Below are 57,324 nucleotides of genomic sequence, written 5' to 3'. Positions count from 1 at the left end.
CCGCTCGTCCCCGCGCTGAACGGCACCTTCGTGCAGCAGCACCCTGATTCCGGTCGTGTCTACGTCGGGCGCACCGTCATCGCCCCCGGAGCCCAGACCATCTCGTTCGTCGCCCCGCCGGGGGAGTCCCGAAGCGAGCTCCAGCTTGCCGCCCGCCGCCCGGCCGGCGCATGGACACTCCTGCCGTTCGCCACCACGCCCGGCGGCCTGCCGACCACGCTCAACGTCATGCCGGCCCCCGTCCGTGCCTCTGTCCCGCCGGTCTTCAACGGCCGTCCGGCAGCGGACTTCGCGGGCCAACTGCCGTACGCCAGTGAGTTGTTCGGCGTCTACCAGCCGCTCGCCGGCTGGTTCGGCCAGCAGGCCTCCGCGCGCGCCGCAGTGGATCCGGCGTTCGTCGACGTCCCGGACGAGCTGGCCGCCCCGGTCCAGGGCGTGCTGTCCCCGATCGGTCTGGTCAACCTGTTCCGCGAGTATTTCTTCGAGTTCGACAACTTCCTCGGCCCGCCGGCCGGGCATCTGTGGATCAGCCCAGGCGGCACCGTCGAGGTCATCGAGGTCAGCACCCGTCGCACTCTGGTGGAGCGCACCGCCGAGCAGTCGGAGCAGACGGACCGCAAGGTCGAGGAGAGCCTGACCGAGCAGGATGACGTCGCCGACGCCGTCAAAGAGGACAACTCCAACGACACCAAGCTCGGTGTGACCGCCAGCGGCGGCGTCAGCACGGTCGTCTACCACGCCAACGCGAGCGCGTCGTTCAACCTGGACACCACGATCAAGCGCTCGTCCGAGGAGACGCACAAGCACACCCGCACGCAGAGCACCAAGGTCACCAGCGAGATCAAGCGCAACTACAAGACGACGTTCCGCACCGTCACCGAGAACACCGACACCACCAGCCGGCGCTACGTCCTCCAGAACACCACCGACAAGCTGGTCAACTACGAACTGCGGCGCAAGATGCGCAAGGTCGGCGTCCAGGTCCAGCACATCGGCTCGCGGCTGAGCTGGCAGGTGTACCTGGAGGACCCGGGACACGATCTGGGCACCGGCGAACTGGTACATGTGGTTCCCGCCCCCGACCTCTCCTCGATCAAGAAGCCGGACATCACCTCCTACCCGCCCGCGCAGCAGGTCACCTACCACCTGTCCGTGCCTTTCGTGCTGTACCAGGGCGCCGACCACGACGCGTCGGACACCTATCAGACCGAGCCGGAGAACATCGACCACGGCATCTTCAAACCGGACGTCGGCACCAACGACATCGTCCAGTTCAGGTTCGACTACCCGCTGCCTCCGCCGCCGCAAGGCTTCGAGCTCAGCCGGTTCGGGGCACTCGACTTCCACGGCGCGCAGGTGCGCTACAACCTGGACGCGCCCGACCTCCTGCCCAACCCGAACCCGGCCACGAACAGCTTCACCATCCGCCTCACCTACGCCAACTGGGGCGGCAGCAAGTTCATGCCGTTCGACGCGGTGATCGTCTACGAGCCGACGGCCGACGCGAAGGCCGCGATCGACAAGGCCAACGCGGCCGCGCAGGCGGCGTACGACGCGCAGGTGGCCCAGGTGCAGCGGGAGGCGTACGCCAACGCGGTGCGCGACAGGCTGAAACTGGTCAGCGCGGCCCGGCCGCGTCCGGCGGACGACCTGCGGGCGGAGGAGCGCTCGACCGTCTACGGTTCGCTCATCCGCCAGTTGGAGTACTTCGCAGACGCGCATCTGGGCTCCGAGCTACTGCGGCAGATCTTCGACGTGGACGAGATGCTGTACTTCGTCGCCCCGGACTTCTGGAAGGCCAAGGTCCCACTGTCGTCCGCCGACGCCGGAACGCTGGGCCGCTACCCGGTCCCCGACCCGCCGTGGGCGTCCGGAGGAAAGGCCGCCGACCTGTCCGGGCAGACGGTGGCCGGCTGGTACACACGTACGGACGCGCAGAACGCGGCGGCCCGGCAGGAGGCGCCCGCCCCCAGCTACCGCAGCGACTACCTGATCACCGAGGAGAGCCAGCCCGCGCCGAGGGGCAGCTCGCTGGGCTGGCTGATCCAGATCGACGGGGACGCCCGCCGCAACGAGTTCCTCAACGCGTCGTGGGCCAAAGCCGTGCTGCCGGTGCGACCCGGGCAGGAAAGGGCCGCCCTGGCGTGGCTGAAGACCGCGGGCGTGGAGGGCGAGGACCAACTCGACGTCACCTACCCGCTGCAGCCGGGTGACCCGCCGGAGTGGCAGGGCATGACCTTCCGACAGGTGCTGGACGTGCTGGCCACCCGGCTGGCCGCGACCAACACCGACAACGCCGGCACGCGCGCCGCCGAGCAGGTCTTCGAGACCGGCTTCGACCCACTGGACGGCGGGTTCCGACCCGCTGACCCGTACAAGATCTTCGACCAGTGGACGGAGGTGCTGCCGACGGACCAGGTCGTCGCGGTCGAGGTCGCCTACGACCCGCGCACCGGGCAGCAGCTGTGAGCCCGGTGGCGGTGGCCGTCGAGGACGTCAACGGTCTGCCCGTGCCGGGCGCCACGGTCGTCCTCGACGCGGCGAGCGCCCTGACCGGCACCGACGGGACGGCCGCGTTCGACCTCGACCCGGCAGCCGGGCGGACGATCACCGTCTCCCAGCCGTTCTACGTCACCGAGCGCGCGGAGTTCCGTGACGGCGGCCTGGCCCGGGGACGCTGGAACAACGCACTGCTGCGGCGCCAGACGGCGGGTGCCACCCTGCGGCTGACGGTCCGGCTCGGTCGCTGGGCCGGCGCCCCGACCGTGCTGCTCACGGAGGAGCAGTTGGCCGCCATGGCCCTCGCCGGCGGCGACCCGCACGGGGCCCTGCTGATGAAGCTGCCCAGCGACCCTTCCCGGCTGGCGTACCGGCAGCAGTGGAACGCCCCGCTGCCGGTCGAGCTGGCCCAGCCGGTGCTGCTGCCCGAACGTCCGCCCGCCCACGGCACGACCGGCTGGCGCCGCTTCAACAGCACACCCGCCACACCGCCGGCCGACATCGCCGCACTCGGCCGGTTCTTCTTCGTCACCTGTCCCGGCGACACGGCAGCGCCGAAGGACCCGACGTACGCGGCCGCCGTGTGGTCCCCCAACCTCAACCTGACCGCCCCGCCCGACACACTCGACCTCATCGTCTTCTTCTCCCCGCACACCCTGGGCTGGACCCCGCCCTACCCGTTCGGCGTGAGCAAGGGCGTGCCCGGTGCCGACCAGGCCTTCGTCATGATCGGCACCCGCTACCTGACCGCCGACTACGCCTTCGCCTACAACCTCATCGCCCGGCGGCGGCAGGCCATCGTCGTCATGCCGCTGTGCAGGAAGGGCGACTGGGGCCCGTTCGCCTGCGCGGACGGCCTGTTCCGGCTGTGCCGGGAGGTGCTGCACTTCCTGCACCGCGAGTGCCGTACCAGCACAGCCGGGCTGACCACGGTCGGCGGCATCGACCGCGTGCACTGGCTGGCCGGCGCATCATTGAGGGCGCCGGGTGCGGGGGTGTGGGCCGACGGCTTCGGCCTGCCGCCAAGCCCCGGCCGGATCGTCGTCAGCGGTTTCAGCACCGGCATCGCACCGGTCAAACAGGTACTCGGCGGCGGTCCGCTCACCGGCTTCGACCGTGGCCAGTGGGGCTGCCCCGACGCGGCGTCGCGGGACGCGTTCGCCGCCGCGTGGCAGGAGATCTGGGACCTCGACGGCTTCCACCCGGCGACCGGCGGCTGGCCCAACTACCTGAACCTGCTGAACGGTTGGTACCACCCGGGCGGGCCCCGGGAACTGCGGCTGATCCACTCCAGCGGACGGGTGCCGCCGGACGCGGGCACATCCGACCACCCGCTGTTCAAACGGCTGCGCGCCGAAGGCGTCACGGTCGACCGCCGCGTCCCCACGACGCCGGGCATCGGCGGCGCCCGCGAACTGCACGGGCGCGCCTGGTCCGCCGTCGCCCTGGACGACCCGTACATCGGCAACGACCCGCCGGTGGGCACGCCGGCGCTGGGGGACGCGCACCACGCCACACCGAAGGTCGGCTTCAGCCACTGCGCGGCGCTCAGCCGGGTCGGCGCGACGCCAGGGCCGTAGGCGGCAGTGGGTCTGAGCGGAGTTGCTCACCCTTCGCGCCGGCAGGTGACGATCAGGTCTGCGAGCTGGTCGAGCTGGTCGAGCTGGTCGAGCTGGTCGTGATGGGAGCGCAGGTCCAAGGCGCCGCGGCGGGTGACGATGTGCCGAGCGCCGTCGGCGACGTACCGTTCCAGACGGCCAAGCACCTGGTCGGCGGAGTCGGTGACGACGGCCTGGACCTTCTCCAGTTCCTGCAGCGGCATGCCGTATGCGGCTCGCGCGTCGCCGTCGGGGCGGGGTCGGGTAGGCAAGTCAGCCATCCGTCGGCATCAGGCGCGGTCCGCACGGGGGCACCCTCCGAGGCAGTTCGGCGGTGCCCCTTCTGTCTCTTGGCATGCTCGGCATGTGTGGATGAGTCGCCGGGGCCCACGGCTGACCGCGTACATGCCACCCGCTAACATTCCTGGCCATGGTGAGGCGGGGGTGGCGGCTGGGCGCCACGGCGGCGGTGGCAATGCTGGCGGCGGTCTGTGCCTCAGGCCCAGAACGCCCACAGGTCGTTCGCACAGCGCCGGACCTCGGCCCCTTGCCGGCCGACCGGTACGATTACACGCCGCAGGACTACCGCCGATCCCACTCGGCATCGGCGTTGCTGATCCGGCAGTGCATGGCGGACCGCGGCCACCCGGACTTCCCGCTCGACCCCCGCTACCCCAGCGACCCCATCGTCGCCACCGCAGTCAGCACCGACTACGGCGCCCTCGATCCGGACACCGCCCGCCGCTGGGGCTATGGCTGGGACCCGGCAAAGCACCCGGCCGCCGGGCCGAAGGGCCGCCGCATGACCAACGCCGAGTATGCGGACTGGCCCGACTGCAACGCCGACGCGAGCCGGCGGTTGATGCGCGGCATCGACCTCACGCGGGACTGGCTCTACGCAAGCAGACGGGAGGTCGAGGTCGACAAGGCGGTCAAGCGTGACCCGCGCCTTCGCGCGGCCTGGGACGTGTGGTCCCGCTGTGTGGCAGAACAGGGATTCACCCGCTATCCCGACCCCGTCGCGGCGTACGCGGACGAGGCCTGGCAGCGGGACAGCGACGGCAACACCCGGCATACGCAACGGGAACGGGCCACCGCGGTCGCGGACGTCACTTGCAAGCGCCGCCACCATACGGCCGAGCTCTGGCATGATGTACGGGCCCAGAACCAGGCCGCGGACATCACACGGCATCCCGACCGATACGCCGCCGGCCTGCAGGCGCTGCGGACATACCGGGCCAACATCACCGAGGTGCTGCGAAAGCTCGGCTAGTGGGGCGCCAGCGCATTACTGCAAGCATCGCGCGAGTGCCGACGGACACGCGGCAGCCGCCCAGTCGGCTGACCCTGCGTCCCGCGCGTTCCCTGTGTTCTGCCGACCGGCCACCTCTGGTCGGGCCCGCCTCCTTGGTTGCGTACGCGCGCCCGGGGCGTGGGGATCGCGTCGGGCGCGCCGCGTTCGTGTGTCGTCCGGTGGTGCGGGCGGCGCGGACGGCGGTGGTCAGTCTGGTGAGGTCGTAGGCGCACACGCACGACGGGTTCGGCCTGTCCGCAGTAGGGGCATTCGCAGTCGCCGTACTCCACGACGGTCACGGGGGCGTGGTGCGGCCCTCGGATGTGATCGCGGCCGGGGTCGACGGGCACGGCCAGGTCGATGATCGTCTCTGCCTTCCCCAGCAGGTCCCGGAGCCGCAACGGGGGGGCAGAAGGCCGATGGCCGCAGTGAGGAGCCGAGCGGTGGGGGAGGAGCAGCCCGGTGTGGCGAGGATGCCGATCTCGGCCTCGTCGAGGTACGTGCCGTCGAAGGCGAGTGAGCAGGATGAGGGCATGGGTCCACGCGATCGCTCACGCGAGGCACCTGTTTGTGGTCGAGCGACGTTCATCAGCGCCGGCGGGGGTGATAGAGCGCGTGGGCACGGGGAATGTCGACGGGCTCACCTTCGGGCAGCTGGAGGAAGTGCTTCGCCTGCCAGGTCTGTGTGCTGCGGGCTTGGCGGTTGGTGGTCGCCACCCATGGCGGATAGACGCGGAACGCTCTTTTCCCGCCGGAACCGTTCGTTGCCACGATGTCCCGTTCACGGAGCACGTCTCGTGGGAACACGAACTGCCCGAATCGTTCGCCCTCGCGGGTGCTGATGACGAAAAGATCGACGGGATCTTCAGCATCGAAGGGCTGGATCGGCCCGGTCGCGGACCTCTTCCACACCGTGACGAACTGGCCGACCTTCGTCGGGGTGGTCTTGGCCACCCGGAACCTGACCGACAGGCCGTCCAACGTGAGCTCGCATGCCCCGTACTCGGCGCTCTCCATCTCGGGAACAGGCTGTGAGCACGTGAACCCAGCCGGGTCGTACGCCAGAGTCTTCGCCCTCAGCAGGTCGCCGGGGATCCCCGGCTCGCTTGGCCAAGACCCAGGATCACGGGCACCGAATTCCGCAGAGACTTCACGTTCCATTGCCATTCCTGCATCCTGCCAGATATCGAACACACGAACGAGTCCGACTCGCTGGAGCTCGCTGGACCGGCCTCTCGCCCAGCCGCATCGTCGCCCTGGATCTGCCGACGGGTCGGTATCCCGGCCCGCGGAAGTCACCGGCCTGATACTGGAGCTGTCCGCTCGGTCTCCCCGTCCACCACTGCGCTCTGATGGGAAACGCGACCATGACCTCATCGAACTTCGCCCCCTACCTCGAACGGAACAAGCGCTTCGCCACCACCGACGCCAAGACCCAGGTCCCCGAGATTCCGTTCATTCCCTTCAAGCAGCTGTACCTGATCACCTGCATCGACCCGCGAGTCGAGCCCGCAGCGATCGTGGGTGTGCAGCTCGGCGAGGCGATCGTGGCCCGCAACGTCGGCGGCCGCGTCACCCCCTCCATCGTTCGCGACCTGGCATGGATCTGCCATCTGCACGAGAACAAGACACCCGACGCCGACTGGTTCGAGGTGGCGATCATCCACCACACCGACTGCGGCTCCGGACTGTTCGCCGACGCCGAACTGCGCCGTACCTACGCCGAGCGCGGCGGCTATGACGAGGAGACCGCCGCCGCCATGGCGGTGCTCGACCCGTCCGCCACCGTGCGTACCGATGTCGAGTTGCTGCGCGAGGCACCCGCGCTGGCCGGCAGCATCGGGAAGTTCAAGATCGGCGGCTACGCCTACGACCTGAAGACCGGCGTCGTCACCACCGTCGTCGACGCGAGCTGACTCAGTACCGAAGCCGGATCCCGCCGCGCCGCCGGTGTGGACGGTGAGGTCCGGGGCTCAACGGCGTGGCGCAGGAAGCGGAGAAGATCGTGATTTCCGTTGATACGCACCTGAAGATCGGTTCGCTGGCACTCTGTCGGAGCGTCATGGCGACGCTGTGGAGAGCATTCCCACGCCGCACCGGCTCGTTGACTGGCTGGCAGTGAGCGGCCTCGCCGTGGACTCCTGCACCACTGCCCAATTCGACCTCGCTCGAGAACTGAGGGAGTCGATTCGCGCCGCCGCGACAGCGGCCGCGATTCAGGACGCTCTCCCTGCATCTGCTGTCCAAGTCATCAATCCCGCAAATGGTGTGACATGAACACGTGTGGCAATCGTCAGGAGAAGGCGCGCTTCAATGCCATCCAGCGTAAAAACCCTAGATCGGCGGAGTGATCGTTACCTCGGTACATCCAAGCGGGCCCCGCGCCTGCGACGCATCTGTCGCGTTGGGGGCACCCGAACGGCACCACCACAGAGCCGTCCGTCGCCTTCGATCGACGTCCTCGATCAGTACGTCCACGTTTACTGGCCGGCGACGTTCATCCGCTCTTCGCGGCATAGCCGGGTCGCCGTCTCCCGGTACGCCGAACGACAACACGATGGCCTCCCCTGCACCAGCCGCCTGGTCACCTCCTGGTCACCAGCCTCGACATCACCATCCTCGAACCCGATCCCGTCGGCGGTTCGCGCGATCCTGCGTACCTTGCGGCAGATCGGGACGAGTACCTGCTGAGGCCCTGGGTGCGGGGACGGGGCGCCCCCAGGTGATGGTGCCCAGGCCCTCCGGTGAATCCAGGCGGCCATAGCAGGCGGCGCCGGGCGGCGCCACGGGCAGTCGAAAGCTCCCGGTGTGGAGGTTCGGGCGCTGTGGGCTCCGTTTCCCCGCCGGTCACCACGCCCGGCACCGCCGCTGTCAGGTCCGGCCTGCCTCGGTCGCCTCGTGGCCAGTGACCCAGAAGCGATAGAAAGGGGATATGCGCGGAGAATCGGACCAGTCCGGGCGCGGGGTGTCTGGCGGGTCCTGGGGGATCCATGGTTCCGGTAGGGATCCTCGTCCGGGACAAGATCACCCAGGGCGACAGGAGCACGTTCGGCCTCCTCATGGGCGAGAGGCGGGTCGTGGGGGAGAGGCGGGTCCGCGGCGCCTGCGCTCGCTGCTGAGCCTGCGCAGCGTCGCCGGCCAGGTCTTCCTTCTGCAGCTGGTGGGCGTGGTGCTGATCGTCGCCGCCACGCTCGTGGTTCTCGTGGTGCAGGCCCGACGCGACACCATGGCGGACGCCCGGAGCCGGACGCTTGCCGCGGCGCAGGCGTTCGCGAACTCCCCGGGGATCGTGGCGGCACTGAACAGCCCGAATCCGAGTGCGGTGCTGCAGCCGCACGCCGAGGCGGCCCGGAAGGCAGCGGGCGTCGACGCCATCATCGTGTACAGGCTGGACGGGATCACCCTCACCCACAGCGACCCGCATCAGATCGGGAAACACATCGTCGGGCCCTACGCGCAGGCGGCGAGCGGCAAGCCGTTCACCAGGACCTTCCGGGGAGTCCTGGGGCTCTCCGTGATCTCGGCGGTCCCCGTCAGGGCTCCTGACGGCTCGGTCGTCGCCATCGTCTCCGTTCCCGTCAGGGTCGAGAAGGTGCAGCACAGGCTGGACCGGCAGCTGCCGGTCCTGTTCGGCGGGGCCGCCACGGCACTTGTCGTCGCCGCGGGCGGGGCGGGCCTGGTGAGCCGTCGATTGCGACGGCAGACCCATGACCTGGGCCCGGTCGAGATGACCCGGATGTACGAGCACCACGACGCGGTCCTGCACGCCGTGCGGGAAGGGGTGCTGATCATCGGCGGGGACGGCCGGCTGCTGCTGGCCAACGACGAGGCACGGCGGCTGCTGAACCTTCCGGTGGACTCGGAGCGGCGCCGCATCACCGATCTGGGGCTGGAGGAGGACCTCGCCGAGCTGCTGGCCTCCGACCGCCCCGCCACCGACGAGGTGTACCTCGCGGCGGACCTGTTGCTCGCGGTCAACAAGCGGCTCACCGCACCTCACGGACCGGTCGGCAGCGTGGTGACGCTGCGGGACACCACCGAGCTGCGGGCTCTTTCCGGCAGGGCCGAGCTGGCCCGCGAGCGGTTGAGGTTGATCTACGACGCCGGGCTGCGGATCGGCACCACGCTCGATGTGAAGCGCACCGCCGAGGAGCTGGCGGAGGTGGCGGTGCCCCGATTCGCCGACGTCGTCACCGTCGAGCTGCTGGACCCCGTCCTGCGCGGCGAGGAGTCCTCCGATGCGACCACCGGGATCACCGAGATGCGCCGTACCGCTGTTGCCGGTCCGGACGGGGACCGGCTCCTCCACCCCGTCGGCGACCTGATCCGGTTCGTCCCCGGCCACCCCGTCGCCGCAGCGATGGCCGGCGGCCGACCGGTCCTGGTGAGGGACCTGAGCACCTGCGATGGCTGGCGGGCCCAGCACCCTCGACGTGCCCAGCGGATCCTCGAGCACGGCATCCACTCCTTGCTCGTGGTCCCGCTGCGAGCCCGAGGCGTAGTGCTGGGCATGGTGGACTTCTGGCGGGCGAGCGGCTCGCCCTCGTTCGAGGACGACGACGTGTCCTTCGCCGAGGAACTGGCCGCCCGGGCAGCGGTGTGCATCGACAACGCCCGCCGCTACACCCGTGAACACGCCATGGCCGTCACCCTTCAGCACAGCCTGCTGCCACGCGGGCTGCCCGAGCAGTCGGCCCTCGAGGTGGCCTACCGCTATCTGCCGGCCCAGGCCGGGGTCGGCGGGGACTGGTTCGACGTCATCCCGCTGTCCGGCGCCCGGGTCGCGCTGGTGGTCGGTGATGTCGTCGGCCACGGTGTGCACGCCGCGGCGACCATGGGACGGCTGCGCACCGCCGTACACAACTTCGCCAGCCTGGACATGCCCACGGAGGAACTGCTGGGCCGGCTGGACGAGCTGGTGGCCCAGATCGACGCCGAGGAGTCCGACGCCGGCGAGGACGGGCCGGGGATCACCGGGGCGACCTGCCAGTACGCCGTCTACGACCCCACCTCCGGTCGACTGCTCCTCGCCACCGCGGGCCATCCGGGACCGGCGGTGGTCCAGCCCGACGGGACCGTGGACTTCCCCCAGGTGCCCGTCTCGCCGCCCCTGGGGCTGAGCGCCGGCCTGCCCGTCGAGAGTGCCGAGCTGACCGTGCCCGAGGGCGCTCTGCTGGTTCTCTACACCGACGGACTGATCGAGGTCCGCGGCCACGACCTGGACGCCGGACTGGAGGCCCTGCGCGATGCGCTGGCAGGTCCCGATCGCACCCCGGAGGCCACCTGCGCGGCGGTGATGGAGGCCCTGCTGCCCGACCGGCCCAAGGACGACATCGCGCTGCTGGTCGCCCGCACCCGCCGCTTCGGTCCCGATCAGGTAGCGGAATGGGACGTGCCCCGTGACCCGGCGGCGGTGGCCCCGGTGCGCACTGCCTGCGCCCGCCGACTGAAGGAGTGGGGCCTGGAGCAGGTCGCCTTCACCGCCGAACTCATCCTCAGCGAGCTGATCACCAACGCCGTCCGCTACGGCACCGAGCCGATCACCGTACGGCTGCTCCGCACGGTGTCGGTCAGCGGCTCTGCTGCGGGCACCGTGATCTTCGAGGTCTCCGACGGCAGCAGTACCTCCCCCCGGCTGCGCCGGGCGAACGTCACCGACGAGGGGGGACGCGGACTCTTCCTGGTCGCCCAGTTCGCCGAACGCTGGGGGACCCGCTACACGCCCACCGGCAAAGTCATCTGGGCCGAACAATCCCTCCATGAAGGCGCCACGCCGGGGGTGGAGGGGCTGGACGAGATCCTGCTCGGCCAATGGGACGACACGGAGTTGTGAGGGGATCGTGCGCACCGGACCGTCACCGGGGCGGCGCGGACCCCAGGTGAGCCGAGTCCGAGGCCCTGCCGTCGAAACGCGCTGATCGCAGGCTTCCGCCGGTTGGCACCGCCATCGAGGCGGCCGGGTACCCTGGCCTCGATGACCATTTCGGCCATTTCGTCGGCGCAGTGGACCCAGGAGGTGCAGCGGAGGCCCGCCCCTGCGGACCGTGTGATGCCGTCGGCAGCTGGTAGGACCCTGTGCGCGCGCCGACCTGAGTACTGCAGCTCTCGCCCTCGGCAGCTTCCGGAACTCCACGACCGGGGCACTCAGCGGTTCGCAGCCCCCTGCGAGGCGGCAACAATGACTCGGGCCGAAGCTCGGTGCACAGACCACCCTCGGTGACCGTCCTCATTCCCCCTCACGCCCTGGAGCCGTCGTGACCACACCCCGGGCCCGAGCAGCGGCGGTCTTCGGCTGCTTCGCCCTCGTGGCACTGGGCTTGAGCGCCTGCGAGAACGCGCCGACCGTGAGACTCGAGAAGCCGTCGGTGGCTACATCCGCCGACGAGGTGGGCGGCATGCGCGCGCTGATCGCGGCGGCGAAACGGGAGGGTGCGCTCAGGGCCATCGCGCTTCCGTCCGACTGGGCCAACTACGGTGGCCTGATCGCCGGCTTCGAGAAGAAATACGGAATCAAGGTCACGGATGAGGACCCGCACGGTCACAGCGAGGACGAGATCGACGCCGTGAGGAAGAGCGGGAACCGGCCGACGGCCCCCGACGTGATCGACGTGGGTGACACGTTCGCGCGGACGGCAGCGGAGCAGAACCTGCTCGCACCGTACAAGGTCGTTGCTTACGACTCGATCCCCGGCAATCAGAAGGATTCGAATGCCCGCTGGTACAACAACTACGGGGGCTACATCTCCATCGGATGCGACGCCAACCGGGTCAAGCCCTGCCCGGAGACCTTCGCCGATCTGCTGAAGCCCGGTTACAAGGGCAAGGTCGCGCTCGAGGGCGACCCGACCAAGTCGGGTACCGCTTTCGCCAGCGTCTACGCGGTCGCGCTGGCGAACAACGGGTCGTTCGAAGACATCCAGCCCGGTCTCGACTTCTTCGCCGAGCTGAGCAAGAGCGGCAACTTCAACCCCCTCGATTCCACCTCGGCAACGGTCGCGGACGGCCGGACGCCCATCAGCATCAACTGGGACTACATCAACCTCGGCTACGCCGACCAGCTCCGCGGCAAGGGCGTGAACTGGCAGGTCGCGATCCCCTTCGACGGCAGCTTCGCCCAGTACTACGCGCTGGCGGTCAACAAGAACGCCCCCCATCCGGCGGCTGCCCGCTTGTGGCAGGAGTACCTGTTCAGCACAGAGGGCCAGAACCTCCGGCTCTACGGCTATGCCCGCCCTGTGCTCATGGACGTCATGAGGCAGAACGGCACCCTTGACAAGGCCGCCGCCGACCGGCTCCCCACAGTCGAGGGATCACCGCAGTTCCCCACGGACGCGCAACTGGAGAAGGCGCAGGAGACGGTCACTCAGGGCTGGGCGAAGGCCGTCTCCGGCTGACAGGACGGCTTCGCGCAAGCCCGTCGAGTCCCCGGCCCCGGCCCGTTGGCCCAGGAGCACCGGCGCTTGCGACGGTATGCCGCCGTGCCCACGGCGTCCAAGCGCCCCCGGGTGAAGCCGACAGGCCGCTGCGGACGGCGCGAGCGGACACGAGTCCGTCCCCCTGTGTCGCCCACCGAGCACCGACCGGACGGCCTGCCGCGGTGATTCCCGGGCCAGGTCCCGCAACGAGGCAGTGAGCCTTCAGCAGCCATCCGGAGGAGTGGCAGCAGCAGTACGGCTGACCAGGCCTGCTTGCCTCCCAGTGGTACGGCTGCCCTCCGGCCGCGGACGTTCGGCTCAGGGGCCGTGAAACGGGCCATGGGCGACTTGGCCGAGCAGGCAGGCGTCAGGATGTCGAGCCGTTCACCGCGCTGGACCTTGCCTCGCGGGGCCGCGCCGAAATCACGGTCGGCTACGTCGCACGGGCGATCTGACGGTTCCTCGTCCCCACGAGCAGGTCGGCCAATGTCCCTGACCCGCTGCAGCCGCGGCCTGACATCCATGGCGTCAGCATCTTCGTTCCTGCTCCGCCGTCGTCAGCGTGAGGACGTGCGTGTCGCCGAGCTGGCGGCCGGGCGCTGGGCGAGGCGCTGCGTGTGGGCGGTGCGGGGCATCGGCCGGTCCGGCCGAGGGACGGTCTCCTGCGCCAGACCGTTGAGGGCGGCACAGACCAGACGCTCGGCCTGACGTTCGATGCCCTGCCGACCGTCGATGTGGATGAGGCCGTCGATGAGCAGGACGGCCAGGCCATGGATGGCAGCCCAGACCACGAATTCGGCACCTGGGCGGGCCTGCGGGGGAAGGTCGCCCGCTTCGGTCAGGCGGTCGAGCTCGGTGGTGAGCACGTCGTGCGGGTGGGGGGAGACGGCGGACTGCGGCTCGGTGGCACCGCCACGGAAGACGAGCCGGGCGACGGCCGGGTCCTCGACAGCCCAGGAGACATAGGCGCGGCCGCACGCGACGAGACGTTCCGTGCCTTGGTCCGGCGCTGCGTCCATCGCCTCGCGAAGGTGATTCCCCAACCGGGCCAGCACGACTTCGGACAGGGCGTGGACGAGTGCGTCGCGCGAGCCGAAGTGGTGGTACGCGGCGCTGGGGCTGACTCCGACCCGCGCCGATGCCTCCCGTAGCGACCAGCCGTCGGTGCCGTGCTCGCGCACGAGGGTCTCGGCCGCGTCGAGCAGGGCGCCGCGCAGGTCTCCGTGGTGATATCGCTCCTTCGCCATGCCTCAATCTTAGCGGCGCTCAGATTGAGTGTTACGCTCGGACCGGAATCTCAACACTGTTCAGATATGGAGTCCGGTGATGTGCCCCACCGATCCCGCCCCCATGAGCCCCGACGCCGCGCCGGACATCCGGCAGAGCCCCCCGCCCGTGGTGACGGGATCCCCGGTCGAGGTGTCCGACGGTGTCTTCGTCATCCCGGACAACCGCGTCGAGTTGGTCCCCAACGTCGGCATCGTCCTCGGCGAGAGCGCCGCGCTTGTCATCGACACCGGGATCGGTCCCCGCAACGGCGCGGCGGTGCTGGAACAGGCCCAGCGCTTGGCCGGAAACCGCCGCCTGTACCTCACCGTCACCCACTTCCACCCCGAGCACGGCTTCGGCGCCCAGGCGTTCAAGGGCGCGGCCACGATCGTCTACAACGCCGCGCAACGCGCGGAACTGCGGCGCAAGGGCGCCGGATACCTGGGGATGTTCAGGGACCTGAGCCCCCAGGTCGCGGCCGAACTCGAAGGGGTGGAGTTCGTCGACCCCGACCTGATCTACGCAGGAGAGGCCGAGATCGACCTGGGCGGCCGTACCGCTCTGCTGCGCGAGGTCGGCCCGGCGCACACCCGCTCCGACCAGATCGTCCTTGTGGACGGCCGGGTGCTGTTCGCCGGTGATCTGCTGGAGACCCGCATCTTCCCGATCGCGCCGTACTTCCCGCCCCACGACACCGACGTGGACGGTGAAGGCTGGATCGGCGTGCTCGACCAGCTTGCCGCACTCGCCCCGCAAATCGTCGTCCCCGGCCACGGCGAAGTCACCGACGCCTCGCTCATCCACGACGTCCGCGACTACCTCGCCTACGTCCGCACCGAGGCCCTACGGCTGCGCGAGTCCGGCGCCACCGCCGACGAGACTGCCGACACCATCGACGAGAACGCCCGTACCCGCTGGCCCGACTGGGAACGCCCCGAGTGGATCGGCCCAGCCGCCCGCGCTTTCTACGACACCGGTGCACGGGCCTGAGCCCCACCGACCCGCGACAGCGACGCCAAGGCCTGAGCCTCAGCGTCCATGAACGCGGCGGCGCAACCGCACCCCGCCGGACTCCGGAGCGGGCGCCCGGCCGCCGTGTGGAGAACTCGCGGGCGCCACACACGTCCTGCCCACGCGCTTCCGGGAGTTCCGGCCGACACCTCCTGCTGGTCACGCCGGCGTGCGGAGCCTCCGCTCCAGACACACGCCGCTCCGCTCGGTCGCACGGACCACGGAAACGACGCATCCGGACTTCACAAGCGCCCCATGAGGAAAGGCAACAGGTGCCCGTGTCCAGCCCACTTGACCCCGACCGGTCACTGGCCGAGGACCACGCTCCCGGCGGTCGCCGGGAGCGCGGTATCACGGCCTACGCGAGGATCTTCGACGTCCCCGAACAGGATGTCGCCCACGCCTTCGCCGCCCGCGTCGGAATCCCGTTCGCCGAGGAACGCTGCACGCCGCCGGCGGAGCCGCCTGGTCGGATCCCGCTATCACCGGACGCGATCGCAGCATCGCCGTCATCACCGCCCTGGCCGCCCAAGGGGTCTCCGGGGACCGCCTCCTCACCCATCTCATGCTGGCGCGACGCCATGGACTCGACGACCAAGCACTCACCGCCCTGATGACCCTCCTGGCCGGCTACATCGGATACCCCCGAGCCTCCCAGGCCATGGAGACCATCCACACCACGCACGCCGCAACGTCTCAGGACACCCCTGGTCAGACCGCCTAACCGTCGGAGCCCGGACTCCCGGGCCGTCGGACAGCTTCGTGGCGAAGGTCCGCACGCACTGGTCGCCGGAGGCGACGGGGTTCGTTCCGACCTAGTCCTTGGGCATGCCGCCGCTGTTGTAGGCGGAGGCGGAGGCGAAGGTGAACTCGTCGCACGAGGCCTTGTCCTTGGGGGAGATGTCGGTGACCGGAGTGGTGTTCGGGTTGCCCGACTTCGCGGCCCAGCCGTCCGGTCAGATCACCTTGCGGTTGTCGTCCGGGTCGTAGCCGGAGGCGTTGCGCTCACCGGGGGTGCCGTCCTTGCCGTGCTTGTCGCGCAGGCAGTTCAGCGGCGCGCTCTTGCGGATCTTGGTGTCGATCAGCCAGGCATGGGCGGCGGCGGGGCTCTGCGCGGTGTTGAAGACGTAGCCGAACGCCATGTCGGCGGACAAGGCCCTGTGACCCTGGGAACGAAGTCGAGCGGACCATCAACGCGCTCAAGGGCTTCCGGGCGGTGGCGACGAGGTACGAACTCGCGGTCCGCTACGAGGTTACCGTCCTCGTTGCCGCCCTCAACGAGTGGTAGTGGCGTACTGGTGCGACGACAACTCGAACACCCGTACTCGCCGACCGCAGGTGGGATTGACGGTCTCACGGACCGGGTGCATCCCCAGTTTGGTCATGATCCGTTCGGAGGCGTCGTTGCCCACTTGAGTGATGCTCACGATCCGCTCCAGTCCTCGCTCTTCGAACCCGAACCGCACAGCGGCGGCAGCGGCCTCGGTGGCCAAGCCCTGCCCCCAGTGGGAACGTCCCAGCCGCCAGCCGACCTCAACCGCGGGCAGTACCTCCGGCAAGAAGTTGGGCACCGAAAGGCCGGTGAACCCAGCCAGCTGGCCAGTGGACCGGATCTCCACGGCGAACAGGCCGAAGCCCTGTGACTCCCACTCGTTCTCCCACGCCTGGACCCCGCCGCGAGTCTGCTGTTCGTCACGGACACTGCCGTCACGGATCCACCGCATGACCTCGGGGTCGGCATTGACGGCAGCCATGGGCGCAATGTCTTCCTCGCGCCAGCGACGAAGGATCAAACGGGGAGTCTCAAGCGTGACCATCCAGTCATTCTGGATCACGAACGGGCTCTACGCCATCCTTACCAGGCACTGTCGATACACGCCCTAGCAGTCCGGCGAACTGGGCACCACCGATGCCAAGGGCCGTATGCCGAGCACCCATTCAGACCGCCACGCGGTCAGCACCGGCCCGGTGAACACCGGCTTGCTCTTCACCGCCACCCATGCCCCGACACCGCTGTACTACGTCTCCGGGTGACCTGAAAGTACTGCCCCATCCAAAGTCCGTCACTACAGCGCTATCACCCCAGCGGAGCCTGGACCTTGGTCGCCACACGCCGGGGCCCTCCCTCCGTAGAGGTCTTCGGTAAGGACACCGCCCCGGCCGCCTGCCGTCGGTCAGACGCCTCCGTTGCATGTCGATGGCCGGAAGCCAGGTCACCGCCAGCGCGCCAGTTGGTCGCACCGAGGCCAAGCGCACACAGTCCATGCCCGCACATCGCCGGCGGCCCCATCCGTGTCGTGAAGCCACCGCATCCGGTTGTGCAGCCGGGAAGAGTACGACCGCACCGCCCTCAAGATGCGAACCGCTACCGGCATCACGTGCCTTGGCCGCCGCCGCGAGCTTCAAGGACCTCTGCAGGGCTGATTCAGAGTTTTCGGCGAACTCCGGTTGTCCGGCCGGAGCGCCGATCAGGACCTCCGCAAGCCGCCGGTCGCCCCGGACGGTCCTGACGATCGGCACCGCTGGCTCCGGATGGCCGACCAGCAGCAGGAGCGACGTCGCCCCGTGGTCGACGAGCGCGTCGCACAGGGCCCGGGCGAAACGCGCTCCGGTCCGCAGGAAGAGTTCTTCGCGTTCCACGTCCCAGGCATTCGTCGGTACGTCGTGGATCACGCCAATGGAGTGCTCGCGTCGCTGTCGCTCCATGTGGCGCGGACACTCGTTGGTGGGACAGCCCGTCCAAGACCGTCCCGCCCGTGCAAAACCCCCCGCTACACTCCCACCTCCAGGCTGTTGACCAGGAGAAATACAGAACTCCGGCTGAAGTACCAGAACACTGACCGTTCGAGAGGGGCAGGGGTGCGGTCACGTGTGCCGCTGCTCCCGCCACAGTTGGGTCGCCAGCAACCAGAACCACAGGCCCACCGTGAGCAGGTGAATCCGCTGGGCGACGCCCTGTCCGCCTGGATGGCCGATATAGGGTCCGGCGGAGGAGACCGCCGCGGCCACGGATACCGGTAGCAGCCAGCGGGCCCAGCGCCCCGCCCGGCAGTCTTCCCCGGTCGCCGCGCGGGTGGCGACGACGAAGGCGGCCATCGAGGCGAACAAGGCGAAGTGCACGAGGCCGCTTGTCGTAGTGTGCGCGATGGTGTCAACCGGACATCCCGCCTCTCGGGAGGGCGCACACCGCATCGGGAGCGCGACGTCCGCCACCGAGCAGGCCCCGAACACCATCAGCGCGCCCCATCCGGCGGCGGGCCAACCCCGTGGCAGTCCCGTTACGACCAGACCCGCTGCGGCCATCACCAGGGTCGCTGTGACCAGTTCCACCACGCTGAAAAGCACGTGGTGGGGCTGGTCGGCGGCGAAGGCCTCACTGACATAGGAGTCGCGCTGGTCCAGTCCCGTGCGTACCCAGAACTGCAGCAGCCAGTCGTTGTAGGTCACGGCCACCACCAGCAGCAGCCCCGCCGCCACCCGCCACCGGATGCCCCGCTCGTCACGGCACCGCACACCGAACATACCGTCGCCCGCCACGCCCTGGACCCGCAACGCCCTGCTCTTGCTCATCCGTCGGCTCCGGTAAGGAGACACCATTGGTGATCACTGGCACGTCCAGCTCGGCTCTCGGTCTTGTCCGGTTTCCACAGCGGTCGCACGAGTCGTTGCTCGTTGCCCCACCGACCCCTCCGCAGGGCCTTGCCGACGGCCTCGGCGAGGGCCTCCGGGGCGGACGGCAAGCGTGGCGTGGCTGACTTCGCTGTTGTCGAGGAGATAGATCGTGCGGGAGATCCACTCGGTACCACGAGTCAACACTCACCGGGCTTGATCTGGTCGGGAAGGGCCATGATGGTTCCTGTCTGACGCGTGGGACTCTGACGGGACCGATGCCCCGATGGCCGAAGTGACAAGCCCCGCACCGCCAACGTTGCGCCCAGGGGGTGACGCCCAGGCCATGACGGCGGGAGTACCACCCCGTTCCCGCTGCGGGGCGTCCCGGGGTCTGGGGCCTGGCCGGTGGGTCGTGTGGGCTGGTCAGGGCCGTGGCCTAGTGTTTGCTGCTGGACGAAGGGGGTCGCTTGTCACGCGATATGGCCGAAGCAGAGGCGGGGATGAAGGGGATCACGTTTCCTGCCTGGCACGGAAAGCACTACGTGACCCTGGCTGAGCTGCTGGTCCGCCTCGGCAGCTTCGGCCTGGACCTGACGTGGCGCGTCGAATTCGACGAAATTCGTCGATCCTCGCTGTGCCGAGATCGAGAGACGTTCTGCCGACGCCGGCATGGACACGTTGACGCTGTTGTCGCTGGCGACTCCCTTCCTCCAGCTGATCGACGCCGAAGCACGTGGGTCCGCCGAGGGCAGGGTGATGGTCGTCCTGACCGAAATTGACAGCTCGTTGTGGGACGTCAGGGCTGTCGACGAGCGCGTACTCAGCGAACTTCGTCGCCGCTATCCGGGTGCGACGGACCTCTGAGCGGGGCGTTTCACCCCGGGCGGAGCCATGGGCGGATCGCGGCCACGGTGACCGTCCCATGAAAGACGTACGCCCTCTTGTCGTAACGCGTGGCGATGGCTCGGAAGTTCTTGAGCCGGTCGATGGTCCGCTCGACCTCGTTGCGACGGCGGTAGGCCGTCTTGCCGACCCCTGTGGGCCGGCCACCTTGGCTGCCCCGGCGCCGGCGGTTGGCCCGCTGGTCTCCCGCCTCGGGAATCGTGTGCTTGATCTGGTGTCTGCGCAGGTGACACCGGTTGCGGCGTGATGAGTACGGCTTATCGCCCCCGACGTGGCCGGGCCGAGTACGTGGTCGTCCCACCAGCCTGCCGGGGCACGCGGATCTCCTCCAGCACGTGAATGATCTGCGGGGCGTCCCCCCACTGGCCGGGCGTGATGTCGAACCCGAGCGGGCGGCGCCCGCCCTCACCGGCAAGGTGGATGTTGCAGGTGAGCCCGCCTCGCTAGCGTCCCAGGTCCTCGCCGGGTCGCGCGACTGAGTCCTTGCTGTGTGCTGTGTGCTGTGTGCTGTGTGGCTGCAGGGCAAGGGACGCGCTGTCGCGATAGAATTTCATACGGGCTACCGGTGCGAGGCGGTGCCTTCCGCTTGATGTGGTTGCCGAGATTTCTGGGCTTGGGCTCAGCCGGGTCCGCGGGTCGCGGAGTGGGTGTGACGCATGCGCGATGCCATGTTCCACGACGCCCTCGAGGATCTCTCCGAGTCCGGGGACGAGGCGTACGCCTCTGTCGATGCGCGCGGCCTGCTCACGAGCTGGAGCTCAGGCGCTCAGCGCCTGCTCGGATACACCACGGAGGAACTCCGTGGGTGGCACGCAAACGATCTGCTGTACGCCCACACCGACGCAACCCGGATCGCCGAGCGTGCCCGAGCGCAGCGGACGGCCGTCCTCGGCCAGGTCGTCCTGCGGCATCGGGACGGTAGGCCCGTCGAGGTCGGGATGTGGGCCCACCCTCTGGTGACCACCTCCGGTGAGCCGTATTGGCTGCTCCAGGCGCAGAGTGCCGATGCCGTCAGGCGGAGGAACCTGGGGCGTGCACTGCTGAGGGGCCTGTTCACCGAATCCCCTTTCCACATCGACGTGTTCGATACCGATCTGCGCTTCGTCGCGCAGAACGCGCGGCGCCTGGAGGGTTTCAGGGACCGGGATTTCCTCGGGAGGCCCATGCGGGACGTGGCGCCGGTCGGGATGCTGGACATGGCGGAGTTCGAGGAGCGGCAACGACAGGTCCTGACCACGGGGGAGGCGCTGGTTGCCACAGAGGTCATCGCACGTCCTCCCGACGATCCGGATCGGCATCAGGTCTTTTCGGAAACGATCGTTCCCTTGCGCAGCGAATCCGGGGAAGTGATCGGTCTGGCGCACGCTGTTTTCGAGGTGACCGACCGCGTTCGAGCCCGTGAACGGTTGGCGCTGGTCAACGTGGCGAGCGCGAAGATCGGCAGTACGCTTGACGTCCTCTACACCGCCCGCGAGCTGACCGACGTGGTCGTCCCGATCTTCGCCGACCACGCCTACGTCAACCTCCTGGAACCAGTCTTCGGCGGCCAGGAACCGGTCGCCGGACCGGTCGCCGAAGGAACAGCACTGCGCCGTGCAGCGAGTTCCAGCGTCCCCGAGGGGCCGGCGGAGCCGGTGGTCGCCACCGGAGATGTCGACCCGTTCAGCTCCGGAACCGCCTCGCTGTTCTCCCGGGCGCTGGCCAGTGGGGAACCGCTGTTGCTGGCAGGCGACCAACTGGGCGCTGAACTGGCTCTGGTGGACCCTCAGCGGGCCGCGCTGGTGCGTGATTACGGAGTGCACACGTGGCTGCTGGTGCCGATGCACGCGCGCGGCGCCGCACTGGGGGCAGTGGTCTTCGTGCGCTTCAGGGGCGATCACCCGTTCGAGGTGGACGACGTGCTGCTGGCCCAGGATCTCGTGGCGCGTGCCGCGGTGTGCATCGACAACGCCAGGCGGTACACCCGGGAACGCACGACCGCGTTGGCACTGCAACGCAGCCTGCTGCCCCAACGGATGCCGGTGCTCGGTGCCGTGGAGACGGCGTCGCGCTACGTGTCGGCAAGCGGCAGCGCGGTCCTGGGAGGTGCCTGGTTCGACGTGATCCCGCTGTCCGGGGCACGGGTGGCGCTGGTGGTCGGAGATGTGGCGGGACACGGTCTGCATGCGGCAGTGACCATGGGCCGGGTGCGCACCGCGGTGCGCACCCTCGCGGATCTCGATCTGTCTCCGGAGGAACTGCTCACCCACCTGGACGACCAGGTGGGCCGCTTCCAGGACGAGAACACGGAAGATCGGACCGGCGGTGCGGCTGGGACCCGTTGCGTGTACGCGGTCTTCGACCCCATCTCCCGCCGGTGCGCCGTGGCCCGGGCGGGCCACGCACCACCCGCCCGTGTCTCGGCGGCAGGGCAGGTAGCGGAGCTCGACCTGCCCGGCGGCCCTCCCCTCGGCGAAGGCGGAGCGCCCTTCGACAGCGGCGAGGTGATCCTGCGTGACGACGACCTTCTGGTCCTCTACACCGGCGGCCCAGTGGATGTGAGGGACCCGAACACCGACACACACCTGATATGGCTCCGCGAGGTCCTGTCCGACCGCCAAGGCGCCACACTCGCCTCGCTCGACGACATCTGCAGCGCTCTGATCCGGCATCTACCGCCGTCCTCTCCGCAAGATGACTCGGCGCTGCTCGTGGCGCGGGTACGCGCGCTGGATCCGGATCGTCACGTCACCTGGGAACTGCCGGCCGATCCCGCGTTCGTGGCCGAGGCACGGAAGTTGGCCAGCCGCAGGTTGTCGGATTGGGGCTTGGAAGACCTGGAGTTCACCACGGAACTGATCGTCAGTGAACTGGTCACCAACGCCATCCGCTATGGCAGCCCACCGATCACCTTGCGGTTGATCCGGGACCGCAGCCTGATCTGCGAGGTCTCCGACGGCAGCAGCACCTCTCCGCACATCCGGCGCGCGGTGGAGACCGACGAGGGGGGCCGCGGGCTCTACATGATCGCGCAGTTCGCCCAACTGTGGGGTACCCGCTACCACACCCGCGGCAAGATCATCTGGGCCGAGCAGCCGATTGCCCTGCCGTGACCACACTCGGCCTGGGCCCGTTTCCCCGTACACGTCACCAGGCACAGTGCCGGCCAGCGGGTGTTGCACAGGGCTCTGATCTTGGCATCTCCCCGGTATGGATGGGGTGTCAAGGTCTGAGCGCGTATGCGTGGAGACGATCCTCGCCGCCCGCTGGGCGGCGCACTCGTCTTCGACGACCTGGCGCGCGACATGGACCGATGCGGTAGGTAACCGGGCGATGGCGGCCGGGCGGCATTCCCCACGCCGACGCCGCCATGCCGGTTGTCGTGGAGGCGACCTTCGACGCCCTCGCCAAGCTCAACACCCCGAGGACGGTGGCTGGAGGGGTTCCTCGACGGTCGTCTGCTCCTCAGCCCGCTCCGCCGCGGGCTCGGTGCTCGTCGCGGCTTCGGTGTTCTCGGTGCTGCCGCCGGTCACATCAGGCATGTGCTTTCCCCCTCGGTGTGGTTCCCGGTTCCCGTTCTGGGCATCCCCTGACGTGTGTGCGTCAACAGACTGTGTCAATCCCGCCAACTCGCCCACAGGCCGCGGGCTGCTCTCCTGTCATCTCGCTGAACGCCGTCAGCAGGGGCCTGCGTCGCCGTTGCCCCAGTTCGCGCCACTGGCATAGGCGTGCCACGAGCCGTAGCCCACGCGGCAGGCGAGGGAGATGTTGACCGTCGCCTGCCAGGTGTCGGGGGTGGAGTCGTGGATCGGAACCCAGCCGGTGTAGGCGTCCTGCGGGCCGAGGATCGTGTCGGTGTCGTTGCACGGAGGTGTGGCGAACCCTTGCGGCATGAGGCAGAGGTTCGCTGACCAGTTGCTCGGGAGCGGGTCGCCGCGGTGGTTGACCCAGTAGCTGTAGGAGTACTGGAAATGGGCGCGGGCGCTGCCGCAGCTGTTGTACTGCTGCTCCACCTGGCCGGCGTACTCGCTGCCGACATAGATGCTGCCAGGGGCGCCGATGTTGATGATGGTGCAGCTGGCGGGAGCGGCGCGTGCGGCTCCGCCGACGTCGATGACGGTGCCGCCGGCGACGGCCAGGGTCGCGGCGGCCATGGCGATGGTGCGTCGGGCCGTTCCGAGTTTCAGCATGGATGTGTTTCCCCCGTAGTTGATGCCGCATGCCGGAGCAACTGGTTGTTCCTCTGGTTTCGTGCTGCCGCTTGGGCCGACCTTGCGCGAAGCGGCAAGTCCAGGCCGCCGTAGTGGTCGTGTGGAGTCCCGTTTCCCGCACAACTCCACACAGCGCTCCCTCGGCCGCTCGCCAACCTAGGACCGGCGACGCACCGTAGGAAGTGCCAAGTTGCACGGTGAAGAGGGGGTTCCGGTGCCGCAGTGCATGGCGACCCGGCAACAGCGCAGGTGGATCGGACGAGGTCCCCGCCGCAGCGAACGGCACCATTGCGAGGAGCGCGGCGCCGACTGCCATACGGGACAAGACGCGGCGGCCATGGGGTCCTTGTCTGGAGGATTACGCGAATTCTCCTGCCCTTCCCAGTAGGAAAGGCGGAACATGTGGAGGATTTGGCACGCAAGTGCATGACTCTGCGGGCGCCGAACCCGCCAGTTAAAGAATATTCAAAGACAACCGGTCAACAAGCTGCCCCATGCACCGCAAACACCGGCGTGACCAGCGCAGTTGCGACCATTACCGGTTCTTGGGCCCGACGCCCAGCTCGCGCACCCCACCACCGAACCCACCGCATTCCAGCCATCACGCGGCCACCCCGACGCGCATGTGCATGCATGCCACCGCGAACGGGCATCATGTGACCTCCGTGCCCAACAGGCAACAGGGGGACCACAGTTGAATACCAGGAACATCGCAGGGCGCTGCCTGAAAACAGCAGCCCTGGCCTGCGCCGTCGCACTCACCGTGCTCACCGTCCAGGCCGCCCCGGCATCGGCCGCCGAGGACCCGATCTGCGGCTACCAAGTCGGTGGCGACATCCTCGCCAAGTACCAGTCCATGGGCGGACAGAGCGGCCCGCTCGGATGTCCCACCAGCGACGAACTCGCCACCCCGAACGGACGCGGCCGGTACAACACCTTCGACGGCGGCTCGATCTACTGGACCGCCGCCACCGGAGCCCATCCCGTCTGGGGAGCCATCCGCGACAAGTGGGCCGCCCTCGGCTGGGAGACCGGCACCCTCGGCTTCCCCGTCAGTGATGAGCTGGCCAACCCCGACGGTCAGGGAAAGCGCCAGCAGTTCGAAGGCGGCACCGTCTACTGGTCAGCGCCCACCGGAGCCCACCCCGTCTGGGGCAAGATCGGCGAACTCTGGGGCCAGTACGGATGGGAGCGCGGAGAGTTCGGCTACCCCACCAGTGACGAATACCCCGACCCCGACGTCAAGGGAGTCCGGCAGAACTTCTCCGCACGCCACATCAGCCTGTTCTGGTCACCCGGCATGGGCGGCACCAACGGCACCTGCATCGGCGAATGCGTCGGCTACCAAGGCACCACCGATGTCCCCTGGGTCAAGCAGACCAAGGTGTGGAAGGCCCTCCGCAACGGCGACATCGACGTCATGGTCTACCCCACCGCCAAGGGATTCGACGACGCCGACACCAACTGCAACACCCTGTGGGACCAGGCCTGGGCCGCCGTCCCCTACCCCAAGGGCCTCACCGACACCCAGGGCTCCTCCATGTACAAGCAGCTCGCCTGCCACTCGCGCTACGCCTACGAGTGGCCCAACGGAAGCCACGTCACCGGCGACAGCTGGGACCTCGAATCCTGGCGCCCGGACGTCTCCTGGGACTACGCCCTCAACCCGCTCTCCGTCGTCTTCCACCAGTGCAACTGGACGTGAACAACAGCTAGTTGACGGAAATCAACTTCCGCAAGACGGGACAGGGCAGGCAGCGGGGAGAAAAGGAGGGGGAGGCCGCCCCGTTCCGGGCCGCCTTCCCGTGTCCGCCAGCATGCGTGGGGGAGGACAACACGAGCAGCGGGTGCCCGTCACGACCGGCGCCCCCTGCTCGTGCACCTCGCACTCCCGCACCGGGGGAAGCTCATTCCCGCCAGCGGCAGCACCATCGCCTCCGGAGGCAACCCGAGCTTCGCCCGCGCCTGGAACGCCCAGCAGCACGGCGTACGAGCAACCGTGTTCGTTCCCGAGAACACACCGCCGGTCAAGGTCGTACGGCTGCGTGCCTACGGCGCCGGCGTCCACCAAGTAGGGGCCCGGATCGGTGAGGCGGATCGAGACCATCGGCTGCGTGTCGAGACGTTTACCTGCCTTGTTCGGTGGAAGAGTCGAGTTCGGCGATCGGCCGAGCCCGCCGCGGCTAGGCGGCCCGCCCGGTTGGAGTCTGCCCTCTCCGCTCCATCACCGGAACAGGAGTACGCCCATGCGCCTCTACGCACAGACTCCGGCACGCAGGAGCCGGCAGGTGGTCGCTGACCTGGTGGCCTTGGCCCTCATCGCGGTCGCGGTGGCGTTCGCGCTGACCATGCACGGCGTGATCATGCGGCTGGCCGAGCCGGGGCGCAAGGCGCAGAGCGCGGGCGCCGGCCTCGCCTCCAGCCTCCAGGAAGCGGGGGACGCGGCCTCGAAGGCACCGCTGATCGGAGGCTCCCTGAAGAAGCCGCTCCAGGCCGCCGCCGGGGCGGGTGACGGTCTGTCCGACGCCGGACAGTCGCTGCAGCACGTCGTGGGCCAGGTGGCCGACCTGACCGCGCTCGCCCTGATCGTTCTGCCCGTGGCATTCGTCCTGGTGCTGTGGCTCCCCCCGCGCCTGCGCTGGATGAGGCACAGCGCCACCACCCGGGACCTCTTCGACGGCCCCGGCGGCGCCGACCTGCTCGCCCTGCGCGCCCTGACAGGCCCACAGCGTGACCTCGCAGCGGTGCCGGTCCCGCCGGGTGGCCTGGCCGACGCCTGGCGTCGCGGAGACGAGGAGGTCATCGTCGCGTTGTCCGAGGTGGCTCTCAGGCGGGCGGGGTTGCGGGCCTGACGGGCGTGGTGGGTGCGAAAAGTTCGCGGTCCCTGACCAGCCGTACGGGGTGCGTCGGGGCCGCGTGGTCGACTCGCATGGCCGGCCGGCGCTTCGATCCGGTCCTGCTGGTCATGCCGGCTGGTCGACGAAGACGATGCGCTGATGGATCCGGTTGCGACGGGGTGTGGCGGGTTGTGTCGCTCCCGAAGCCGTCGTTGCGCGGCAGGCGAGTATGAATTCGCCTACCGTGGCCGGCGTCCAGGGGAAGGTGAACCGCTGCCATTCGTGCTGCGAGCGCGGGGTGACCCGGGCGGGGTTCCAGTTGCGGCCGCCGTCGGTCGTGACCTCCACGGAAGTGACCGGCTCGGCGGCCCAGGCCCATCCCCAGATCTCGACCGCTTCACCGACGTGCACGGCTCCGTCGACGGGGGCGACGAGGCAGGAGTTGGGGGCCAGCTCCCATACCGGAGAGGGGGCTCCCATGCCGTTCTCGGGCCTCTCCATGTAGTACTTGGTGGTGAAGGCTCCACCGCTGCGGCGGTCGGAGACGGTCAGGGAGTCGAGCCACTTGGTCGAGTTGGTGCCGTAGTAGCCCGGCACCACCAGGCGAAGGGGACCACCACGCCGTACTGGCAACGGTTCGCCGTTGACCGTGAGGGCCACCAGGACACTGCCGTCCAGTGCCTTCGCGAGAGGAAGGTCCTTCTCGTACCGATCGTGGTGGGCACCGTCGTAGACACCGTGATCGACGCCGGTGGAGATGACGTATCGGGCACCCTTCTCGATTCCCGCGAGGCTGAGCAGTTCAGTGAGCCGGACGCCACCCCAGCGGACGTTGCCCACCCGTCGCTGGGGCACGGTTGGTGCCAGGGGGCTGCCCGCGCATTCGTGCACGGAGGTGATCTCGGTCTGCGGCAGGGTCGCGACGTCGTCCAGGGACAGGGTCAGCGCGTGGGTGACCATACCGCCGACTGTCAGGGTCCAGGAGGCGGTGGAGACGTCGGGAACGCCCAGGTGCCAGACGCTGAACAGGTCCGCTTCTGGAGTGATGAGAGACGTCATGCGCTCGGGCCGCAGCCGGTGGACCAGGCCGAAACCCTTTCGGAGCAGGGCAGGCGGACGCGGGACGGAGCCGTCGCCGGCGTGCCGGGACACCGCTGGCATCGAGTCGGCACGTCTTGTCCGGTCGGTGTCCGGTTCGGACATGTCATCCCCCTTCGTGAACGGTTCGACGCTCAGGCTAGAGATTTTTCGAAGCCCCGTGAAATGCCGGTTAAGCTGCCTCCATGCTTCTCAGGCATAGATGTTCGGGACGGTTCTAGGCGGCGTGGACGTCGAGCTCCGTCATCTGCGGGCGTTTGTGGCCGTCGCGCGTCGGCGGTCGTTCACTCGCGCCGCTGGGGAACTGCTGGTCACACAGCCTGCCTTGAGCCGTACCGTGGCACAGCTGGAAAGCATCGTCAGCGTACGGCTTCTCGACCGTTCCTCGCGGCACGTGGAACTGACCGGCGCCGGGGAGGAGTTCCTGCTCCAGGCCGAGCGGGTCCTCGCCACCCTGGACCAGGCCCTCGCCGGTGCACGCCGCACTGCCACCCTCCGGCTCGGCTTCAGCTGGCTCCTGCCCGACCCCTGGGCCCAGCAGGCGGTACGACGCTTCGAGGGCGGCACCGGAGCCTCGGTCGCCCTTACCCGCGTCGACGATCCGCTCCTGGCACTGCGTCGGCGTGCTGTCGACATCGTCGTTGTGCGCGGTGACGCCGAAGTCCCGCGACAGGCCCGCACCATGCATCTCTACGACGAGCCCAGAATCGCCGTGTGTTCCCACCACAGCGACCTGTGCCGCCACCGCAGTCTTGACTGGACGCAGGTCAGGAACTGGCCGTTGGTGGTCAATACCGTCAGTGGCAGTACCGGCCCTTGGTCATGGCACCAGGATCAACGGCCGGAGCACATCGTGGAGACGGCCAATTACGACGAGTGGCTGGAGACAGTGGCCGCGGGCCGCGGAATCGGCGTTGTCCCCACAGTCGTGAAACGTCGTACCCCACACCCCGCCCTGCGCTTCGTCAAGCTGACCAATGCGCCGCCCAGCCCGGTCAGACTCGTCTTCCTGGCCGATTCTCAGCCAACCCTCGTCCGCCACTTCCTACAAGCCGCGCTGCCGACAGCGCGGGCATGAACGTCCGGGTTGTTGAGGTACTTCGAGCTGCGGTGCTCGACGGAGGGCATGGCCTCGCGGGGCTCACTCCGTAGGAGCGGAGTTTGTCGGTCTCGATCACACGGGGCACGTACCCAAGGCCCTTGAGGAGCCTGCGGAAGAAGCGCTTCGCAGCCTCGCGTCAGGGCTCGAACAGGAGCTCCTCGACATCCCGGCAGGAAGGAGGGAAACGGTGATGCAGCCGCACAGTGTGATCGATCACCTCGTCCGGGAACCGACAGCCCTTGTGTGACGGCGTGTCCACGACCCGACCCTTCCGCCACGATCTGCACCGAGACCATCACACGCCACCACGCGGTGTCCCCCCGGGATCAACCTCAGGCGCTCAATGGCCCGCGGTCCCGGACACGCGCCATGGCCCACGGAAGAGGCTGAGCCTGCGAACCGGTATCTCCGCAGCGGTAGTTACTGGCTGGTAGATTTGGCTGATCATGCACTCCCGTGAGTCACTTGAGTCTCTCTAGGCTCCGATCACCACACCGGATGGATGCCGTCGGGGCATCACGGTCCGATCTGAGCCTGATGGGGACACCGATGACGGGTTACGGCCGTATTCGTGCGCACCTGGTCCGAGGCCGGCTGGCGGGCGCGGCGGCGATGACCTCAGTCGCCCTGTGCGCGGGCATCGGCACGGCTCCCGCCTCAGCCACTACCGCTCCGGCGCGGTCGGCGGCCGTCGTCACCGCTGGGTCGTCCTTCCGCCTGGTGGACATTCCCATGAAGGACGGTGTCGTCCTCAAAGCCGATGTCCTGACACCCGCCGCCGGGACACCGGGCGCCGACTCGCGCGGACGCTATCCGGTGATCGTGCAGCCCGCCTCTTGGGGGCAGAACGACCTGGAGTATGTCGCGCAGGGCAGGAAGCTGGCTGCCGACGGCTATGTGGTGGTCACCTACACGGTGCGGGGATTCTGGCTCTCCGGTGGCCGGGTAGACGTCGGCGGGCCCACTGATGTTGCCGACATCTCCTCCGTCGTCGACTGGACCCTCGCGCACACCGAGGCCGACCCACGGCGTGTCGGCATGCTCGGTCTGTCGCTGGGCGCGGGCATGTCCCTGCTGGGTGCCGCCTCCGATCCGCGGATCAAGGCGGTGGCCGCGCTGAGTGGTTGGGGTGACCTGGTCAACTCCCTGTACAGCGGTCAGACCCGGCACCTGCAGGCGGCGGCACTGCTCAACGCCCTGCAGGTGCCGACCGGACGTCCGGGCGCGGAGTACGCGCGGACCCTGGCCGACCTCTACGCCGATCGTGACATGCCGGAAGTCGTCGACTGGGCCAGGATGCGGTCTCCCGGGAACTACGTGGATCGCATCAACGCCCACGGGACTGCGGTCTTGCTGGCCAACGCGTGGAGCGACAGCATCTTCAACTCCAGCCAGATCACGGACTTCTACCAGAAGCTGACCGGCCCCAAGCGTCTCATCATGCGCCCTGGAGACCACGCCACCCAGGAACTGACCGGATTCCTCGGCTTGGACAACGAGACATGGGCGAACGCACGTGAGTGGTTCGACCAGCAACTGAAGGGCGGCGCCGACACTTCGGCCGGCCGTGACGCACCGGTGGAACTGCACGTCCGCAATGGAGGCGGTGAGGAGGACTATCCCAGTTGGCAGGCCGTAAGCTCGCGGACCCGGTCACTGTCGCTCGGCCGTGCGGACGCCTTGGGTACTGGTGCGCTCGATGGTCCGGCCGACACCGGATGGCGCACCTCGATCACCGGTGGCATCGATTCCGGGGCGGACGCCGGGACCACCGAACTGTCCGGTCTGCTCGACCAGACCGCTGCGTTGCCGCCGACCGTCGAGGTGCCTCTCCTGCCCCGGTTCGCTGCCGCCGTCTGGCAGTCGGCGCCCTACTCGTCCGTCCAACCCATCCGCGGTGTGGTCAGGCTGCACACCACCGTCACTTCCTCCGCCTCGCAGGGCACCGTCTTCGCCTACCTCTACGACGTGAACGCCCTCGGCGTGGGCAAACTCATCTCGCACGCACCACAGAGCTGGTCCGGCCGCGCTCCGGGGCAGGCTTTCCCGCTCGACGTCGCACTCTTCGCCACGGCCTACGACCTGCCGACGGGCCACCGGCTGGCCCTCGTCCTCGACACCAAGGACCCCGCGTACGGCGGCGGCACCCCGCTCGGCGGCGATGTCTCGTTCAGCTCCCCGCAGGCCGACGCGTCCCGTCTGGTGCTGCCACTGCGTTGACCGGGCGATGACCGACCACGATCTCCGTAGACCCCTAGACCCGCTGGCCGGCGGCCCGCGGTGGATCCGCAGCCTGATTGCCGGGACTGGTCCGGATGGCCGTTGGGGCCCATGTCCCAGCGGGGCGGGGGCAAGTGAATGCGCCGCCAGGGCGCGTTCGCCGTCGGCCTCAGGATGGCTGGGGCAGTCGGCCGGCAGCGCGGTGCCGTCGGTGTTGCGGGCGAAGGGCTGTGGCACCCAACAGCGAACCCGCGCACCCGGGTTGTGCCACAACAGCCGCACCGGCCCCCCGGCGAGGCTGCCGGTTCATCACCGAGGCGCAGTTCGCCCGTCGGTGTGGATCGGCCCTGTCGCCCCGTCCTCCGGCGAAGGCGACGGACCGGCGCGACGTCACCGCCTCGACGTGGGCGGCAACCGCAACGTGAACTCGATCCTGCGCATCGTGCACGTCACCCAGGTCCGGTGCCACGAGCCGGTACGCACCTACGTCGTCGGGAAGATCGCGGAGAGTTCGACCAAAAGCCACGTCGAGGCGCGTCTGCAGGGTGACCATGTCGCTGGATCCCGCGGGCAAGGCCAGGCGCGCCGGACCATGCGCTGAAAGACCGCGCTGAACGTTTGACAGACCCGAGTGGCGGCCCGTGGACGGTGAGCAGCAGGGGCCGCAGGCGGCTGCCCACGGCCCCGTGTCGGCGGGTCAGCTCAGTCCGCTGACGGTGCCGCCGAAGATTCCGTTGTCGACGGACAGGGCGTAGCCGTCGCCGTTGCTGAGGTACCAGTGGGCGAAGGAGCCGTAGGCGTTGCCGAACCGGAGAACGACCTGGTTCGAGGACCAGGAGATGACGGAGACGCCGATGCAGTTCGCGCCGTTGCTGTCGCTGTAACCGGCCTCGAAGTTGTTGTCGTCGATGAAGTAGACCTGGTTGGCGTAGGCGTTGCCGTTGTTGGTGTACGTCCCGCAGCTCGTGACGTTGTTGTTGGTCCCCGCGGGCGGTGTGGCCCCGAAGCCGGAGCCGTTGACGGTGATCGTCGGTGAGGCCACCCCGGGGCCGTGCGTGCCGCTGAAGGAGACCGAGGTGATCGAGGGCTGCGCCGCCGCGGCGGCGGTACTGGCCTGGGCATGTGCGGCCGTCGCCGTCAGGCCCGCGGTGAGCGCCAACGCCGTTGCGGTCAGCGCGAGTCTGTGTGCCATGCTCATCAGTGCGTTCTCCTTTGGACGGTGGGACAGGGCACGCGATCCGTGCCCGAGCTGAGGGGATGTGCGTCTTCGTGGTCCTGGTCTGGACGTTCCTCACTGTGGCGTGGTGGCATTTCAACCGTCTTACAGTTTTTCCGGATTTCAACCGGCCTACGGTCCTCGCGGGGCCGGGTCCGATGGCTCCGTGGAGGTATCCGGTGGCGCCGCTGCCCACGAGGCCGGTGAACCGGTGATCTTCTGCCGGGTCCTCGGCCCGATCGAGGTCGAAATCGACGGTGCGCCGACGGAACTCGGCGGGCCGCTTCCCCGTAGGCTGCTGGCGGCGCTCGAGGCCGGCGCGGGGGCACCCGTATCGCTGTCGGCGCTCGCCGAGGCGGTCTGGGACACCGAGCTGACGGCCGAAGTCACGAACGCGATCCGGGTCACGGTCCATCGGCTGCGCAGCGCACTGGGCCCCGGGGAACGGGGGCGCCTGGAGTCGACCCCGCAGGGCTATCGGCTCGCGCTGACGTCAGAGGCGACCGACCACGGCCTGTTCGAGCAGTGGGTGGAGCGCGGCATGGCAGAACTGACCGCCGCGGATCCCTCCGGCGCCGTACGGACGCTGGAGTCGGCGCTGGCCCTGTGGCGGGGCCGTCCGTGGGCGGAGTTGGGTGAGTTGCTGCACGTCTCCGGACTGCGGGCGCGGATGACGGAACTGCGGGAGATCGCGATGGAGGAACTGCAGGCAGCTCGGCTGGCCCGTGGCGACACGGCCCGCGCGGTCGCGGCCCTGAGCCAGTCGGTGATCGAGGCGCCGTACCGCGAAAGGCGCTGGGAACTACTCGCCCTCGGCCTGTATCGCAGCGGCCGGCAAGGGCACGCCCTGGCGGAATTACGGCGCGTGCGCGGGCTGCTCGTCGAGGAGCTGGGTGCCGAACCAGGCCCGGCGTTAAGGACGTTGGAGCGGCGCATGCTCGCGCACGATCCGAGTCTGCTGGTCGACTCGGCGGCGGTACGACTGGATCGACCGCCGTCCGACGAGCCGGACCCGCTGCCTCCTGCGGATCCACGGCCTCTGACCCGGCCCCTCACTCGGCTGATCGGCCGCGTTCGGGAACTGTCCTTGTTGGACACGGCACTCACCGAATCCCGCCTGGTCACGATCACCGGACCGGCGGGCGTCGGCAAGACCCGGCTCGCCGTCGAACAAGTCGCCGACCGCCCCGACGCCCGGCTCGTACGACTGGCGGACATCCGCAGTGCACAGGTGATCGCACCCACCATCGCCGCGGCCGTAGGCGTGGCGCACACCAGCGGCAATCCGCTCGCCGAGGTCATCCGTGTGCTCGCCGACCGGCACGAGGTGCTGGTGCTGGACAATTGCGAGCACCTCACCGACCCGCTCGCCGATGTCGTACTGCCGTTGCTCGCGCGGTGCCCCGGGCTGCGGATCCTGGCGACCAGCCGATGGCCGTTGGGCCTGGACGGCGAGCGGGTGCTCACGCTGGCGGCGCTGCCGGTCGACGGCGAGGACGGCACGGCGGTGGAGTTGCTGTTCGACCGGGTGCGCGCCCATCGCGCGGGATGGACCCCCACCGCACACGACACCGACGCGGCCGTCACCATCTGCACCGCGCTCGACGGGCTGCCCCTGGCGATCGAACTGGCCGCCGCCAGGGCACGGTCGTTCGGTCTGGCCGACATCGCCGCGTATGTGCAGGAGTGGCTCGACGCCCTCGGCACCCCGGCGCGCGGCTCGCTGTCGCCGCACGACTCGCTGGTGGCCGCCATCGCCTGGAGCGTCGATCAACTCTCCGATGAGGAGCGCATGTTGCTGCTGCGGTTGTGGCCGTTCGACGGCGGATTCTCCTGGCAGGCGGCGGCAGCGGTGGGTCCGGCCGACGCTGACGGTGCGGTTTTCGCGGGTCTGGCGGCGCTGGTCGACCGGTCGGTGCTCACCGCCGATGTGTCTTCAGGACAGGTGCGCTACCGCCTGCTGGAGACCATCCGCCGGTACTGCCGCGATGTCGATCCCGACCGCGATGCCACGCTCGAGGCGCATGCCGAGTGGGTACGGTGCTTCGTCGCCGGCCAGGCCCCGCTGTTGACCGGGCCCCGGTTAGGGGAGGCCGTGCACGTGCTGGCGGGCGAACTGGCCAACATCCGGGCCGGTATCGCCCACGACCTGGAACACGCTCCCGTGCAAGCCCTTCGTACGACCGGCGTGTTGCGTTATCTGTGGGTGATGGCCGGACCGGTGCCCGAGGGGAGGCGCCTGCTGCGACGGGCCCTCGACGCGTGTCCCGAGGCACCACCTGCCGATCGTGCGGCCGCGTTGATCGGGCTGTCCGTGACGTCGAGCCATGTCGGTGACACCGACGCCGCGCTGAGCGCCGCGGACACCGCGCTCGATCTGCTCGACGACGAGGATCCGGCGCACGACGAGTTGCTGCTGGAGGCGCACTTGCGCCGCTGCAACGCCCTTGCCGACATGGAGGCGGGCGAGCGTATGCGCGCTGCGGCACTGGCGTTCGAGGCAGCCTGCGACCGCCGGGACCCTCCGGGCTCCCTGCGCGCAACGGCGCTGTGGGGCGTCGCCCTCGTCCACTTCCAGGACGGGGACACGGCTGCCGTGACGGAGACCCTGAGCAGGGCGCGCGAGATCGCCGCCGGGTGTGGATTCAGCTCGGGGGCGGCCATCAGCGACCTCCAACTGGCTTGGTATCTGCTGGCCGATGAGCAGGGAGCCGAGGCAGGGGCGCGCCGGGCACTGGAGCTGCTGGTGCGCGCTGTGACCGCGTTCGAGCAGCAACCCAACGGGTCCGACGAGTTGGGGGCCCTGTACGCGGGTGCCTTCGCCCTCGCCGTACTCGGTGTCCGTGACACGGCCGCGCGGCTGCGCGCGGCGGTCACGGACCACGCCGAACACGGCGGCACCGATCCGCGCCGCTACATGCGCTTCGCCGGACCGAGCCTGGAGGACCGGGTGGAACGGCTGCTCGCGTCGCTCCCTCCCGTGGCGAGCGGCGGCGCGATGACCTGGGAGGAGATGGTCACGCTGTTCACTGGGGCGGTCGGTACCCTGTCCGCACCGTCGTGACCCGCCCGCCGGAGGGCACTTGAGGTGTAAGCAGGCTGAAATGTCGGCCCGGCACCATGGGGGACGTGCTGGCCCCAGGAACAGGACGGACGAGAGAATGACCGATCTTCCGCTCACCGCACGCGACATCGCGGTCCGCTGCGTGCGGATGATGGCCGACGGTAGCCTCGCTGACTTCGAGAAGCTCATCCACCCAGATGCTGTGAACCACGAGAGCCGAGCGGAACCACCGGCGGCCCGCAGCCGGGGACCGCGGGTCTTCCACGCCAGTGCATTGTGGCTGCGGGCCGCCTACTCCGACCTGGGGTGGACGATCGATGAGGCGGTGACCGACGGTGACCTCGTGGTCATGCACGCCACCATGTCGGGCCGGCACACGGGCACGTTCATCACGTACGACGAGAACGCCGCCCCCTCCGGGGCGTTCCCCGCGACCGGGAGGACGTTTGCCGTCACTCAGACGCACTGGTGCCGCATCGCCGACGGACAGCTGATCGAGCACTGGGCCAATCGAGACGACCTCGGTCAGGCTCTGCAACTGGGCTGGATGCCACCCACGCCCCTTTACATCCTGCGCATGCAGCGAGCCATGCGCCGGGCCCGGCGTGAGCATGGCCGGGTGGGGACACCGCGAAAGCCTGAATGACGGCGCGCCCGTACGTGTTCGCCGCCATCGAGCACGTCACCCGCAGGATCCGGATCCTGGGCGCCACCGCTCACCCCACGGTGGACTGGATGGTGCAGCTCGGGCGGAACCTCGCCATGGATCTCCAAGACGCGGGCGGCAAGGGCAAGTTCTTGATGCGCGACCGGACTCCAAGTTCACACAGGCCTTCGACGCCGTACGGGAGGTCATCACCAGTGGTATCCGGATGCCGCGGATGAACTCGATCACGGAGCGGTGGATACGGGCCTGCCGACGCGAGCTGCTGGACCGGTCCCTCAGCTGGGACCAGCGCCAGCTGCTCCACGTCCTGCGCGAGATCGCCTCGGTGGAGCCCTTCGTGCCGGCCGGGCCGGTACCGCACCCGACCACTTCCGCACGGGCAGGCGGCCGGGCACGGGGCAAGCCCTCCTTCACCGCATTGAAGAGTGAAGGAGGGCTTGCAGGACGGGCCGGCTTTGGTGGGTGACTGTCGGACCTTGTCCTGGGCCTGCTGGCCTCTGCGCCGGCCCTTACCCGAGGTCGTCCTGGATGTCGTCGAGGGCTTCCTGACGCCCCTGCTGCTGTCGGGCCTTGTCCTGGGTCTGCTGGCCCTTCTGCTGCGCCTGCTGCTTGGCCTGTTCGGCCTTCTGCCGGGCCTGCTGTGCCTTGTTCTGCATTTCGTCCTTGATGCCCATGGGGGTGTCACTCCTTGGGTGGGAGGGGATCGGGTTCAGGCTCGCATCCGGATGCGACCGCCGCATGTGCAAGCGTCACGCTCCGTAAGCCACGAGCCCCACCCCTCTTCCGGTGTCGAGGCGGTAGAGCTGGTCCGGGAGGCCGGAAGCGATCTGGGTGCCGGCGGGGCGCGGCCGTGGCGGGAAGGTGATCGCTCACTGGGACGGTTCGGGTGCTGCGGTGTGTGGTGCGCATGCGGTGGGGGAGGTTGTCCGGCGTCGCCTCGGCCACTCTCCAGGGCGGCCCGCAGCAGCGTTGTTCCAGGAAGGAATTGATGACGGACAGTCAGACGAACGCGGCGCAGGACGCGGCCCGGGGCGCCCAGACTTCGTGGTGCACTGGGTGGCCGACTTCCGTGGGGTTTGCCTCGACGCCGTCTTTGACGGCACCGACGAGCAGGGTTCGGAGCTGCGCTCCCACTGCCTCACACAGGATGTCCGGCAGCGCCTGGCCGTACCGGTCCGGATGCCGGGCATGGCGTGGGGGCGGTTTGCTGCGATCTGACCACCGAGCTCATCTCGGACGTCGAAGACGGCCGATCGCCCGTGGGTGTCGCTCCGTGCCCGCGTTTCAGGTTGGGAGCCAGGGAAATACGAGCCAGACGGGTTCGAGTACGGCATTCACTCTCATAGCCCACTTGTGTCACCCGTGTGGAGTGCGTTGCCACGCTTGCCGGTGCGCATGGGTGAACACTCAGGTGCCATAGCTCTCACGGAAAGCGAGAACGGCGTGGCAACATTTCCGGTACCCGGCTCGCGAAGCCGAATACGTCGCGCACACGTCATCGCGGCAGGGGCCGCCATGGCCCTGTGCACGGCCATGGCGGCCCCTGCCGCCGCGGACGGCGGCACGACCGCGACCAAACCCACCATCGTGCTGGTGCACGGGGCATTCGCAGACGCCTCCAGCTGGAACGGGGTCGTCGAACGACTCGAACGCCGTGGCTATACCGTCATCGCCCCCGCCAACCCGCTACGCGGGCTGTACAACGACTCCACCTACATCGCCTCCGTGCTGGACAGCATCAAGGGCCCGCTCGTGCTGGTGGGTCATTCCTACGGCGGAGCCCTGATCAGCTCGGCCGCCGCGGGCAACCCCCGCGTGAAGGCCCTGGTGTACGTGTCAGCACTGATGCCCGACGTGGGCGAGAGCGGCATGTCCCTTGCCGCGAGGTTCCCCAGCGAACTCGACACCGCCACGAAGTCCGTTCCCTGCCGGGCCGCCGGCGGTGTCCGCGGGACCGACCTCTACCTCAAGCCCGACAGACTTCATCCAGTCTTCGCCGCCGATCTGCCGGAGAGCACCACGAGAGTCCTGGCGGTGACCCAACGGCCCGCGGCAACGACCGCGTTCTCCGAGAAGGCCAAGGTGGCCGCCTGGAAGCACATCCCGTCGTGGTTCCTCGTCGCGAAGCAGGACAAGACCATCAACCCCGACCAGGAGCGCTTCGAGGCGAAGCGCGCGGGTTCACACACGGTGGAGATCGACTCCTCCCATGTGGCCATGATCGCCCACCCCGAAGCGGTCACCGACCTCGTCCTCCAAGCTGCCACGGCGGCTGATTCCGTCCGGCCTGCGCTGGCCGCCGCCAGAGGGACTACCGACGACACCCGGGCCGAGACCGCACTCACCGGCATCGCCGCCGCCTCGTTGATCGCGGGCGCAGGAGCCGTCCTCGTGGGCCGCCGACTGAGGCGCCCCGCTCCCTGACGGCGCTCGCAGACGGCGTTCCTTCCTGTGTCACCGGCGACAGCAAAGACGTAGGGCCGGCTTCGACCGTCGCCGATCGGAGCAACAGCTTCCTGTGCGCCCGGCGCAGCGCCCGCCCAGCTTCAGCAGCGGTTCGACGTCGTCCTGTCCGCTCACGGACCAGGGGATTGCTCACTCACGCCGCTAGGCAGTGTCCTGGCGATCAGGAGCGGAGTCAGATCATGAGGGCCGCAGCAGTAACAGTGCCGAGGTGGACATAGGCGCGCTTGTCGTACCTGGTGGCCATCGTGCGGAAGTTCTTCAGCTGGTTGATCGCCCGCTCGACGGTATTGCGCTTCTTGTACCGCTCCTTGTCGAAGCCGGGCGGCCGGCCACCGGCGCTGCCGCGCCTGCGGCGACCGGCCGCCTGGTCGGCCTTCTCCGGGATGACATGGCGAATGCCTCGTTTCCGCAGGTAGGCACGGGTACGGCAATTGCTGTAGCCCTTGTCCGCGCAGACGCTGTCCGGTGTGGTGCGGGGCCGACCGGCAGCCAGGCGCGGCACCCGGATACGTTCCATGACCGGCTCGAAGTGGGTGCAGTCCGCCCGCTGCCCGGGAGTGACGAGCATCGACAGCGGGCGGCAGCGACCGTCCGCGCTCAGGTGGAGTTTGGTGGTGAAGCCGCCGCGTGAGCGGCCGAGCACCTCACCTCCTGCACCACCTCCGCCAGAAGGTCGATCAGTTCCGCCCGGAGCCGAGCGGTCCCGACCGCCTTGCCAAAGCCCCCCTTTGGGACGCGGTGGCGGCGCCAGCCGGGCGCCGGCCGCGTGCTGGTGGGCTCGCACGGAGGTTGAGTCCACGGACACATCCCAGGCGATGTCGCCGGCCGCGTCAGCCTCGGCCTGGACCCGCTGGAGGAGCAACTCCCAGGTGCCGTTCGCTGACCAGCGACGATGCCGCTCGTGCATCGTCTTCCACGGCCCGTAGCGTTCCGGCAGATCGCGCCACTGCACGCCTGTCCGGATCCGGTACAGCACTCCGTTGACTACCTGCCGATGGTCCCGCCATCGGCCACAGCGTCGGTTGCTCACCGGCAGGAGCGGCTCAAGTCGCTCCCACTGGGCGTCAGTCAGCTCACCCTTATGTCCCGCAGTCCCATCAACGACTTAACTGATCGGCATGGCACTGCCTAACTCCTGATCACAGTCAGGAGCGGGCCCGTCGGAGAAAGCCGGGAGCGAGCGTCGAAGATCGCTGGGTATAGTGCAGGCGCTTTGCCCCGATGACCCCGTCGCCGAGGAGGCCGTCCCATGGAACCCGTCACGCTGATCACCGGCGGCTCGACCGGAATCGGCGCCGCCACCGCCCGCGCCCTGCTCAAGCAGGGCCACCGCGTGGCCGTCACCGGACGCGACGCGGGCAAGCTGGCCGCCTTCGCCACCACCGCGGGGGCGGGCGGGCGGCTGCTGACGATCACCGGCGACGCCGGCGAAGCGGATGACGTCGCCGCCGCCGTCCGCCACCTGCTGGACAGCTGGGGCCAGCTGGACAACGTCATAGCCAACGCTGGCTTTTCCCTGCCCGGCAACCTGGAGACCCACGCCCCCGAGGACATGCGCGCCATGATCCTCACCAACGTCCTGGGCCCCGCCCTGCTGATCCAGGAGACCCTGCCCCACTTGAGGACCTCCAAGGGCCGAATCGTGATCATCGGCTCGGTCGCCGGCGTTCGCCACACCCCCGGCAACCTCTACTCCGTCACCAAGTGGGCCGCCCACGCCCTCGCCGAGAACACCCGTCTCCTGGTCGGCCAGGACGGAGTCGGCGTCACCGTTGTCGCCCCCGGCATCGTGGAGACCCCCTTCTGGCACGCCCGCGGCGGCACCCCCGAGGCAGCCGCCACGATGACCGCCGAGCAGATCGCGGACACCATTGTGTTCGCCATCAACCAGCCCGCGGGCGTGGACATCAACCACATCACGGTGCGTCCGACGGGGCAGGTTGGCTGAGGTAGAGCTCCCACGGGCCGTACGGGGAGGCGCCTTCGGCTCCGCCAAGCATGGTGTGGCGCGGGCCGGGGGCGCCTTCGGATCTGGCCGCCACCCCGCGGCGTTCTAAGCACCGCTACCGCCGTTGCCTTGATCATCTGGCTTTGGACTTGAGGTCATCTCACAACGCAGGGGGACGGTAGGCCAGAGCCTGATCGACCACCTCTGCCGCTGTCGGATTCCGGCTCTTGGGCCAGAAGATCAAGTCCCTCACATATCCGCTGGGACTGGCAAGGGCACGTCAAGCGCTTCCAATATGCCGCCGGCCTCGGCGTCGTCGGCGTAGTCCCTGTTCGTGATCTTCTGCACCATCGCGACGGCGGTTTCGGGTGCCATCACCGCCTCCTTCGAGAAGAGGTGGCAGCTTAGCGACTTACGTGATCGACCGGACAACCCCCACTGGTGCTTCGTCAGGTCCGTCTGCTCGCCGCTTTCAGGGGCATGAGGCCTGTGCGGACGCACACGAAGTCAAGCGTGCTCGGGCGACGTTGCCGTCATGCGTGGCGGGACGTGTTCGCCTCGGTACTGCGTAAGGACGGCGGTGGTCTTCGTTGCCGTCCCGTGGCTGTACATCGGTTTCCCTGCTGTCGGCGCGGCCTACCTCGCGTTTCTGGCCTGGCAGGCGCTCGGGCGGCGAGACCGCGGGTTGTCGAGGGGCCCACCCGTTCCGCTGACGACGGCGGGATCGGGCCGTCACCGATTGGCGTACAGCGCCTCCAGTTCCCCCGAGAGTGCGGCACGTACGTTGCGGGTGGCCTCGTCGACGAGCACTTCGGGTTCGTCATGGAGCAGCGCCGTCATCGTCTTGTCGGCCACCTCGGAAGCAAGGATCTTGGGGGAGTCGACATCCGCCGCCAAGTCGGTGTCGACATAGCCGGCATGCACGCCGACGACCAGCGTGCCCTGCTCCCGCAGCACCAGTCGGAAGGCATTCGTCAGTGACCACTGAGCGGACTTGGAGGCCGCGTAGCTCGGAAACCGCCTGTTGGCCACCCACGACGCCACGGACAGCATATTGACCAGCGCTCCGCCGCCATGGGCGGCCAGGACGGGCGCGAACGCACGCGAGACAGCCCAGGTGCCGAAGTAGTTGACCTCCATCTCGCGCCTGGCGCCGTCGAATGCCCCCTCGAGAAGGGAGGGGCCACCAGTGACCCCGGCGTTGTTGATGACGATGCTCACGTCATCGGCGGCGCGTGCTGCTGCAGTGACCTGCTCCTCGTCGGTGACGTCCAGTCGCAGCGGAACGAGGCCAGGGCCCCGGAAGGTGTCCGGCTCCCGGACGCCGGCGTAGACCTTGGCGGCGCCGTGAGCGAGCAGTGCCTGGGCGAAGGCCGACCCGATGCCACGGTTGGCCCCGGTGACAAGGGCTACTGAACCCTTGATGTCCATGATCACCCTCCTTGTCCACGGATACGGAGGACTCCTTGCCTTCTGACGCTAGGCCCCGGACGGCGGCTGATCCACCCGCAACCTGACTGCACCTGTGTCGGTGCCTTTGGGTACTCGATGGCCGAGCCACGCGTGACGGAATGCGCGCGGTCGACCTGCGAGAACGGGCAGGGAAGGCGCCACCCGTCACAGAGCGTCCGCGTCTGGTGGTGCGGTCTGTCTTCATGCCGGTGCTGCGGCTCGGTGCCTGTGAGGGGCTACGCGCCCCTACCTGGATCGGTCAGCGAGGCTCATCCATAGCAGCGGACGGAGGAGTCTTGGCCGGCAGTTCGAACCACACGGTTTTGCCGGTGGCCGTGCGGGTGCCGCCCCAGGCTTCGGCGAGCAGATCGAGCAGTTCCATGCCGCGTCCGCCTTCCGCATCGGTGTCGACGACGCGCCGTACAGGAGCGGCCGAGTCGGTGTCCTCGACCTCGCAGCGCAGGCGGCCGCGACGCACCTGCAGGTTGAGCCGCAGTGGACCGCGGGTGTGACGCAGGGCGTTGGTGACCAGTTCGCTGACCAGGAGCTCGGCGGTGTCGGCCGTCTCCGCCAGATCCCAGTCGGCCAATTGCGCGGTTACCAGTCGCCGGGCCTGACGGACGGAGGTCAGGTCCCGCTTCAGCGGCCAGGAGGCATCCAAGTCGGTCGGACGGGCGCGGGGTGCGTCGAGCGGGCGCAGGGGTTCCAGGGTGCGCGACCACAGGGCCCACTGCCGGGCGAACCACGATGTGGGAGCAGCCTTCGAGGATCGCTCAGTGCGGTCTGCGGTGGTGTTCCGCGCCGATTGCCCGTCCCGGCGACGGGGCAGCCAGGCAAAACGCCCCCTGCGAGGAGCCTCGGCAGGACCTATGACTGACGAGGCCATGGGAATCATTCCTTTCTGAACCACCGGCGCCCCGGGCTGCGAAGGCCCCGGCGGAGCGGGCCCGGCGTCATGCCTCGGACGCAGCATTCATGTAACACTCACTACGCCAACAATACACGTAGCGTATGTTACGGTAAATACCGTATAGAAAAGTGATGAATCAGACATTGGGTCTGTTGTGGCCTGTGTGACTGCAGCTGGGAGGCCTTATGCCGCGCCCGCCCGACCCGGTCAAGCGACGTGACCTGCTGGACCAGGTCCGCCAGTACGTAATCCGCAATGGTCTGTCTGACCTGTCGCTCCGACCTATGGCTCAGGCCCTGGGCACCAGTGACCGCATGCTGCTGTACTACTTCGGTACCAAGGAGCGCCTGATCGCCGACGCGCTCGCCCTGGACGAGAACCGGCCGCTCCTGCGCACCCCCGACCTGCTCGACACCCTCGGCCGGCCCCAGGACCCGGCGGGACTTCGCCGCATCGTGGAAGAACTGTGGCGGCTGTTCAGCGCTTCTGACCGGCGTGCCTTGCTTCCGCTCTCCCTCGAAGTGATGGCCGCCAGCCTGCTCCACCCCGACCGGTACGGGCCGCTCATGCACGACGTGGTCACCGGATGGACGCGCTTGCTGACCTCCATGTTCAGTGACCTCGGCCTCGCCGAGGAGCGAGCCCGCACGGAGGCCACGCTCCTGGTGGACGCAGTCTTCGGCCTGATCATCGCACCCCTGGCCGACGGCGACTGGGACCGAGCCGATTCCGCCTTCCACGCCCTCCTCGACCGCCTCGAACCCGGCTGGCACACCACGTAACGCGTGCCCCGGGCCCGACCAGGGCGGGCCTGGGATCGCGGAGCTCGACGCAAGCCTCGGGCTCCGGCTCCTCGCATGGCGCTTGCCGGTGTTGAGCGCCAGGCTGAGGCGGCGGGCGCATTCGAGCAGGCCGGACGCCCTTACCCAGGAGGTCGTGGGCGCGCTGTCGGTGTTCGCGAGTGGTCTGCTCGTAGGTGCCCACAGGACGAGGCGTGCTGGCGGTGGCCCAGCAGGAACTGTGGGAGCGGACGGCGGTCAGGGTCTTGTCGCACAGGTTCTTCCGGATGCGCCAGCGGTCGCTGACCTGCACCGCACCGAGCAGGGCCCGGCGGACCGCCTCGCCCTAGGCTCCTGAGCCGTCGCGGCAGACGATCTCGGCACCGGGATGTTCGCGCAGTCATCGCTCCAGTGTGTCCGTGTCGCGGTCCGGGGTGCGTCGATCCGCCCGCCGGTCTCGGCGTCGTTGCGGATGGTGGCGTAGCGGTGGCGCCGTTTCAGAGCGAAGTCGTCGACGTCGATTACCCGTGTGCACGCAATGGCGGCAGTGGCAGCCTCGTCAGCATCCGCAGCACGGTCGAGCGGGAGATCGCGACGGCGAGAGAGCAGGACAGGCGGGCGCCCACCCGACCCGCCAACTCCTTGAAGAAGGAGACGAGTTGGCCAGCCGGCCGAAGCGTGCGTCGCTGGTATCGCTCCAGCAGCCCGGGGATCTGGTCGCGGAAGGTCTGTCTCGTGCGGTCCCGCACGGGCGGACCAGGCGCTGGTACGGCCGACGAGCAGGCGCCGGGCCTCCTCCCGCCCGACTCCGATGCCGAGTTCGACGAACCATTCCGGCGGCCGGGGCTCCGCGCGACGGCTCCGTTCCTGTTCGGCCTGGCGCTGCGGGAGGTGGTCGATCTTGTCGTCGATGCGTACCAGCGGCACGCGCGCCATCCCCGCGTGCTGTGGAGTGACGGTCTCATGTCAGGTGCCATTTCCCCGTGGGGCGTCGAGCCGGCAACCAGGTGTCGATGACGGCTGTCAGCTCGTCGCGGTCGCTGAAGACGTGTCCGTTCATGGCGGTGGCCTGCGCGGCGCGTATGTTCTCTTCACGGTCGTCGACGAAGAGGAAGTCGGTCGGGGAAGCCCGCATGGCGACGACGCAGTGATGAAGGGCTGCTGGGGTCGGCTTCGCCACTTTGATCTTCCCGGAGAAGGCAACGTGGTTCGGATTGTGCGGCCAGGGCTGCGCGGGGAGGAAGGCCTCCGCGTGGTCTGAGGGGAGGTCGGACAGCAAGGCGACCTGGGCGACGTCGCGCAGGTACTGGACGTAGGCGACCGTCCGGTCGTCGAGGCGTGACCAACTGTCGATGTCGGTGATGCGTAGTTCCTCAGTCGTGTCGCCGCCGACGGACAGGGGCAGCTGTGGCAGCACGGCGCTCCAGTACTCGGGCGCGCCCTGCTGGCCGGCGTCGCAGGGCGGGCGGCAGGCCCAGTAGGCAGTGGTGAAGGCGTCGGTGTGTGGTGGCTGCGGGCGGCCATCTTGTGCAGGGCGCCGGGGCGTCGGTGGCGGGCGATGACCACGAAGAGGTCGAACAGTCGAACAGCACGATGTTCAGGTCGGTGGAGATGACGGTGGGTTCCTCCGGATCCCATGGGGCGTCCAGCGGCTGCTTGCTGCCCTCTCGTGCGTGCGGTCCGAGTGGGTGCAGGGCGCCCCCGCCGAAGACAACACCCGCCGCGCCTTCGAGACGTCCCTGAACAAGCTGGGCCTGGACTACCTCGACCCGTACCTGATGCACCAGCCCTTCGGCGACGTCTACGGCCAGTGGCGTGCCATGGAGGCACTCAATCGCGAGGGCGTGGCCAAAGCGACCGGTGTCGCCGACTTCTACCCCGACCGGCTGATCGACCTGATCGTCAACAACGAGATCACCCCGGCGGTCAACCAGATCGAGACCCACCCCTTCTTCCAGCGCACCCGCTACCAGTCCCTCATGAGCGAGCACGGCGTGCAGATCCAGTCCTGAGGCGGCATCGCCGAAGGCAAGAACGACCTGTTCACCAACCCGCTGCACCCGGCAGACCTACTGCACACCCGTCTGCCCCCTGAGCAACCAGCTCCCGGAACTCACCCCCGACGGTCAAGGCCTGGCCGATCTGTCACGTCGAGTTCACCTCGCACCCCAGCGTCCGGCAGGTCTACTGCTCACCCCACTGCCGCATGGACGCCGAAATCCCGTGTGAAGAGCAACACGACCAGGAACGAGCCCTCCGCAGGGGTGACACCCCCCGCCGCCACGAAACTCCCGCCCCGCCGCCAGGCAGGCTCCAGGGCCCTCGGCCCCAGCCGACCTGTCGCCTGCCGCGACCCGCAACTGCCCGCACTGCGACCACCCGTCACCATCGCCGCCCTGCTGGCCATCCCGGAAGCCGGCCGCCCCTCGATTCCCACTCGATTCTCATGGCCGTTCCCGACACCGTCCCACTGCGCAGGACCCTGTGAACCGGACCGCAACCGACGGCCGCCCAGACCATCCAGCCTGACCGTCACTGATCACCAGGGCCCGCCGACCTGACGGTCGGCGGGCCCTGTGTGGTCCGCTAGCCGGAGATCAGCAATGGTCTCCGGCTACCCGACCACACCTCGCACGGGCATTTCGATCCCCACTCTCGTCATACGGTTCAGGACCCAACCAACCGAGGCGGGAAGCGCCATGGGTGAAAATTACGAATCCCCATCATCGACGGGCTCGGACCCGCACAACGCCGACTGCCGCGGGCCCAAGGCATGCCGCAGCCGCCACTGGGTGGGACGGTGTCAGCGGAAGCAGTAGGAATCGGAGGACGCATCGCCGCCCTGCAAGCGGGTTTGGTGTATGCGCCGCCCGTGAAACGCGTCGCCGTGAAGGAAGAAGCGCTCGTCCAGCGCAAGGCCTCCACGGGCGGTCTCCGCGTCGAGCTTGACCAGCCACGGCTCAATGCCCTGCGGATAGAACTGGTCGTCCCACGCTCCGTAGAGGGAGTTCGTCAGATACACACGCTGCCCGTCCCGGCTGAGTTCGACCATCTGCGGCCCACCGGTCAGCGGTACGCCGGGCGCTGTCGGGTGCGGTGCGCGTTCGACGATGCCGCCCAGCCGGACGGACGCAGTACGGCGGGGACGGAACGGGTCACTGACGTCGTACTGGAGCAACTCGCCCGTACCCCAGGCCGACACGTACAGCCACCGATCATCGACCGAGAGGTTGATGTCGGTGACCAGCGGCGGAACGGCGCCGAACGGACGGAGCACCGGGGGAAGACCCGCCGCCTCGGCGGGCTCGGCGGGAATGGTGATCACCTTGCGTACGCTGAATTCACCGCTGTCCCGTTCGCGGTGCCACAGCCATACCGACGCGGACAGATCCGTGACGTTCGCAACGACTCCGACGAACCCCCACGCCGCCTCCGGATCGTGCGCGGGACGCAGTTCCAGCACCATCTGGTGTTCGTCACCCAGGTCCAGCCGCTGGAGGTGTGTGCCGGAATCCAGCTCCCAGAAGTGCAGCGCGTGACCATACGCCCGGTTGAGCAGCAGCTCAGGGACGAGGCCCTCCTCGATCATCGACGGGGTGCCCCACTCGCTGGTCACCGCAATGTTGTGGCGCAGATGCCACCAGACGTCGTACGCCAGGTGTTGGGGGCCGCGATCGGTTTCCCAAGCGCGCTGTACTTCGAAGGTGGTGTGGTCCAGCAAGGCCACACCACCCGGCCCGTCGGCGCCCTCCGCGTCTCCCAGACAGGACAGGAAGACGCCGGTGGGACCGCAGTGAAGGGTGTGCGGGCGTGAGTAGCCGGCCTTCGCAGCCAGTTCCTCGGGCTCGATGACCTTCAGCAGGCGTGGCCGGGCCGGATCCGGTTGGGTATCGAACACATGCAGACGCGAGGAACGTAATCCGGGCGCGAGTAAGTAGCGGCGCTCGGCGCGGTGATGACCCACGTGCTGCAGCGCGCTGGAGCACGCGTTCCATCCGAAGTGGTGCAGTTCGTCGCCGAGTCCAGGCACCTCGACCATGCTCACTACCCGGCCGTACGACGGGGAGAGGGGATCGGTGTCGACGGTGAACAATGCATCCGGGCGCCGGGCGCTGCGATCGAAGCCCACGACGTAGGCGAGCTTCTCGGGCGGCGCGATGGCGGCGTCCGCTGGTGTGCGATAGAGGGTGGGGTCACTGTGATGGTCAAGGTGATCGTGGCTGTTGCTGTGAGCATGGTTGGGACGGATCGCGGTCATGCGGGGCTTCCTCCAGGCTGAGCGGATCGATCTGGTCGAGCCGGGTGTGGCCGGGGCCGAGGCCGATGTAGACGCCCCCGGCACCGTCACATCGTTACCCCGGACACCCCCGGATATCCGCGCCAGTGCCGCCTCGTCCTCGGCGGTCAGCCTGCACCGGCTCGCCGCCGCGTGGGCCCCTGTTTGACTATGTACCGGCGCTGGCTGCCCCTACTTGCACGGCGGCGTCCGCTGGCCTCATCACCACCCAGCCGAGTGCCATTTGCGGCAGACCGCGTCTGCTGGCCCGGGCGACTTCTGCCAGCCCCTTGATCACATCCCTGAACACATGCCATGCCACGAAGCGGTCCCGCCAGCGGGGATCCGCAAGATGGCTGCCCTGGACCTCGGGCAGAACCTCGACGGCTCGGTGCACGATCGCCAGCACGACCCACTCGGCTCGTTCGGACGGAACCCATCCACGCCGAGCGCCGCGCCAACGGCTACCGCGAGTACGACGACCAGGCCGTGAAGCCGGTGCGCCGCGTCCGCGCCCTGCTCGCCTTCGCCCCGCCCACCCGCATCATCCGCCAGGTCCTGCCCTGCACCCACGACACGGTGACGCTCCGTCCCTGTCCCGGCGTCCTCCCCAGCGTCCGCGACCAGTTGGACACCCTCGACCAGCACGCCGCCGACCTGGAGACCGCCCGTCGCCTGCTGTGCCGGACGATTGCCGTCACGGAGAACGTCGAGAACGCGACCGATCGGGCTCCGGCTCCGGGCGCCCGGACGTCTTCGCCTCGGTGCGCGTTCTCGCCGGTGCGGACCACTGCCGCCCTCTCGTCGGCCGGACGAAGAACTCGGGATCACCACGTCGAAAGCTCAACTCGCCAACCGAGACGCCCAGTCACACCAGTGTGACCGAGTCTCGCCCCCTCGGGCGTGTCGCGAAGGTGGTGCCGCCGGGAAAACGTTTGACGCTCGCCGGTGTCCGGCGGTCGGATGGCGTGCCATGAACACAGGGCAGATGCATCCCGGCATGCACGCCATCGGCGTCGACCTCGTACGGCGGCTGGTCGCCGGGCAGTTCCCGCAGTGGGCGGGGCTGGCGGTCGAGCGGTTTCCGTCCGGCGGGACGGTCAACGCCATGTACCGGCTGGGCGATGACATGGTCGTACGGCTGCCGCTCGTGGCAGGCGGGGCCAACGACGCGTCGAGGGAGCGGACGTGGCTGCCCCGGCTCGTGCCTCACCTGCCTACGACCATTCCTGAGGTACTCGGGGAGGGGGAGCCTGCGGAGGGGTACCCGTGGCCGTGGTCGGTGTACCGGTGGCTGGCGGGGGAGAATCCCGAGGCGGGAGCCCTGAGCGAGCCGGTGCTGCTGGCCGAGGATCTGGCCGAGTTCGTGGCGGCGATGCGCAGTATCACCCTGCCGGGTGCGCCGCGGGCCCACCGCGGGGGACCGGTCGCCTCGCTCGACGCGGAGACCCGGGCGGCGATCGAGGAGTTGCGCGGGATCCCACAGGAGGGCGTCGACTGCGATGCCGCCACAGCCGTGTGGGAGGAAACGCTGCGGGCCCCCGGCTGGGACGGGCCGCCGGTGTGGCTGCACGCTGATCTCATGCCGGGCAACCTGCTGGTGGACGGCGGCAGGCTGACCTCGGTAATCGACTTCGGGTGCATGGGGGCGGGCGATCCGGCCTGCGATCTGTTCCCAGCGTGGAATCTGCTGCCGGCCGAGGCGAGGGAAGTCTTCCGCGAGACGCTGAACGTGGACAACGCGACCTGGATCCGGGGCCGGGGCCGGACACTCTCGCAGGCACTGATCGCGCTGCCGTACTACCGGAGGACGAACCCCGCGATGGCGCACAATGCCCGGCACGTGATCCGGACGGTGCTGCGAGAGGGCTGAGGCCAGAACGTGTTGGGACTGTACTGATCACAGCCACTCGTCGATCGCTGCGACCAGCACAGTGGCCTGGAAGCACGGTGTGATCCTCTGGCCGCACTGCCGTGAGAACCCGACCGTGGCCCGCGCCCTGCTTGATCACGCCGCCACTCAGATGGGACCGCGTCCCCTGGACGCCTTCCACTTCGCCTCAGCCCTCACCCTGGGCCCGGAAGCCCTCCCTACCCGATACCGCCTCGCCACCCAGACCGCGCTCACGGCCGCCCGGTTCAGCGGGGCCGATCTGTGTGGGTACACCCGCTACGACGTGCTGGCCTGGAACCGCCCGTACCGGCTGAGGTGGCCGCGCTTCATCGAACGGCGTGAACTCAACCTGCTCTTGGAGGTGTTTCTCGTCCCGCCCTGCTGCAACACGATGGAGTACTGGGACACCGAGCTGCCGGCGCTGGTGGGGACGGCCTACGCCTGGTCGCACCTCACTGACCGGAATGGTGTCGTGTGGGCCGTCACTTTGAGCGTTCGCGCCCGCCGGACCTGACCACCGACTGCCTTCGCTCAGGGATGCCACGGCGTTCCTGAGCGCCTCATGTGGAACGAGCACCATCGGCGCCACGCCCTTCGCCACCTTCGGGCCGGACGTGAGGCCTGGGGCAGTCGTATCAACCGTTCAGCCGTGCTCGATGCGCCGACGGACCTTGGCCAGACGCATCAGGCCGAGGATCGGGGGCCAGCAGGTCGGACACCCAGTCATCGGCCGCAGCCTCGCCGTCTTCGGGCCGTTCGGCCAGCAGCCAGGTTCGCAAGCGACGGTGCGGGCATCCCATGGGCCCGTTGCGGGGAGGCGCCAAAGGGTCGGGGAGGAACGGGTGGGCGGTCATGTCCGCGCGGACGGCCGGCCCGTAGGCGTAGTCGACTCCGCCGTCGGACGGCGTGGACCGCAGGTGTGCGTTGGTGCCGTAGGCCGCGTCTTCAAGGAGGTGACCTGGTGGGAAGGCCCCCCCGGGCCCGACGACCTCGTGCTGCCTCGCGATGCGGGTCCGGCCGGCCGGGGTGCGCTCGCGTCGGCCGCGGCTCAGGCAGCCACGGTGACGGGGCACGGTCCTGGACGTGCGAGGCCCGGGTCTGGACGTGTGGTTCGGATGCGCGAGAGTGAACTGCCTCAGCGGTCCGGCCGTCGGGTGCGGCACCGGCGCATGTCGGTTACGTTGATAAAGCACCTGGTCACAGGGGGAGCACAAGATGTAACTCACCGGGGACGCTCCATGACCGGCCTGATCGTCGTCCTGTTGTTGGTGGTCCTGGCCACGGCCGTGGCGACCGGTGCCCGGCGCTGGAGTCTGCCCGCCCCCTCGCTCCTCGTGGTTGCCGGTCTCGTCGTGGGACTGATGCCCTGGGTTCCCGAGGTCCGCCTGCCGCCTCACGTGATCAACGTGCTGGTGCTGCCACCGCTGCTCTACGCCTCGGCCGGGGAAATCTCCGTCCGCGACCTGCGGACCGTGTGGCGGCCCGTGACCGGCCTGGTCTTCGGCTTGGTGCTCGTCTCGGCCATCACCGTCGGGTACGTGGCCCATGCGATCACCCCGCTCACCGCCGCGACCGCGTTCATCCTCGGCTCCGTCCTGGCCAGCACCGACCCCGTGGCCGTGACCGCGCTCGGCCGGCGCCTGTCCCTCCCACCGCGCGTGCAGGCCATGGTGCAGGCGGAAAGCCTGTTCAACGATGCCACCTCACTGGTCCTGTACAAGGTCGCCGTGGCCACCGCGGTGTCCGGCAGCGCCATCAGCGTGTCCGGGACCGCCCTGCAGTTCCTGATCCTCGCCGGCGGAGGAGCCCTCATCGGGGCGGCGCTCGCCGCAGTGGTGACCCTGATCCGCAGACGGACCGACGACCAGATGCTGGAGACCGTCATCGCCTTGGTCACTCCGTACGCCTCCTACGTCATCGCGGAGCAGTCGCACACGTCCGGCGTGACCGCCGTCATCGTGTCCGGGGTCGTCCTCGGCAGCACGGGCCACAAGCTCGGCAACGCCTCCGTCCGGCTCCAGGTCCACGCCGTCTACGACACCGTGACCTTCCTGCTGGAGAGCGTCGTCTTCGCCCTGATCGGCCTCGAGCTTCCCTCGGCCGTCCGTCATCTCGCGCGCGACGAGCACGGCTGGCCGCTGTGGGTGCCGGTGATCGCCTTCACTCTGCTGGCGATCCGCCTGCTGTGGATCTTCCCGCTGTCCGTCTTGATCCACCACCGGCACGGGGAGGGCGACAACCGCCTGTCGTGGCGCGTGCCGGCGGTCCTGTCCTGGGCGGGCACCCGAGGCGTCATGCCGCTGGCAGCCGCGCTCTCCATCCCCCTGGTCACCCACACAGGGGCTCCGCTGCCGCACCGGGCGCTCATTCTCACGCTCACCACCGGGACCGTCGCGGTCACTCTCGTCTTCCAGGGTTTCACCCTGGTCCCCGTCGTCCGCCGCGCCGGCATCGCTCTGGAACCGCAGCACACCGCCCGCGAGGAGGCCCGGACCCGTCGGCACATCGCCCACGCCGCTCTCGACGAGCTCAAACTGCTGGGCGATCTGGATCAGCTCGCCGATCTGGGTACCGCCGCAGAGGGCGCACTCAAACAGGCCCGTCGCCATCTGGAAGCGCGCATCCACCAGGTCGAGGACGCCCACTACAGCGACCCGGACGCCCGCCCTGCCGACGCCTACCGCGAGATACGCCGGACACTCATCGCGATCGAGGCGGGTGAGCTCCAGCGCCTCTACGAAGCGAACAAGATCAGCAACGCCACCCGGCGCCGGATCCAGCACGAACTCGATCTCGAAGAAGCCAGCCTCCGCCCCCGCGACTGAGCCTGGTGAGGGATCCGACCAGGCTTTGTGCGCAGGCGCCGGACGAGGTGGGCGACAGGGACGCCTGACTTCTTGAAGGTGGGCCTTCTTCGCGGCATCTGGCCAGGTCTGCTTCCCCGTACGCCTCCGCCCCGGCTCGAGCACTGAAGCCCGTGGTGGCGGGTCACCAAACGAGACACGACCCCCACTGCGGCCGCTGCTTCAAGCCTCGGCGCCTGCGTGCGGAGAAGGCTGACGATCGCCCGGACCTGAGGAAATGGTTACACCGCAGCTGCCATCCTCGAAGTCGAACCCCACTTGGTGCATGAGGTCGACGAGCTCGTCAGGAGTGCTGCCGTCGCGGTGGAGTGGGCCTTCGAACCGGGTGCGCAGCTCGCCGTCCTCCCACCAGGACAAGAGGCTCGTGACGTTAGGGCTGCGGAAATGCGAGACAGCCCCGGTGCCGACAGTGGCGCGTTCCATGACGCCGGTCTGGATCTCGATGCCGCCGTTGATCTCCAGGGCCAGGACTCAGTCGGCGTCGTTGCCCCGGACGAGGGTGGTGCCGCATCGCGCGGGCGAAGGCCCGGTGCGGGCCGCGCCGTGGGAGCGACGCTCCAGTGGCGTCCTGCTTGCGGATGTCCGCACAGGCCGTCGCGACCAGCATGCGGGTACGCCGAGGCCCGGTCGGTGTGTGCATGGCGCATAGGTAGCTGACGAGTCCGAGCGAGGGCAGCGGAAGCTCGACCCGGAGATATCCCAGCCCCGCGATGAGGAACGCGTGGTCCGCCTGGATCTTCTGCTTGAGGGCGGGAGGCCGGTCCGGCCCGAGACGCAGCCGCAGACGCAGGAGGGGGCCTTCGGCCACCGGCGCGGCGAGTTCCTCCACGGCCACATTGTGCAGGACGGGCAGATGCCGGTAGTCCAGGGTGTTCTCGATGATCTCCTGGGCGTAGGCGTGTACTTCAGTGCTCCAGGCGGCCGTCGGAACGACGCCGGCCTGGGCGGTGTCGGGGACTTCCCAGGAGGGTGCGGCGCCGTCCGGTTCATACCAGACGAAGACAAAGCCGTTGCGCTCGCTGATGGTGTGTTGCTGCAGGCGGGCGCGCGGTGGTGGGCGGTCAGGCGTGCCGACGCAGGTGCCATCCGGAGCGAAGGCGAAGCAATGGAAGGGACACACCAGGGTGCGGCCTACCACGGTGCCGCCCGTCCAGAGATGAGCGCCCAGGTGCGGACAGAAGGGATGTACCGCACGAGGCCCGGCCGTCGTGGGTGCGGTAGAGGACGATGTCCTCGTCCATGAAGCGGCGGGTCAGGACTTTGCCGGGTCTCAGCTCTCGTGAACGCGCCAGGCAGAACCAGCCACTGGGGTAGGGCAGATGCCGCCCCGGCTCGTCGAGAGCGGTGTGCGGACTGCGGGATATGGGCAGTTCGCCCCTCATCGCCATGACCGGCAGCCAAACACAGGGAAACCAACCGATATTTTCCCCACCTAAAAAATCACTCTTATGAGGGTCTAGCAGTCTGTATCGCCAAAAGACGGCCACGGCCAACCATACGATCGGTTGCTCTGAGTAAGTGGTTGGGGGTCGCTCGGCATCAGCGCCGGGTGGCTCACGAGGCAGGCAGGGGACGCCGGTGGCCGACGACAGCATCGACAGCACAGGAAAAGAAGCGGAAGTCGTCGTCATCGGTGCCGGCCTCTCCGGCGTGGCCGCAGCGATCGCACTGCGCCGAGCCGGCATCGACGACGTCGTCGTGCTGGAGAAGTCCGGTCGCCTGGGCGGGACCTGGCGCGACAACACCTATCCCGGATGCGGCTGCGACGTACCGTCGGTGCTGTACGAATACTCCTTCGCACCCCACTCGTGGAGGCGGGGCTTCGCCGACCGGTCCGACATTCTCGACTACCTCGACACCACCGCGGCAACGCACGGCGTGGACAAAGCGATCCGTTACGACACCGAGGCGCTGATCATCCGCTGGAAGCCGGAAGCACACCGCTGGCACCTGCAGACCACCTCGGGCACGTACACCGCCCGCGCCGTGATCGTCGCCACCGGCCCCTGGCACCGGCCCCGCCATCCTGACATCCCCGGCCTCGACACCTTCCCCGGCACCTCCTTCCACTCCGCCCGTTGGAACCACGAAGTCGACCTGACCGGACAGCGTGTCGCGGTGGTGGGCACCGGAGCTTCCGCCGTCCAGTTCCTGCCCGAGATCCAGCCGAAGGCGGCTCATGTCGACGTCTTCCAGAGCACACCGCAGTGGGTGCTCCCGAAACCTGACTACCCCCTGCCTCTGGGTCTCCACCGCTTCTTCGAACACCACCCGGGACCACGCCGCGCATGGCGCAGCCTGCACCACTGGGTCCAGGAGGCCATCGGCGTACCCCTGCGCCACCCGCACTTGCTGCGGCCCCTGGAGGCCCTCGCGCACCTCCATCTGCGTGCCTCGGTACGGGACCGCGCCCTGCGCCGGGCCCTCACTCCCGACTACCGCTTCGGCGGCCGCCGTCTGATCACCTCCAGCACCTACTACGCCGCCCTCACCCGGCCCAACGTGCGGCTGCATCCCACCCGCGTGACTGCCGTGGAGGGTTCCGACGTCATCGGCGCCGACGGCACCCGCAGCCGCGCCGACGTCATCGTCCTCGCGACCGGGTATCACATCGGCGACATCCCCCTGGCAGCCCAACTGCACGGCACCGACGGCACACTGGCCCAGAACTGGGCCGACGACCGCCGTGCCTACCTGGGGACCAGCGTCAGCGGATTCCCCAACCTGTTCCTGCTCATCGGCCCGAATCTGCTCACCGGCACCACCGCCGTCCCGACCGTCCTCGAAGCCCAGCTCCGTTACGTCACCACCGCCCTCAACCACCTGCGCTCCAGCGGGGCGTCCGCACTGGATGTCAAGCCAGATGCCGAAGCAGCCCACCAGCAGGCCCTGCACGAGGCGCTGCGCGGCACCGTCTACAACGCCGCCGGCGGCACCGGTTACTACTTCGGCCTCCCGGGCATCAACACCTTCTGCTGGCCCTGGTCGACCGCCAGGCTCATCAAGCGCCTGGACTCCTTCGACCCGGACGCCTACACCTGGACGCTTCCCCTGCCGGCCCAGACCAACGCCGAGCAGGATCGTCTGCCCGCCCGCCAGCTGGGCCGACCCCGGTAGGTCGGGTCACACACCCGCCGACGGCGCGGTGTTCGGGAAGATCTGGCGAAGCCAGCGGCACCAGGCGGTGAAGGGGGCCGTCGCCCTCGGCGGGGTGGAGCCATTCCGGTGCCGCGGAGTGTCGCAGGATGCTGGCTGCGTCCACGTCCTTCGACGACACGGCCGCGGCTGCATCGGGATGGCGTCGAGAAGTTGCCCAGCGAGTGGCGTGGACCTGCGGGTGAGTTCGACAACGTCCGTGACTGATTGTACCCGGCGTCCGCGACGGGGTCCGGTGCGAAGCCCCAGCCGAACACCTCCTTGTAAAAGGCCTGCACCCGTTCGGGATCACCACTGCCGATCTCGGACCAGGCCACAGTCTGGTAAGGCGGTGGCGGTGCACGGGAGTGGCCTGCACCGGGCGGCGCCCGGGCCGGCCGACGGCTTCGGCCGTACCCGGGCGCTGACCTGGGTTGCGGTCGGGATTCGGTCTCCTGGAGCAGTCAGCAGCTCAGAGGCCTCACCGTCATGGACTTCTCAGGCCGGGCGCTTCGGATTCACGTCCTTGTGGACAATCTCGAGTCGGTTTCCGTCGAGGTCGGTGACGTTGGCGGCGTAGTAGCCGCTGTAGAAGTACTCGCGCACACCCGGCTCTCCGTCATCCTTACCGCCCGCGGCCAGGGCGGCGGCGTAGGCGGCGTCGACCTCGGCCTTGCTGTCGGCGACGAGGCCGAGGTAGAGGCCGGTTTCGCCCTCCTTGCGCTTGCGCAACCAGATGCTGCAGCCGATGGCTTTGCCCGAGCCGTAGGCACGGTCACAGAGTCCGAAGAGGTCGGGGACGTAGTCGGTGGTCGACTCGAAGGCACCGATCCGTCTCCAGCCGAGCGGTTCGAGCGCCTTGGTGTAGAAGGCGACCGCACGGTCGATGTCGGTCACCGAGATGTAGACGTGGTCGATCATCGCGGGGTCTCCTTCGATGTGGTGGCTGCCAGGTCGTTGGTCGTGGTCATTTCGCTTCCGGGTTCCAGGCACCGGCGTTGCGCTCGGCGAACTCGCGGAAGGTCGTGGCCGCGCGGCCGGTGACCTTCTCGATGTCGCCGGTGGGTGTGGCGCCGTTGCCGGTGATGAGGGCATCGGTGAGCCAGCGCAGCATCACGGCGAATTCGGTGGGGACGCCCGCGGCGACAGCGCCCTTGAGGAACGCCTCCTGGTCGATGTCGTTGTGGACGACGGGGCGGCCGCTGACCGAGGCGATGGTGTTCGCGACCTCACGGAAGGTCAGGGCCTGCGGGCCGGTGAGCGAGTAGGTGGCGTGGTCGTGGGCTTCGGGATCGACCAGCGTCTCGGCCGCGACCGCCACGATGTCGGCCGCGTCGACGAATGCCTCCCTGCCGCCGTTGCTCGGAGCTGTGATCGCTCCGTCGATGACCGGCATGTGCTCGTCGGCGAAGTTCTGCATCACCCACGCGGGACGCAGGATCGAGTGCGTCAGGGCGCGCCGGGAAGCGAGGTCGGCCTCGACGGCCGCGATGTCGATCCCCGCCGGTGCCTGGTCGGCGTTGTAGGCGCTCAGGTAGGTGACGTGGCGCACGCCGGCACCTTGCGCGAGGTCCAGAAAGGCGGCGACCTGCTCCACGTAGCTGA

At 68.9% G+C, this 57,324-nt stretch carries 47 protein-coding genes and 9 pseudogenes (2 of these 56 only partly in view); 29 read left to right on the top strand and 27 right to left on the bottom strand.

The genetic code is table 11. The annotated features are described in order from the left end of the window. Both ADK64_RS37130 and ADK64_RS37125 read left to right on the top strand, forming a co-directional pair. Positions 1–2,469: the 3' portion of a hypothetical protein gene (locus tag ADK64_RS37130; protein ID WP_199829810.1), read on the top strand. It extends 174 nt beyond the left edge of the window; 2,469 of the gene's 2,643 nt are visible here — the last part of the coding sequence; the start codon falls outside the window, past its left edge; its stop codon occupies positions 2,467–2,469. Beyond that, entirely contained in the window at positions 2,466–4,079 is a 1,614-nt protein-coding gene (locus ADK64_RS37125) for a carboxypeptidase-like regulatory domain-containing protein (RefSeq protein WP_053666478.1), read from the top strand. Before ADK64_RS37130 ends, ADK64_RS37125 begins: the two co-directional genes overlap by 4 nt. Positions 4,080–4,105: 26 nt before the next feature. Here ADK64_RS37125 and ADK64_RS37120 read toward each other — a convergent pair whose 3' ends face one another. After that, positions 4,106–4,369, bottom strand: a complete 264-nt coding sequence (locus ADK64_RS37120; RefSeq protein ID WP_234384872.1) for a hypothetical protein — start codon at positions 4,367–4,369, stop codon at positions 4,106–4,108. Positions 4,370–4,725: 356 nt separating this feature from the next. On the opposite strand from ADK64_RS37120, the gene ADK64_RS37115 reads away from it, so the two are divergent. Beyond that, the gene (locus tag ADK64_RS37115; protein WP_053666549.1) at positions 4,726–5,370 is read left to right on the top strand and encodes a hypothetical protein; all 645 of its coding nucleotides are present in this window, start codon (positions 4,726–4,728) and stop codon (positions 5,368–5,370) included. Between the two features lie 254 nt (positions 5,371–5,624). Here ADK64_RS37115 and ADK64_RS49345 read toward each other — a convergent pair. Together ADK64_RS49345 and ADK64_RS37110 are read right to left on the bottom strand one after the other, a co-directional pair. Beyond that, a pseudogene (locus ADK64_RS49345) lies at positions 5,625–5,789 on the bottom strand (DsbA family protein); the annotation flags it as partial. A 190-nt stretch (positions 5,790–5,979) separates the two neighbouring features. Beyond that, positions 5,980–6,408, bottom strand: a complete 429-nt coding sequence (locus tag ADK64_RS37110) for a MepB family protein (RefSeq protein ID WP_324614486.1) — start codon at positions 6,406–6,408, stop codon at positions 5,980–5,982. A gap of 350 nt (positions 6,409–6,758) precedes the next feature. Here ADK64_RS37110 and ADK64_RS37105 point away from each other — a divergent pair, with 350 nt between their 5' ends. From ADK64_RS37105 to ADK64_RS37095, 4 genes and pseudogenes are all read left to right on the top strand, one after another. Beyond that, entirely contained in the window at positions 6,759–7,307 is a 549-nt protein-coding gene (locus ADK64_RS37105; RefSeq protein ID WP_053666475.1) for a carbonic anhydrase, read from the top strand. 133 nt (positions 7,308–7,440) lie between these two features. Then, positions 7,441–7,742, top strand: a pseudogene (locus ADK64_RS44235) (ABATE domain-containing protein). A 770-nt stretch (positions 7,743–8,512) separates the two neighbouring features. After that, on the top strand, positions 8,513–11,224 hold the full coding sequence (locus tag ADK64_RS37100; protein ID WP_234384882.1) for a SpoIIE family protein phosphatase/ATP-binding protein: 2,712 nt from the start codon (positions 8,513–8,515) through the stop codon (positions 11,222–11,224). Between the two features lie 421 nt (positions 11,225–11,645). Beyond that, positions 11,646–12,785 (top strand): ABC transporter substrate-binding protein, encoded by a 1,140-nt coding sequence (locus ADK64_RS37095; RefSeq protein WP_053666474.1) that lies wholly within the window; start codon positions 11,646–11,648, stop codon positions 12,783–12,785. Positions 12,786–13,363: 578 nt separating this feature from the next. Here the strand turns inward: ADK64_RS37095 and ADK64_RS37090 are convergent. Further along, positions 13,364–14,053: a TetR/AcrR family transcriptional regulator gene (locus tag ADK64_RS37090; RefSeq protein ID WP_053666473.1), complete on the bottom strand. Its 690-nt coding sequence runs from the start codon at positions 14,051–14,053 to the stop codon at positions 13,364–13,366. Positions 14,054–14,156: 103 nt separating this feature from the next. Here ADK64_RS37090 and ADK64_RS37085 point away from each other — a divergent pair, with 103 nt between their 5' ends. After that, positions 14,157–15,065, top strand: a complete 909-nt coding sequence (locus ADK64_RS37085; protein ID WP_053666547.1) for an MBL fold metallo-hydrolase — start codon at positions 14,157–14,159, stop codon at positions 15,063–15,065. A 463-nt stretch (positions 15,066–15,528) separates the two neighbouring features. Next, positions 15,529–15,810: a carboxymuconolactone decarboxylase family protein gene (locus ADK64_RS49340; RefSeq protein WP_078993070.1), complete on the top strand. Its 282-nt coding sequence runs from the start codon at positions 15,529–15,531 to the stop codon at positions 15,808–15,810. Between the two features lie 232 nt (positions 15,811–16,042). On the opposite strand, the gene ADK64_RS37080 is transcribed toward ADK64_RS49340, so the two are convergent. The 4 genes and pseudogenes from ADK64_RS37080 to ADK64_RS37070 all read right to left on the bottom strand — a co-directional run bounded on the left by ADK64_RS37080 (position 16,043) and on the right by ADK64_RS37070 (position 18,656). Then, a complete protein-coding gene (locus ADK64_RS37080) occupies positions 16,043–16,240 on the bottom strand; it encodes a hypothetical protein (protein WP_053666472.1) in 198 nt (65 codons plus the stop codon). A 120-nt stretch (positions 16,241–16,360) separates the two neighbouring features. Further along, complete coding sequence (locus ADK64_RS37075) at positions 16,361–16,903, bottom strand: GNAT family N-acetyltransferase (protein WP_078993085.1); 543 nt, start codon at positions 16,901–16,903, stop codon at positions 16,361–16,363. A gap of 616 nt (positions 16,904–17,519) precedes the next feature. Further along, a pseudogene (locus ADK64_RS48055) lies at positions 17,520–17,678 on the bottom strand (amino acid ABC transporter substrate-binding protein); the annotation flags it as partial. A gap of 273 nt (positions 17,679–17,951) precedes the next feature. Further along, complete coding sequence (locus ADK64_RS37070) at positions 17,952–18,656, bottom strand: DUF998 domain-containing protein (protein WP_234384871.1); 705 nt, start codon at positions 18,654–18,656, stop codon at positions 17,952–17,954. Between the two features lie 711 nt (positions 18,657–19,367). On the opposite strand from ADK64_RS37070, the gene ADK64_RS48050 reads away from it, so the two are divergent. Next, positions 19,368–19,562, top strand: a complete 195-nt coding sequence (locus tag ADK64_RS48050; RefSeq protein ID WP_234384870.1) for a hypothetical protein — start codon at positions 19,368–19,370, stop codon at positions 19,560–19,562. A gap of 10 nt (positions 19,563–19,572) precedes the next feature. Here the strand turns inward: ADK64_RS48050 and ADK64_RS44220 are convergent. Continuing rightward, positions 19,573–20,071 (bottom strand): annotated as a pseudogene (locus ADK64_RS44220) (IS5 family transposase); the annotation flags it as partial. 186 nt (positions 20,072–20,257) lie between these two features. Between ADK64_RS44220 and ADK64_RS37060 the strand changes: the two are divergent. Next, positions 20,258–22,693, top strand: coding sequence for a SpoIIE family protein phosphatase (locus ADK64_RS37060; RefSeq protein ID WP_053666471.1), 2,436 nt, complete (start codon positions 20,258–20,260; stop codon positions 22,691–22,693). Positions 22,694–22,993: 300 nt separating this feature from the next. On the opposite strand, the gene ADK64_RS48550 is transcribed toward ADK64_RS37060, so the two are convergent. Next, entirely contained in the window at positions 22,994–23,122 is a 129-nt protein-coding gene (locus ADK64_RS48550) for a hypothetical protein (protein ID WP_267888598.1), read from the bottom strand. Positions 23,123–23,257: 135 nt separating this feature from the next. Continuing rightward, on the bottom strand, positions 23,258–23,770 hold the full coding sequence (locus ADK64_RS37055; protein ID WP_053666470.1) for a hypothetical protein: 513 nt from the start codon (positions 23,768–23,770) through the stop codon (positions 23,258–23,260). A 715-nt stretch (positions 23,771–24,485) separates the two neighbouring features. Here ADK64_RS37055 and ADK64_RS37050 point away from each other — a divergent pair. From ADK64_RS37050 to ADK64_RS37045, 3 genes are all read left to right on the top strand, one after another. After that, positions 24,486–25,496: a DUF2599 domain-containing protein gene (locus ADK64_RS37050; RefSeq protein ID WP_159046432.1), complete on the top strand. Its 1,011-nt coding sequence runs from the start codon at positions 24,486–24,488 to the stop codon at positions 25,494–25,496. A gap of 171 nt (positions 25,497–25,667) precedes the next feature. Then, positions 25,668–26,090: a pyridoxal-phosphate dependent enzyme gene (locus ADK64_RS48545; protein WP_420713094.1), complete on the top strand. Its 423-nt coding sequence runs from the start codon at positions 25,668–25,670 to the stop codon at positions 26,088–26,090. Next, a complete protein-coding gene (locus ADK64_RS37045) occupies positions 26,038–26,643 on the top strand; it encodes a hypothetical protein (protein ID WP_053666468.1) in 606 nt (201 codons plus the stop codon). Before ADK64_RS48545 ends, ADK64_RS37045 begins: the two co-directional genes overlap by 53 nt. Positions 26,644–26,754: 111 nt before the next feature. On the opposite strand, the gene ADK64_RS37040 is transcribed toward ADK64_RS37045, so the two are convergent. Next, complete coding sequence (locus ADK64_RS37040; RefSeq protein WP_053666467.1) at positions 26,755–27,831, bottom strand: molybdopterin-dependent oxidoreductase; 1,077 nt, start codon at positions 27,829–27,831, stop codon at positions 26,755–26,757. A gap of 121 nt (positions 27,832–27,952) precedes the next feature. Between ADK64_RS37040 and ADK64_RS37035 the strand changes: the two genes are divergently transcribed. Further along, on the top strand, positions 27,953–28,804 hold the full coding sequence (locus tag ADK64_RS37035) for a LysR family transcriptional regulator (RefSeq protein ID WP_053666544.1): 852 nt from the start codon (positions 27,953–27,955) through the stop codon (positions 28,802–28,804). An 8-nt stretch (positions 28,805–28,812) separates the two neighbouring features. Here the strand turns inward: ADK64_RS37035 and ADK64_RS49335 are convergent. Next, positions 28,813–28,958, bottom strand: a pseudogene (locus tag ADK64_RS49335) (IS6 family transposase); the annotation flags it as partial. Positions 28,959–29,440: 482 nt separating this feature from the next. Between ADK64_RS49335 and ADK64_RS37030 the strand changes: the two are divergent. Continuing rightward, positions 29,441–31,048 (top strand): CocE/NonD family hydrolase, encoded by a 1,608-nt coding sequence (locus ADK64_RS37030; protein WP_078993084.1) that lies wholly within the window; start codon positions 29,441–29,443, stop codon positions 31,046–31,048. Positions 31,049–31,451: 403 nt separating this feature from the next. Beyond that, positions 31,452–31,649 carry a hypothetical protein gene (locus ADK64_RS37025; RefSeq protein ID WP_159046431.1) on the top strand — a complete coding sequence of 66 codons (198 nt, stop codon included), beginning with the start codon at positions 31,452–31,454 and terminating at the stop codon, positions 31,647–31,649. 96 nt (positions 31,650–31,745) lie between these two features. Here the strand turns inward: ADK64_RS37025 and ADK64_RS37020 are convergent, their stop codons facing one another. Continuing rightward, positions 31,746–32,246: a hypothetical protein gene (locus ADK64_RS37020; RefSeq protein ID WP_053666464.1), complete on the bottom strand. Its 501-nt coding sequence runs from the start codon at positions 32,244–32,246 to the stop codon at positions 31,746–31,748. Positions 32,247–32,430: 184 nt separating this feature from the next. On the opposite strand from ADK64_RS37020, the gene ADK64_RS37015 reads away from it, so the two are divergent. The 3 genes from ADK64_RS37015 (at position 32,431) to ADK64_RS49330 (ending at position 36,461) form a co-directional block, all read left to right on the top strand. Next, positions 32,431–35,328 (top strand): BTAD domain-containing putative transcriptional regulator, encoded by a 2,898-nt coding sequence (locus ADK64_RS37015; RefSeq protein WP_159046430.1) that lies wholly within the window; start codon positions 32,431–32,433, stop codon positions 35,326–35,328. A gap of 97 nt (positions 35,329–35,425) precedes the next feature. Further along, entirely contained in the window at positions 35,426–35,974 is a 549-nt protein-coding gene (locus ADK64_RS37010; RefSeq protein WP_053666462.1) for an ester cyclase, read from the top strand. Between the two features lie 235 nt (positions 35,975–36,209). Beyond that, a complete protein-coding gene (locus tag ADK64_RS49330; RefSeq protein ID WP_420713093.1) occupies positions 36,210–36,461 on the top strand; it encodes a hypothetical protein in 252 nt (83 codons plus the stop codon). A 43-nt stretch (positions 36,462–36,504) separates the two neighbouring features. Here ADK64_RS49330 and ADK64_RS46830 read toward each other — a convergent pair whose 3' ends face one another. Continuing rightward, positions 36,505–36,669 (bottom strand): hypothetical protein, encoded by a 165-nt coding sequence (locus ADK64_RS46830; RefSeq protein WP_199829808.1) that lies wholly within the window; start codon positions 36,667–36,669, stop codon positions 36,505–36,507. Positions 36,670–37,510: 841 nt separating this feature from the next. On the opposite strand from ADK64_RS46830, the gene ADK64_RS37005 reads away from it, so the two are divergent. After that, the gene (locus ADK64_RS37005) at positions 37,511–38,419 is read left to right on the top strand and encodes an alpha/beta fold hydrolase (RefSeq protein ID WP_063790006.1); all 909 of its coding nucleotides are present in this window, start codon (positions 37,511–37,513) and stop codon (positions 38,417–38,419) included. 214 nt (positions 38,420–38,633) lie between these two features. On the opposite strand, the gene ADK64_RS44205 is transcribed toward ADK64_RS37005, so the two are convergent. Further along, complete coding sequence (locus tag ADK64_RS44205) at positions 38,634–39,533, bottom strand: IS5 family transposase (protein ID WP_078993066.1); 900 nt, start codon at positions 39,531–39,533, stop codon at positions 38,634–38,636. A gap of 177 nt (positions 39,534–39,710) precedes the next feature. Between ADK64_RS44205 and ADK64_RS36995 the strand changes: the two genes are divergently transcribed. Further along, a complete protein-coding gene (locus tag ADK64_RS36995; protein WP_053666459.1) occupies positions 39,711–40,409 on the top strand; it encodes an SDR family oxidoreductase in 699 nt (232 codons plus the stop codon). A 249-nt stretch (positions 40,410–40,658) separates the two neighbouring features. On the opposite strand, the gene ADK64_RS48810 is transcribed toward ADK64_RS36995, so the two are convergent. From ADK64_RS48810 to ADK64_RS49325, 3 genes are all read right to left on the bottom strand, one after another. After that, positions 40,659–40,784 (bottom strand): hypothetical protein, encoded by a 126-nt coding sequence (locus tag ADK64_RS48810; protein ID WP_324614485.1) that lies wholly within the window; start codon positions 40,782–40,784, stop codon positions 40,659–40,661. A gap of 357 nt (positions 40,785–41,141) precedes the next feature. Continuing rightward, a complete protein-coding gene (locus ADK64_RS36985; RefSeq protein WP_053666458.1) occupies positions 41,142–41,840 on the bottom strand; it encodes an SDR family oxidoreductase in 699 nt (232 codons plus the stop codon). Positions 41,841–42,120: 280 nt separating this feature from the next. Next, positions 42,121–42,747 carry an ATP-binding protein gene (locus tag ADK64_RS49325; protein ID WP_078993065.1) on the bottom strand — a complete coding sequence of 209 codons (627 nt, stop codon included), beginning with the start codon at positions 42,745–42,747 and terminating at the stop codon, positions 42,121–42,123. Positions 42,748–43,055: 308 nt separating this feature from the next. Between ADK64_RS49325 and ADK64_RS36975 the strand changes: the two genes are divergently transcribed. Beyond that, a complete protein-coding gene (locus ADK64_RS36975; protein ID WP_234384868.1) occupies positions 43,056–43,553 on the top strand; it encodes a TetR/AcrR family transcriptional regulator in 498 nt (165 codons plus the stop codon). Between the two features lie 57 nt (positions 43,554–43,610). Here ADK64_RS36975 and ADK64_RS48030 read toward each other — a convergent pair. After that, positions 43,611–44,302 (bottom strand): annotated as a pseudogene (locus ADK64_RS48030) (transposase); the annotation flags it as partial. A gap of 209 nt (positions 44,303–44,511) precedes the next feature. Next, positions 44,512–44,967 (bottom strand): HAD family hydrolase, encoded by a 456-nt coding sequence (locus ADK64_RS36965; RefSeq protein WP_234384867.1) that lies wholly within the window; start codon positions 44,965–44,967, stop codon positions 44,512–44,514. 268 nt (positions 44,968–45,235) lie between these two features. On the opposite strand from ADK64_RS36965, the pseudogene ADK64_RS36960 reads away from it, so the two are divergent. After that, a pseudogene (locus tag ADK64_RS36960) lies at positions 45,236–45,559 on the top strand (aldo/keto reductase); the annotation flags it as partial. Positions 45,560–46,353: 794 nt separating this feature from the next. Here the strand turns inward: ADK64_RS36960 and ADK64_RS36950 are convergent. Next, positions 46,354–47,808 carry a selenium-binding protein SBP56-related protein gene (locus ADK64_RS36950; protein ID WP_053666454.1) on the bottom strand — a complete coding sequence of 485 codons (1,455 nt, stop codon included), beginning with the start codon at positions 47,806–47,808 and terminating at the stop codon, positions 46,354–46,356. Positions 47,809–48,799: 991 nt separating this feature from the next. On the opposite strand from ADK64_RS36950, the gene ADK64_RS36935 reads away from it, so the two are divergent. The 4 genes and pseudogenes from ADK64_RS36935 to ADK64_RS46825 form a co-directional block, all read left to right on the top strand. After that, the gene (locus ADK64_RS36935) at positions 48,800–49,699 is read left to right on the top strand and encodes an aminoglycoside phosphotransferase family protein (RefSeq protein ID WP_420713092.1); all 900 of its coding nucleotides are present in this window, start codon (positions 48,800–48,802) and stop codon (positions 49,697–49,699) included. 151 nt (positions 49,700–49,850) lie between these two features. Continuing rightward, the gene (locus tag ADK64_RS36930) at positions 49,851–50,234 is read left to right on the top strand and encodes a hypothetical protein (protein ID WP_159046429.1); all 384 of its coding nucleotides are present in this window, start codon (positions 49,851–49,853) and stop codon (positions 50,232–50,234) included. A 724-nt stretch (positions 50,235–50,958) separates the two neighbouring features. Next, positions 50,959–52,545 carry a Na+/H+ antiporter gene (locus ADK64_RS36925; RefSeq protein WP_053666449.1) on the top strand — a complete coding sequence of 529 codons (1,587 nt, stop codon included), beginning with the start codon at positions 50,959–50,961 and terminating at the stop codon, positions 52,543–52,545. Between the two features lie 134 nt (positions 52,546–52,679). Then, positions 52,680–52,811, top strand: a pseudogene (locus ADK64_RS46825) (IS5/IS1182 family transposase); the annotation flags it as partial. Here ADK64_RS46825 and ADK64_RS49320 read toward each other — a convergent pair. The 3 genes and pseudogenes from ADK64_RS49320 to ADK64_RS49315 form a co-directional block, all read right to left on the bottom strand. Continuing rightward, a complete protein-coding gene (locus ADK64_RS49320) occupies positions 52,747–53,007 on the bottom strand; it encodes a DUF6461 domain-containing protein (protein WP_053666448.1) in 261 nt (86 codons plus the stop codon). The pseudogene ADK64_RS46825 and the gene ADK64_RS49320 overlap by 65 nt on opposite strands. Then, complete coding sequence (locus ADK64_RS44185) at positions 52,955–53,608, bottom strand: hypothetical protein (protein ID WP_420713098.1); 654 nt, start codon at positions 53,606–53,608, stop codon at positions 52,955–52,957. The genes ADK64_RS49320 and ADK64_RS44185 overlap by 53 nt, the downstream gene beginning before the upstream one ends. 39 nt (positions 53,609–53,647) lie before the next feature. After that, positions 53,648–53,767 (bottom strand): annotated as a pseudogene (locus ADK64_RS49315) (Rieske 2Fe-2S domain-containing protein); the annotation flags it as partial. Positions 53,768–54,162: 395 nt separating this feature from the next. On the opposite strand from ADK64_RS49315, the gene ADK64_RS36915 reads away from it, so the two are divergent. Beyond that, positions 54,163–55,701: a flavin-containing monooxygenase gene (locus ADK64_RS36915; RefSeq protein ID WP_199829807.1), complete on the top strand. Its 1,539-nt coding sequence runs from the start codon at positions 54,163–54,165 to the stop codon at positions 55,699–55,701. Positions 55,702–56,217: 516 nt separating this feature from the next. Here ADK64_RS36915 and ADK64_RS36910 read toward each other — a convergent pair. Beyond that, positions 56,218–56,640, bottom strand: a complete 423-nt coding sequence (locus tag ADK64_RS36910; protein WP_053666447.1) for a VOC family protein — start codon at positions 56,638–56,640, stop codon at positions 56,218–56,220. Between the two features lie 46 nt (positions 56,641–56,686). Then, positions 56,687–57,324: the 3' portion of an NmrA family NAD(P)-binding protein gene (locus ADK64_RS36905; protein ID WP_053666446.1), read on the bottom strand. Its footprint extends 211 nt past the window's final position; 638 of the gene's 849 nt are visible here — the last part of the coding sequence; its start codon lies off the right edge, out of view; it ends in the stop codon at positions 56,687–56,689.

The organism is Streptomyces sp. MMG1121 (genome assembly GCF_001280015.1).
Classification (GTDB): Bacteria; Actinomycetota; Actinomycetes; order Streptomycetales; family Streptomycetaceae; genus Streptomyces.
The sequence above is the reverse complement of the archived record's forward strand: the minus strand, read 5'-3'. Positions and strand labels throughout refer to the sequence as shown.

Coding starts and splice junctions, on each gene's coding strand:
- ADK64_RS49320 (WP_053666448.1), bottom strand. CDS start 53,007: ATGGAACGCGCCACTGTCGGCACCGGGGCTGTCTCGCATTTCCGCAGC.
- ADK64_RS48550 (WP_267888598.1), bottom strand. CDS start 23,122: ATGCCTGATGTGACCGGCGGCAGCACCGAGAACACCGAAGCCGCGACG.
- ADK64_RS37075 (WP_078993085.1), bottom strand. CDS start 16,903: ATGGTCACGCTTGAGACTCCCCGTTTGATCCTTCGTCGCTGGCGCGAG.
- ADK64_RS36995 (WP_053666459.1), top strand. CDS start 39,711: ATGGAACCCGTCACGCTGATCACCGGCGGCTCGACCGGAATCGGCGCC.
- ADK64_RS36985 (WP_053666458.1), bottom strand. CDS start 41,840: ATGGACATCAAGGGTTCAGTAGCCCTTGTCACCGGGGCCAACCGTGGC.
- ADK64_RS37010 (WP_053666462.1), top strand. CDS start 35,426: ATGACCGATCTTCCGCTCACCGCACGCGACATCGCGGTCCGCTGCGTG.
- ADK64_RS36925 (WP_053666449.1), top strand. CDS start 50,959: ATGACCGGCCTGATCGTCGTCCTGTTGTTGGTGGTCCTGGCCACGGCC.
- ADK64_RS37115 (WP_053666549.1), top strand. CDS start 4,726: ATGGCGGACCGCGGCCACCCGGACTTCCCGCTCGACCCCCGCTACCCC.
- ADK64_RS37090 (WP_053666473.1), bottom strand. CDS start 14,053: ATGGCGAAGGAGCGATATCACCACGGAGACCTGCGCGGCGCCCTGCTC.
- ADK64_RS37060 (WP_053666471.1), top strand. CDS start 20,258: ATGCGCGATGCCATGTTCCACGACGCCCTCGAGGATCTCTCCGAGTCC.
- ADK64_RS48810 (WP_324614485.1), bottom strand. CDS start 40,784: ATGGCACCCGAAACCGCCGTCGCGATGGTGCAGAAGATCACGAACAGG.
- ADK64_RS37045 (WP_053666468.1), top strand. CDS start 26,038: ATGCGCCTCTACGCACAGACTCCGGCACGCAGGAGCCGGCAGGTGGTC.
- ADK64_RS37020 (WP_053666464.1), bottom strand. CDS start 32,246: ATGAGCATGGCACACAGACTCGCGCTGACCGCAACGGCGTTGGCGCTC.
- ADK64_RS36950 (WP_053666454.1), bottom strand. CDS start 47,808: ATGACCGCGATCCGTCCCAACCATGCTCACAGCAACAGCCACGATCAC.
- ADK64_RS37070 (WP_234384871.1), bottom strand. CDS start 18,656: ATGAGCAAGAGCAGGGCGTTGCGGGTCCAGGGCGTGGCGGGCGACGGT.
- ADK64_RS36930 (WP_159046429.1), top strand. CDS start 49,851: ATGGGACCGCGTCCCCTGGACGCCTTCCACTTCGCCTCAGCCCTCACC.
- ADK64_RS49325 (WP_078993065.1), bottom strand. CDS start 42,747: ATGGCCTCGTCAGTCATAGGTCCTGCCGAGGCTCCTCGCAGGGGGCGT.
- ADK64_RS36975 (WP_234384868.1), top strand. CDS start 43,056: ATGGCTCAGGCCCTGGGCACCAGTGACCGCATGCTGCTGTACTACTTC.
- ADK64_RS36935 (WP_420713092.1), top strand. CDS start 48,800: ATGAACACAGGGCAGATGCATCCCGGCATGCACGCCATCGGCGTCGAC.
- ADK64_RS37055 (WP_053666470.1), bottom strand. CDS start 23,770: ATGCTGAAACTCGGAACGGCCCGACGCACCATCGCCATGGCCGCCGCG.
- ADK64_RS49330 (WP_420713093.1), top strand. CDS start 36,210: ATGAACTCGATCACGGAGCGGTGGATACGGGCCTGCCGACGCGAGCTG.
- ADK64_RS46830 (WP_199829808.1), bottom strand. CDS start 36,669: ATGGGCATCAAGGACGAAATGCAGAACAAGGCACAGCAGGCCCGGCAG.
- ADK64_RS48050 (WP_234384870.1), top strand. CDS start 19,368: ATGGACACGTTGACGCTGTTGTCGCTGGCGACTCCCTTCCTCCAGCTG.
- ADK64_RS37085 (WP_053666547.1), top strand. CDS start 14,157: ATGAGCCCCGACGCCGCGCCGGACATCCGGCAGAGCCCCCCGCCCGTG.
- ADK64_RS37040 (WP_053666467.1), bottom strand. CDS start 27,831: ATGTCCGAACCGGACACCGACCGGACAAGACGTGCCGACTCGATGCCA.
- ADK64_RS37030 (WP_078993084.1), top strand. CDS start 29,441: ATGACCTCAGTCGCCCTGTGCGCGGGCATCGGCACGGCTCCCGCCTCA.
- ADK64_RS37105 (WP_053666475.1), top strand. CDS start 6,759: ATGACCTCATCGAACTTCGCCCCCTACCTCGAACGGAACAAGCGCTTC.
- ADK64_RS37110 (WP_324614486.1), bottom strand. CDS start 6,408: ATGGAGAGCGCCGAGTACGGGGCATGCGAGCTCACGTTGGACGGCCTG.
- ADK64_RS36910 (WP_053666447.1), bottom strand. CDS start 56,640: ATGATCGACCACGTCTACATCTCGGTGACCGACATCGACCGTGCGGTC.
- ADK64_RS37005 (WP_063790006.1), top strand. CDS start 37,511: ATGGCCCTGTGCACGGCCATGGCGGCCCCTGCCGCCGCGGACGGCGGC.